Annotated in this window: 51 protein-coding genes (2 of these 51 running past the window's edge); 15 read left to right on the top strand and 36 right to left on the bottom strand. The window is 69.9% G+C overall.

Annotated elements, in window-relative coordinates:
• A protein-coding gene (locus tag ACFWGP_RS11570; RefSeq protein WP_231432003.1) for an MFS transporter crosses the window boundary here: on the bottom strand, positions 1-1,102 show its 5' portion. It extends 281 nt beyond the left edge of the window; 1,102 of the gene's 1,383 nt are visible here — the first part of the coding sequence; its start codon is at positions 1,100-1,102; its stop codon lies beyond the left edge, outside the window.
• Positions 1,103-1,299: 197 nt separating this feature from the next.
• Here ACFWGP_RS11570 and ACFWGP_RS11565 point away from each other — a divergent pair, with 197 nt between their 5' ends.
• Positions 1,300-1,980, top strand: a complete 681-nt coding sequence (locus ACFWGP_RS11565; protein WP_376930968.1) for an HAD family hydrolase — start codon at positions 1,300-1,302, stop codon at positions 1,978-1,980.
• Here the strand turns inward: ACFWGP_RS11565 and ACFWGP_RS11560 are convergent.
• Positions 1,866-2,507: a hypothetical protein gene (locus ACFWGP_RS11560; protein WP_376930967.1), complete on the bottom strand. Its 642-nt coding sequence runs from the start codon at positions 2,505-2,507 to the stop codon at positions 1,866-1,868. The genes ACFWGP_RS11565 and ACFWGP_RS11560 overlap by 115 nt on opposite strands.
• Positions 2,508-2,532: 25 nt before the next feature.
• Positions 2,533-3,006 carry a peroxiredoxin family protein gene (locus ACFWGP_RS11555; RefSeq protein WP_376930966.1) on the bottom strand — a complete coding sequence of 158 codons (474 nt, stop codon included), beginning with the start codon at positions 3,004-3,006 and terminating at the stop codon, positions 2,533-2,535.
• A 78-nt stretch (positions 3,007-3,084) separates the two neighbouring features.
• Between ACFWGP_RS11555 and ACFWGP_RS11550 the strand changes: the two genes are divergently transcribed.
• The gene (locus ACFWGP_RS11550) at positions 3,085-3,510 is read left to right on the top strand and encodes a MarR family winged helix-turn-helix transcriptional regulator (protein WP_376930965.1); all 426 of its coding nucleotides are present in this window, start codon (positions 3,085-3,087) and stop codon (positions 3,508-3,510) included.
• A gap of 4 nt (positions 3,511-3,514) precedes the next feature.
• Here ACFWGP_RS11550 and ACFWGP_RS11545 read toward each other — a convergent pair whose 3' ends face one another.
• From ACFWGP_RS11545 to ACFWGP_RS11535, 3 genes are all read right to left on the bottom strand, one after another.
• The gene (locus ACFWGP_RS11545; RefSeq protein ID WP_376930964.1) at positions 3,515-4,081 is read right to left on the bottom strand and encodes a DUF421 domain-containing protein; all 567 of its coding nucleotides are present in this window, start codon (positions 4,079-4,081) and stop codon (positions 3,515-3,517) included.
• Positions 4,082-4,196: 115 nt separating this feature from the next.
• A complete protein-coding gene (locus ACFWGP_RS11540; protein ID WP_376930963.1) occupies positions 4,197-5,105 on the bottom strand; it encodes a lytic transglycosylase domain-containing protein in 909 nt (302 codons plus the stop codon).
• A gap of 195 nt (positions 5,106-5,300) precedes the next feature.
• Entirely contained in the window at positions 5,301-5,942 is a 642-nt protein-coding gene (locus ACFWGP_RS11535) for an NAD(P)-dependent oxidoreductase (RefSeq protein WP_231432010.1), read from the bottom strand.
• Positions 5,943-6,048: 106 nt separating this feature from the next.
• Here ACFWGP_RS11535 and ACFWGP_RS11530 point away from each other — a divergent pair, with 106 nt between their 5' ends.
• Positions 6,049-7,197, top strand: a complete 1,149-nt coding sequence (locus tag ACFWGP_RS11530) for an acyl-CoA dehydrogenase family protein (RefSeq protein ID WP_231432011.1) — start codon at positions 6,049-6,051, stop codon at positions 7,195-7,197.
• Positions 7,198-7,231: 34 nt separating this feature from the next.
• On the opposite strand, the gene ACFWGP_RS11525 is transcribed toward ACFWGP_RS11530, so the two are convergent.
• The 4 genes from ACFWGP_RS11525 to ACFWGP_RS11510 form a co-directional block, all read right to left on the bottom strand.
• Entirely contained in the window at positions 7,232-7,816 is a 585-nt protein-coding gene (locus ACFWGP_RS11525; protein WP_275506308.1) for a TetR/AcrR family transcriptional regulator, read from the bottom strand.
• 1 nt (position 7,817) lies between these two features.
• A complete protein-coding gene (locus tag ACFWGP_RS11520) occupies positions 7,818-9,404 on the bottom strand; it encodes a cytochrome b/b6 domain-containing protein (protein WP_376930962.1) in 1,587 nt (528 codons plus the stop codon).
• A gap of 102 nt (positions 9,405-9,506) precedes the next feature.
• Positions 9,507-10,493, bottom strand: a complete 987-nt coding sequence (locus ACFWGP_RS11515; protein WP_231432014.1) for an electron transfer flavoprotein subunit alpha/FixB family protein — start codon at positions 10,491-10,493, stop codon at positions 9,507-9,509.
• 10 nt (positions 10,494-10,503) lie between these two features.
• Positions 10,504-11,280: an electron transfer flavoprotein subunit beta/FixA family protein gene (locus ACFWGP_RS11510; protein ID WP_275506306.1), complete on the bottom strand. Its 777-nt coding sequence runs from the start codon at positions 11,278-11,280 to the stop codon at positions 10,504-10,506.
• 170 nt (positions 11,281-11,450) lie between these two features.
• On the opposite strand from ACFWGP_RS11510, the gene ACFWGP_RS11505 reads away from it, so the two are divergent.
• Entirely contained in the window at positions 11,451-13,247 is a 1,797-nt protein-coding gene (locus ACFWGP_RS11505; RefSeq protein WP_376930961.1) for an acyl-CoA dehydrogenase, read from the top strand.
• Positions 13,248-13,314: 67 nt separating this feature from the next.
• Here the strand turns inward: ACFWGP_RS11505 and ACFWGP_RS11500 are convergent, their stop codons facing one another.
• The gene (locus tag ACFWGP_RS11500) at positions 13,315-14,256 is read right to left on the bottom strand and encodes a LysR family transcriptional regulator (RefSeq protein WP_376930960.1); all 942 of its coding nucleotides are present in this window, start codon (positions 14,254-14,256) and stop codon (positions 13,315-13,317) included.
• Positions 14,257-14,327: 71 nt separating this feature from the next.
• Here ACFWGP_RS11500 and ACFWGP_RS11495 point away from each other — a divergent pair, with 71 nt between their 5' ends.
• Positions 14,328-16,085 carry an L-aspartate oxidase gene (locus ACFWGP_RS11495; RefSeq protein ID WP_231432018.1) on the top strand — a complete coding sequence of 586 codons (1,758 nt, stop codon included), beginning with the start codon at positions 14,328-14,330 and terminating at the stop codon, positions 16,083-16,085.
• Between the two features lie 78 nt (positions 16,086-16,163).
• On the opposite strand, the gene ACFWGP_RS11490 is transcribed toward ACFWGP_RS11495, so the two are convergent.
• Positions 16,164-16,646: a peptidoglycan-binding protein gene (locus ACFWGP_RS11490; RefSeq protein ID WP_275506303.1), complete on the bottom strand. Its 483-nt coding sequence runs from the start codon at positions 16,644-16,646 to the stop codon at positions 16,164-16,166.
• Between the two features lie 168 nt (positions 16,647-16,814).
• On the opposite strand from ACFWGP_RS11490, the gene ACFWGP_RS11485 reads away from it, so the two are divergent.
• Positions 16,815-17,222, top strand: a complete 408-nt coding sequence (locus ACFWGP_RS11485) for a VOC family protein (RefSeq protein ID WP_275506302.1) — start codon at positions 16,815-16,817, stop codon at positions 17,220-17,222.
• A 152-nt stretch (positions 17,223-17,374) separates the two neighbouring features.
• Here ACFWGP_RS11485 and ACFWGP_RS11480 read toward each other — a convergent pair whose 3' ends face one another.
• Complete coding sequence (locus tag ACFWGP_RS11480) at positions 17,375-17,959, bottom strand: uracil-DNA glycosylase family protein (protein ID WP_231432021.1); 585 nt, start codon at positions 17,957-17,959, stop codon at positions 17,375-17,377.
• 72 nt (positions 17,960-18,031) lie between these two features.
• Between ACFWGP_RS11480 and ACFWGP_RS11475 the strand changes: the two genes are divergently transcribed.
• The gene (locus tag ACFWGP_RS11475; protein ID WP_275506301.1) at positions 18,032-18,442 is read left to right on the top strand and encodes a helix-turn-helix transcriptional regulator; all 411 of its coding nucleotides are present in this window, start codon (positions 18,032-18,034) and stop codon (positions 18,440-18,442) included.
• A 16-nt stretch (positions 18,443-18,458) separates the two neighbouring features.
• Positions 18,459-19,136: an SRPBCC domain-containing protein gene (locus ACFWGP_RS11470; RefSeq protein WP_275506300.1), complete on the top strand. Its 678-nt coding sequence runs from the start codon at positions 18,459-18,461 to the stop codon at positions 19,134-19,136.
• A gap of 81 nt (positions 19,137-19,217) precedes the next feature.
• Here the strand turns inward: ACFWGP_RS11470 and ACFWGP_RS11465 are convergent, their stop codons facing one another.
• The gene (locus ACFWGP_RS11465; protein WP_376930959.1) at positions 19,218-22,355 is read right to left on the bottom strand and encodes a family 20 glycosylhydrolase; all 3,138 of its coding nucleotides are present in this window, start codon (positions 22,353-22,355) and stop codon (positions 19,218-19,220) included.
• 288 nt (positions 22,356-22,643) lie between these two features.
• Between ACFWGP_RS11465 and ACFWGP_RS11460 the strand changes: the two genes are divergently transcribed.
• Entirely contained in the window at positions 22,644-23,033 is a 390-nt protein-coding gene (locus tag ACFWGP_RS11460) for an MmcQ/YjbR family DNA-binding protein (RefSeq protein ID WP_376930958.1), read from the top strand.
• Between the two features lie 72 nt (positions 23,034-23,105).
• Here ACFWGP_RS11460 and ACFWGP_RS11455 read toward each other — a convergent pair whose 3' ends face one another.
• From ACFWGP_RS11455 to nrdH, 9 genes are all read right to left on the bottom strand, one after another.
• A complete protein-coding gene (locus ACFWGP_RS11455; protein ID WP_231432026.1) occupies positions 23,106-23,432 on the bottom strand; it encodes a CHY zinc finger protein in 327 nt (108 codons plus the stop codon).
• Positions 23,429-23,773, bottom strand: a complete 345-nt coding sequence (locus tag ACFWGP_RS11450; RefSeq protein WP_231432027.1) for a hypothetical protein — start codon at positions 23,771-23,773, stop codon at positions 23,429-23,431. Before ACFWGP_RS11450 ends, ACFWGP_RS11455 begins: the two co-directional genes overlap by 4 nt.
• 191 nt (positions 23,774-23,964) lie before the next feature.
• A complete protein-coding gene (locus ACFWGP_RS11445) occupies positions 23,965-24,483 on the bottom strand; it encodes a hypothetical protein (RefSeq protein ID WP_376930957.1) in 519 nt (172 codons plus the stop codon).
• Entirely contained in the window at positions 24,480-24,827 is a 348-nt protein-coding gene (locus ACFWGP_RS11440; RefSeq protein WP_376930956.1) for a hypothetical protein, read from the bottom strand. The genes ACFWGP_RS11445 and ACFWGP_RS11440 overlap by 4 nt, the downstream gene beginning before the upstream one ends.
• Before the next feature lie 119 nt (positions 24,828-24,946).
• Positions 24,947-25,990: a nucleotidyltransferase gene (locus ACFWGP_RS11435; protein ID WP_376930955.1), complete on the bottom strand. Its 1,044-nt coding sequence runs from the start codon at positions 25,988-25,990 to the stop codon at positions 24,947-24,949.
• 591 nt (positions 25,991-26,581) lie between these two features.
• Complete coding sequence (nrdF, locus tag ACFWGP_RS11430) at positions 26,582-27,604, bottom strand: class 1b ribonucleoside-diphosphate reductase subunit beta (RefSeq protein WP_231432028.1); 1,023 nt, start codon at positions 27,602-27,604, stop codon at positions 26,582-26,584.
• A gap of 83 nt (positions 27,605-27,687) precedes the next feature.
• Complete coding sequence (gene nrdE / locus ACFWGP_RS11425) at positions 27,688-29,814, bottom strand: class 1b ribonucleoside-diphosphate reductase subunit alpha (RefSeq protein ID WP_231432029.1); 2,127 nt, start codon at positions 29,812-29,814, stop codon at positions 27,688-27,690.
• A 5-nt stretch (positions 29,815-29,819) separates the two neighbouring features.
• The gene (gene nrdI, locus ACFWGP_RS11420) at positions 29,820-30,236 is read right to left on the bottom strand and encodes a class Ib ribonucleoside-diphosphate reductase assembly flavoprotein NrdI (RefSeq protein WP_231432030.1); all 417 of its coding nucleotides are present in this window, start codon (positions 30,234-30,236) and stop codon (positions 29,820-29,822) included.
• A gap of 52 nt (positions 30,237-30,288) precedes the next feature.
• Positions 30,289-30,522: a glutaredoxin-like protein NrdH gene (nrdH, locus tag ACFWGP_RS11415; protein WP_231432031.1), complete on the bottom strand. Its 234-nt coding sequence runs from the start codon at positions 30,520-30,522 to the stop codon at positions 30,289-30,291.
• A gap of 572 nt (positions 30,523-31,094) precedes the next feature.
• On the opposite strand from nrdH, the gene ACFWGP_RS11410 reads away from it, so the two are divergent.
• Positions 31,095-31,895, top strand: coding sequence for an alpha/beta fold hydrolase (locus ACFWGP_RS11410; RefSeq protein WP_376930954.1), 801 nt, complete (start codon positions 31,095-31,097; stop codon positions 31,893-31,895).
• Between the two features lie 55 nt (positions 31,896-31,950).
• Here ACFWGP_RS11410 and ACFWGP_RS11405 read toward each other — a convergent pair whose 3' ends face one another.
• Positions 31,951-32,535, bottom strand: a complete 585-nt coding sequence (locus ACFWGP_RS11405) for an HhH-GPD-type base excision DNA repair protein (protein ID WP_376930953.1) — start codon at positions 32,533-32,535, stop codon at positions 31,951-31,953.
• A 155-nt stretch (positions 32,536-32,690) separates the two neighbouring features.
• On the opposite strand from ACFWGP_RS11405, the gene ACFWGP_RS11400 reads away from it, so the two are divergent.
• Positions 32,691-33,083, top strand: coding sequence for a glyoxalase superfamily protein (locus ACFWGP_RS11400; RefSeq protein ID WP_231432391.1), 393 nt, complete (start codon positions 32,691-32,693; stop codon positions 33,081-33,083).
• A gap of 107 nt (positions 33,084-33,190) precedes the next feature.
• On the opposite strand, the gene ACFWGP_RS11395 is transcribed toward ACFWGP_RS11400, so the two are convergent.
• From ACFWGP_RS11395 to ACFWGP_RS11370, 6 genes are all read right to left on the bottom strand, one after another.
• Positions 33,191-34,312 carry a sugar-binding protein gene (locus ACFWGP_RS11395; protein ID WP_231432034.1) on the bottom strand — a complete coding sequence of 374 codons (1,122 nt, stop codon included), beginning with the start codon at positions 34,310-34,312 and terminating at the stop codon, positions 33,191-33,193.
• Between the two features lie 112 nt (positions 34,313-34,424).
• Positions 34,425-35,777 (bottom strand): multiple monosaccharide ABC transporter permease, encoded by a 1,353-nt coding sequence (gene mmsB / locus ACFWGP_RS11390; RefSeq protein ID WP_231432035.1) that lies wholly within the window; start codon positions 35,775-35,777, stop codon positions 34,425-34,427.
• Positions 35,774-37,318, bottom strand: coding sequence for a multiple monosaccharide ABC transporter ATP-binding protein (mmsA, locus tag ACFWGP_RS11385; RefSeq protein WP_231432036.1), 1,545 nt, complete (start codon positions 37,316-37,318; stop codon positions 35,774-35,776). Before mmsA ends, mmsB begins: the two co-directional genes overlap by 4 nt.
• 152 nt (positions 37,319-37,470) lie before the next feature.
• On the bottom strand, positions 37,471-38,544 hold the full coding sequence (locus ACFWGP_RS11380) for a LacI family DNA-binding transcriptional regulator (RefSeq protein WP_376930952.1): 1,074 nt from the start codon (positions 38,542-38,544) through the stop codon (positions 37,471-37,473).
• Positions 38,545-38,750: 206 nt separating this feature from the next.
• Positions 38,751-40,175 carry an MFS transporter gene (locus tag ACFWGP_RS11375; protein ID WP_376930951.1) on the bottom strand — a complete coding sequence of 475 codons (1,425 nt, stop codon included), beginning with the start codon at positions 40,173-40,175 and terminating at the stop codon, positions 38,751-38,753.
• Positions 40,176-40,268: 93 nt separating this feature from the next.
• Positions 40,269-41,294 carry a LacI family DNA-binding transcriptional regulator gene (locus tag ACFWGP_RS11370; RefSeq protein WP_275506295.1) on the bottom strand — a complete coding sequence of 342 codons (1,026 nt, stop codon included), beginning with the start codon at positions 41,292-41,294 and terminating at the stop codon, positions 40,269-40,271.
• Between the two features lie 170 nt (positions 41,295-41,464).
• Between ACFWGP_RS11370 and ACFWGP_RS11365 the strand changes: the two genes are divergently transcribed.
• A complete protein-coding gene (locus tag ACFWGP_RS11365; RefSeq protein WP_376930950.1) occupies positions 41,465-47,653 on the top strand; it encodes a GH92 family glycosyl hydrolase in 6,189 nt (2,062 codons plus the stop codon).
• 141 nt (positions 47,654-47,794) lie between these two features.
• Here the strand turns inward: ACFWGP_RS11365 and ACFWGP_RS11360 are convergent, their stop codons facing one another.
• The 6 genes from ACFWGP_RS11360 to ACFWGP_RS11335 all read right to left on the bottom strand — a co-directional run bounded on the left by ACFWGP_RS11360 (position 47,795) and on the right by ACFWGP_RS11335 (position 54,514).
• Complete coding sequence (locus ACFWGP_RS11360) at positions 47,795-48,625, bottom strand: aldo/keto reductase (protein ID WP_376930949.1); 831 nt, start codon at positions 48,623-48,625, stop codon at positions 47,795-47,797.
• Between the two features lie 48 nt (positions 48,626-48,673).
• A complete protein-coding gene (locus ACFWGP_RS11355) occupies positions 48,674-49,615 on the bottom strand; it encodes a cyclase family protein (protein ID WP_376930948.1) in 942 nt (313 codons plus the stop codon).
• The gene (locus ACFWGP_RS11350; protein ID WP_376930947.1) at positions 49,612-50,976 is read right to left on the bottom strand and encodes an APC family permease; all 1,365 of its coding nucleotides are present in this window, start codon (positions 50,974-50,976) and stop codon (positions 49,612-49,614) included. Before ACFWGP_RS11350 ends, ACFWGP_RS11355 begins: the two co-directional genes overlap by 4 nt.
• Positions 50,977-51,056: 80 nt before the next feature.
• Positions 51,057-51,842, bottom strand: coding sequence for a slipin family protein (locus ACFWGP_RS11345; RefSeq protein ID WP_275506290.1), 786 nt, complete (start codon positions 51,840-51,842; stop codon positions 51,057-51,059).
• A 111-nt stretch (positions 51,843-51,953) separates the two neighbouring features.
• Positions 51,954-53,114 (bottom strand): cystathionine gamma-synthase, encoded by a 1,161-nt coding sequence (locus ACFWGP_RS11340; protein WP_376930946.1) that lies wholly within the window; start codon positions 53,112-53,114, stop codon positions 51,954-51,956.
• A gap of 26 nt (positions 53,115-53,140) precedes the next feature.
• Positions 53,141-54,514, bottom strand: coding sequence for a cystathionine beta-synthase (locus ACFWGP_RS11335; RefSeq protein ID WP_231432046.1), 1,374 nt, complete (start codon positions 54,512-54,514; stop codon positions 53,141-53,143).
• Between the two features lie 206 nt (positions 54,515-54,720).
• On the opposite strand from ACFWGP_RS11335, the gene ACFWGP_RS11330 reads away from it, so the two are divergent.
• From ACFWGP_RS11330 to ACFWGP_RS11320, 3 genes are all read left to right on the top strand, one after another.
• Positions 54,721-55,173: a universal stress protein gene (locus ACFWGP_RS11330; RefSeq protein ID WP_376930945.1), complete on the top strand. Its 453-nt coding sequence runs from the start codon at positions 54,721-54,723 to the stop codon at positions 55,171-55,173.
• A 39-nt stretch (positions 55,174-55,212) separates the two neighbouring features.
• Positions 55,213-56,196, top strand: a complete 984-nt coding sequence (locus ACFWGP_RS11325) for a zinc-binding alcohol dehydrogenase family protein (protein WP_376930944.1) — start codon at positions 55,213-55,215, stop codon at positions 56,194-56,196.
• Between the two features lie 64 nt (positions 56,197-56,260).
• A protein-coding gene (locus tag ACFWGP_RS11320) for an MBL fold metallo-hydrolase RNA specificity domain-containing protein (RefSeq protein WP_376930943.1) crosses the window boundary here: on the top strand, positions 56,261-56,825 show its 5' end (the start). Its footprint extends 797 nt past the window's final position; only the first 565 of its 1,362 coding nucleotides appear in the window; its start codon is at positions 56,261-56,263; its stop codon lies beyond the right edge, outside the window.

Raw genomic sequence — 56,825 nt, 5'->3', positions numbered from 1 at the left:
CCGCCTGGGGCCCGTACGTGAAACCGAGGCCGATCGTGAGGGTCACGAGCCCGAGCGTCAGCAGTGCGAGGTTCGCGGTGTTCACGAGCGGGAACAGCAGGAAGACGCCGACGAGCTGCAGGATCCAGCCGATGATGTACGTCGTGCGACGGCCGATGCGGTCGCTGAGCCAGCCCGCCACCCAGGTGAAGACGAGCCACGAGACGGCCGAGACCGTCACGGCGCCGAGCACGTCGGCGGTGGCGAGCCCGATCGGGCCCTTCTCGTCGGTCGCGTAGCGCTGGATGTACCCGCCCGTCGTCATGTAGCCGACGGCGTTGTTGCCGGCGAAGACGAGCGCGGCGATGAGCACGAGGAGCGCGTGCCTGCGGAAGAGCTGCACGATCGGCATGCGCGTCTGCTCCTTGCGCTCGGCGATCTCGGTGAAGACCGGGCTCTCCTCGACCTTTCGACGCACGTAGTAGCCGATGAGGATGAGCACGACGCTCAACAGGAACGGCACGCGCCAGCCCCACGCGAGGAAGGCGTCGCCGGGGGCGATGACCGCCATGAGCGCCATGGTTCCCGAGGCGAGCAGGAGCCCGAGCGGCACGCCGATCTGCGGCGAGGCCCCGAACATGCCGCGTTTCTGCTTCGGCGCGTGCTCGACGGCCATGAGCACCGCGCCGCCCCACTCGCCACCCGCCGAGATGCCCTGCAGGATGCGCAGGAGGATCAGCAGGATCGGGGCCGCGATGCCGATCGCCTCGTAGGTCGGCAGCACGCCGACGAGCGTCGTCGCCGCACCCATCAGGATGAGGGTCAGCATCAGCACGAGCCGGCGGCCGTACTTGTCGCCGAGGTGACCGGCCAGGAACGCGCCGAGGGGGCGGAACAGGAAGCTGATTCCGACGGTGATGAACGCCAGGATCTGCGCGAACTGCTCGCCGGCCGGAGCGAAGAACAGCTGTGCGAAGACCGTGCCGGCCGCTGTCGCGTAGATGAAGAAGTCGTACCACTCGACGGTCGTGCCGACGACCGTCGCGAAGACGACCCGTCTTCGGTCGCCCACCGCTGAGATCGTGCCGGTGGGGGTGAATCCGGGCTGGTCGGGTGCGCTCATCGTGCGACTCCTTCGTCTGGTGAGGGGCCCGGTGACGCGCGCGGCGCCTCACCGAGGAGGCCGCCGTGAAGGGTCGACGACGACCTGCGCTCGATCATATACGATTTCAGATCTGATTGGGAGATCCACGTGCAGGCCGATATCCGTCCACTCGCAGCAGGCACGGGCAGCGCCCGGCAGCCCCGTATCCTTGCCGAGTGACGACGACGGCTTCCCGGTTCTCAGCGGTGCTCTTCGACTGCGACGGCGTGCTCGTCGACTCGGAGCGGATCACGCTTCGGGTACTGCGCGAGATGCTGGGCGAACTCGGCTGGCGGGCGACCGAGGCCGACGTCGTGCGACACTTCCTCGGGCGCTCGCTGCGCGACGAGTGGCGCGTCATCCTCGAGCACACCGGCTTCCGCATCGACGATGCCTGGGTGCTCGGGTTCCGGGCCCGGCGCGACGCCGCCCTCGCGGCGGAGGTCGCACCGATCCCGCGGGTCGCCGACGCCCTGTCGGCGATCGCGGGCCTCGTCGGCGAGCGCATGGCGTGCGTCTCGGGGGCAGACCGCGGCAAGGTCGAGCTGCAGCTCGACACGACCGGGCTGCGTCCGTTCTTCGGCGAGCGCATCTTCAGCGGCATGGAGCAGGCGCGCACGAAGCCCGCGCCCGACGTCTACCTCGCCGCCGCCCGCTCGCTCGAGGTCGACCCGACCACGGCGCTCGTCATCGAGGACTCCGTCGCCGGCGTCGCCGCGGGCGTCGCCGCAGGCGCGACGGTCTACGGCTTCGCCCCGCTCGGGCCGACGCGCACCGACCCCGCGGCCCTGTCGGCCGCCGGCGCCGGGCTCGTGTTCACCGACATGGGAGAGCTCGCGGCGCTCGTCGCCGCCTGAATCAGCTCGAGCCGGCGAGTGAGCCGCAGCACGATCAGGAGCGGCACGATGCCGATCACGCCGAACGAGATGTCGATCAGCTGCCAGCCGAGCGGGATGCCTCGGATCGAGCCCGCGATCAGCGCGAGCGGCACGACGCCGAGGCAGGCGAGCATCCCCCACTGGGTGACCCAGACGTTGCGCACCGGATCGCGGTAGGGACCGATGAATGCCGCCGCGATGACGAGGTGCGCGAACGCGAGCCAGTCGGTGCCGTACGCGAGGAAGGGGTGAGCACGGTAGCTCTCGCGCAACGCCTCGTCGACGCGCTGCACCCACTCGACGACGCCCGGCGCCCAGTCCGCGGCACCGAGGCGTTGCAGCACCTCGGCACCGAACGCGAGCTCGACGTCGAGCGGGAAGGCGGCGACCCCGCTCACCACGAGCCCCGCGATCATGACGACCAGCCAGATCCGGATCCACCGCAGGAGGTGCCGCGATCCGGTCGGCGGAGCGAGGCGGCCATCGGTGAGGGCGGGCTGTTCCATGGGCGCGAGCCTAGTGCCGCCGGGGTCAGACCCGGGCGACCGGTGCGAGTTCGTCGATCGCGGTCAGGAGCGCCCGTCGGTCGTAACCGGCGGTCGGCAGCGTCGACCCGTGCGCATGTCGCACGAGCCCCGCGGCGTCGACGAGCACGGTGCCCGACTGCTGCATCGACCCGAAGACGCGCTTCGTGAGGCCGACCGCCTGGTGAGCCATGCCGTCGGCGCCCGTGACGACGGGGAACGGCACGCGGCGGCGATCCTTCCAGGCCGCCGCCTCGTCGCGATCCTCGGGCACGGCGATCAGCACCGAGATGCCGCGCGCCGAGAGCTCGCCGGCCCGGCCGACCAGGTCGCGCACGTGCGCGTTGCAGACCGGGCACGTCGTCGTTCGCATGAAGAACGCGACCATCCCGCGCTCGCCCAGGTGATCGAGCAGTCGAACGGGCTCGCCGGTGCTGCTCTGCAGTTCGAGGTTCGGCATCCGAGTACCTGCCGTGATCATGTCGTCTCCTCCGCTATTTATTCAGGTTGCCTGATCAACAGGCTACTTGAAGATTTACGTCTCGGCTACCGTTGAGCCATGGCCCACTCGCCGGCGTTGCCCCTCGGGATGCTCGCCGCCCGCCTGGCGAAGGAGTTCGAGGGCGAGGTCTTCGAGCAGCTCACGCGGGCCGGCTACCCCGATCTGCGCGTGCGCCACTCGGTGCTGCTCGGCGCGCTCGACAGCACCGGCCTGCGCCTGACCCAGCTCGCCGCCCAGGCGGGCATGACCCCGCAGGCGATGGGCGAACTGGTCGACGACCTCGAGCAGGGCGGTTACCTCTCGCGGCGCGCCGACCCTGCCGACCGGCGGGCGCGACTCATCGTCGCGACCCCGAAAGGCGAACGCGCGCTGGCCGACTGCCTGCGCATCGTCGCGTCGATCGAAGCGTCCTACGCGCGCAGGCTGGGCGCGGAACGCTTCGAGGCCGTGCAGGGGGCGCTCGCCGAGCTCCTCGAGCCCTGATCGGTCAGTCGCCGGCCTTCCCGTCGCCGAGCCGGGCGGTGAGCCGGTCGACCTTCGCGTTGAGCTCCTGCACGGCGGCGAACAGCTCGGCCCGCGTCGGGCCGTCGTGCTCGACGACGTGGACGAGCAACTGCCCGTTGGGCTCGAGCCGCGCTCGCTTCACGTCCTTCAGGCGTGGCACGCCGGCATCCTGCAGCGCGATCTTCAGGTCGGAATGCGTGAAGCGCTGCCGGCGGAGGGCCGCTTCGTCGGGCTTGCCGTCGCGCACCACGACCACGGCATCGCCGGCGACGAGCTTCTGCGCGCGCGGACTGCGGAACATGACGTAGGCGAGCGCGGCGTTCAGTGCGAAGAGCGCGACGGCCCCGATGATGGCGCCGCTCACGGTGTTGTCGTCGCCGATCAGCCCGTTCTGCACGGTGTTCGAGACGAGCAGCAGCAGGATGAAGTCGAAGGTCGTCAGCTGCGCCATGAGCCGCTTGCCGCTGAGCCTGAGGGCGACGATCAGGAACGCGTACAGCAGGGCCGTGCGGATGAGCTTCTCCCAGACCGACACGTCCAGTTCGAACATCGAGCTCCACATGCGACCATCATCGCCCCGACCGGGCGCTGCGGCTCGCAGCCCCCGCCCGGCAGCGTGGACCGGCGGCCTCGCGGGCCACGAGGCGTCCGTCGCCCCGTTCGGCCTACTCGACGGCCGCCGCCGCGTACTCGTTGGCGACGGTCGCGACCTTGTCGACGTAGTCGTTGTCGTGGTTGTACGAGTACACCGCGGCGCGCCAGCCCTCGGGGTCGGTCATCGCCCCCGAGGCGCAGAGGTACCGCGCGGTCGTCAACGCGGCGTCGTCGATCTGGTGCGGGTCGGCGACGTCGTCGCCGTTGCCGTCGCTCGCCCATTTCGACCAGGTCGTGGGGATGAACTGCATCGGGCCGACCGCGCGGTCCCAGGTGGTGTCGCCGTCGAGCCGGCCGCCGTCGGTGTCGGCGATGGCGGCCACGCCCTTGCCGTCGAGCGCAGGACCGATGATCGGCGGGTCGGCGTACCCGCTCGCGTCGAGCGAGCTCGCACCGTGTCTGCCGTGATCCGATTCGATGTCGCCGATCGCGGCGAGCGTCGCCCAGTCGACTCCGCAGTCGGGCGCCTCCTCGGCGACCACGATGTGCGCGGCCGCGTAGGCCGCGAGCGCCCGCTCGGGGATGCCGGCGTTGGCAGCGATGCGGGAGATCCACTCGGTGTCGACCGTCGGAAGCGGCACGACCTCGGATTCCGAGAGCACGGTGGGCCCCTCGGGGGTCTCGCCGTCGGTCGCCTCGGGCGTCCCGGGCTCGGAGTCGGGCTCGGAGGCGACCGGGGGCAGCGCCACCCTCGCGCCGTACGCGGCCGGTGCGGCGAACCCGCCCGGATTGGCCGCCGTGCCCATCACGTTGACCGCGAACACGACGCCGACCACCAGCGCGACGGCACCGACGACGCCCCCGACGGCGAACCCGGCGATGACGGCGACGCGACGGACGAGCCGCCATCCGGTCGCCCGCTCGCGCGGCGGCCGGTACTCGCTGCGGTCGTCGACGTCGGACTCGTCGCTCCAGGACATCAGGTGGTTCGCTCCGTTCGGGCGCTGGTTCAGAGGTGCCCGCCGGATCGGTCGTCGTTGCCTCGAGGCTCGGCGATCACGACCCGTCCTCCCACGGTACGCGCCTCAGCCGGCTCCCGCACGAATTCATCCACAGGAGGCACCGCCGCGAGCGGTGCCGGCGGTGCCGAGCCGCGTCGACGCGCGGGTGACCGATCAGTAGCCGACCGTGAACCGCTCGCGCCGGTGGTCGCCGTTCTCGACCTCGTCGACGACGGCGATCGCGAAGTCGGCGCCCGAGATGAACGACGAGCCGTCCTCGGCGACGACGACGACCTCGCCGCCGGTGCGGTAGGCACCCGTGCGCTCGCCGGGCTGCCACGAGCCGAAGACCTTCGGAGGGTGCACGAGGAACCAGTCGAGCCCGGGCTCGCTCGCCTCGAGCAGGTCGAGCGACTCGATGCCGACGGTGGCCTCGTGCAGGTACTGCTCGGGCACGCCGAGGTCGTAGAGGCGCGGTCCGCCCGGGGCGGAGAGGCTGCCCATCGCTCCCCCGACGACGCCGAGGCGGGTGGGCGTGCCGGTGAGCCGGTCGGCGAGGGCGCGCAGCGCACCGGGCACCTCGTCGGTCATGTCGCCGCGCGGGGCGACCGCCGAGATCACGGCATCGGCACCGTCGAACTGCGCCGCGAGTCCGTCGAGGTCGAGGATCGACCCGCGCACGTACTCGACGCCGGCGACCTTCTCGCTCGGCTCGTTGCGCGACACCGACACGACCTCGTGTCCTCGTGACGCGGCTTCGGTCGCGATGTGTCCGCCGGCGTAGCCGGTGCCTCCGATGACGACGATGCGTGCCATGCTGCTCTCCTCCTGCCGCCCCGATGGCGGCACACGATGAAATGCAACGCTCTGGTGCACCGGGCATTCCGGACTAGGCTCGGCCTCGGCACGTGGAAGGGCTGAGATGGCCGGGTCGAACGCATTCTCCGAAGATCAGCTGGCGATCGTCGACGCCGTGCGCGAGTTCACGGCGACCGAGCTCGCGCCCTTCGCGAACGAGCGCGACCGCACGAAGCACTTCCCGCTCGACACGCTCGAGCGGGCGGGCCTGCTGGGCCTGGGCGGCATCTACGTCGGCGAGGATGTCGGGGGCTCGGCGCTCGATCGATTGACCGCGACGCTCGTCTTCGAAGAGCTCGCCAAGGGCGACACGACGATCGCCGCGTACCTGTCGATCCACAACATGGTGGCGTGGATGATCGATCGGTACGGCGACGACGCGCAGCGGGAGCGCTGGCTGCCCGGGCTGACGTCGCTCGTCGACCGCGCCAGCTACTGCCTCACCGAGCCGTCGGCGGGCTCCGACGCCGCGGCGATCACCACGACGGCACGGCGCGAGGGTGACGAGTACGTGCTGAACGGGGTGAAGCAGTTCATCTCGGGCGCCGGCGTCTCGGCCGTCTACCTCGTCTTCGCCCGCACCGGCGAGCCGGGTGCACGCGGAATCAGCGCGATCGTCGTTCCGGCCGAGGCTTCCGGCCTGTCCTTCGGTCCCGACGAGCAGAAGATGGGCTGGCGCGCCCAGCCCACCCGGCAGGTCGTGCTCGACGGCGTCCGGGTGCCGGTCGGCCACCGCCTGGGCGATGAGGGCGACGGGTTCCCGATCGCCCTGTCGGGACTCGACGGCGGACGGGTGAACATCGCGGCGTGCTCGCTCGGCGGCGCGCAGTGGGCGCTCGATCGTGCCCTGCGGCACGTGCGGGAGCGCGAGACGTTCGGGCGCCCCCTCGCCGAGCACCAGACGGTGCGCTTCACGCTCGCCGACATGGCGACCGAACTCCACGCCGCGCGACTGCTCGTGCACGACGCCGCCGCCGCGATCGACGACGGCGTGCCCGACGCGACGGCGAGGTGCGCGATGGCGAAGCGCTTCGCGACCGATGCCGCATTCACCGTGGCGAACGCCGCGCTGCAACTCCACGGCGGGTACGGCTACCTCTCGGAGTTCGGCATCGAGCGCGTCGTGCGGGACCTGCGCGTGCACCAGATCCTCGAGGGCACGAACGAGGTCATGCGCATGATCGTCGCCCGACGCCTGCTCGGCGGCCGATGACTCGGAGCGGTCGCCGGCGCGGCCGCCGTGACGGTCAGTCGGCGAGCAGTCCCGCGTGCAGCAGCTCGAGGTAGTTCTCGCTGACGCTCGCCGCGGTGTGGCTGCCACCCGGCCGGTACCAGAACACCGTCGACCAGACCGCGTCGCGGATGAACCGGAACGCGAGCCGCGGATCGACCGAGTCGCGGAAGGCGCCGTCGGCCTGGCCGGCCGTGATCTGCTCGAGCCAGAGCTCCTCGATGCGCGCGGCCCCGTCGGCGAGGAACTCGAAGCCGGGCTGGGTCATCATGAACCCGGTCTCGTTCTGGTAGATGCGCACCTCGTCGGGGCGCTGTTCGATCGTGAGGAATGCGTGCTCGATGAGCTGGTCGAGGTGCTCGCGGTAGCTGCCCTCGCTCGCGACGATGCGCTCGAAGTGCGCGAGCGTGTCGTCCATGAACGCGCGCAGGATCTCCTGCAGCACCGCCTCCTTCGAGGAGAAGTGGTGGTACAGGCTGCCCGAGAGGATGCCCGCCTCGTCGGCGATGTCGCGCACCGTCGTCGACGAGTATCCGCGCGAGGCGATCAGCCTCGTCGCGATCGCGATGATCTCGTCGCGCCGCCCCGAACCGTCGCCCACGTCAGCGCCCGCTGACCTTGCCGAACAGGCGGGCGATGGGAGCGAGCACGAGCGGCCGCGCTGCGATCCAGGCGACCGCGATCACGACGAGCGAGGCGACGAAGATCCAGAAGCCGACCCAGTTCACGGCGTCCTGGCTGGCGTACATGTGGTTGAGGTTGCGCAAGATCCCGGTCGCGAACACGAGCCCGACGTGCACGATGATGAAGGCGACGAAGTACAGCATCACCGGGAAGTGCACGGCACGAGCCCACTCGACCGGGTAGATGCGGTTCAGCGTCTTCGCGTTCTTCGGCCAGATCCCCGACATGCGCACGCCCGTGATCACCGCGAGCGGGGCCGCGACGAAGACGGTCATGAAGTAGGCGATCTGCTGCAGGCTGTTGTAGTTCACCCAGCCGTTCTCGGTCGGCCAGTCGAGCGAGAGGTACTGCAGCAGCGCCGAGATCGCGTTCGGGAAGACCTCCCAGCTCGTCGGCACGATGCGCATCCACTGGCCGGTCGCGAAGAGCAGCACGACGAACACGACGCCGTTGACGAGCCACAGGATGTCGAGCGACTGGTGGAACCACAGCGCGAGGCTGATCTTGCGCTTCGCGTTCCAGCGCGGCGACCAGAACGCGGTCGGGCGCTTCTGCGTCCGCACCTGCAGGCCCGACCGGATGATGAGCACGATCAGGAACACGTTGAAGAAGTGCTGCCAGCCGAGCCACGCCGGAATGCCGACGGGCGCCGACTCGGGCAGGTGGTACTCGCCCGGGTAGCTCGCGATGAAGTCCTGCATCGGCGCGGTGGCGAGCAGCCAGTTGACGACGACGACGACCCCGGTGCCCGCGAGCAGCAGCCCGAACCCGCCGATGACGAGCACGGCGGCCCACTCGGCGCGCGAGTACGGTCCGTACAGCTTCGGCCATGGTTCGGCGACGGGCGGGGTGGATGCCGCGACGGAAGTCGCTCGTCGAGGCTGCGGCATCGGGGCGCGCCGGGGCGCGGCACCGGGCGCGGCGACGGGAGTGGGCGCGGGCGCGGGCGCGGGCGCGGGCGCGGGAGCGGGCGCGGGCGCGGGAGCGGGCGCGGGCGCGACGGTGGGCGTGGGCGCGACGACGGCAGCGGCCTCGACCGTCGGGGCGACCTCGGCGACCGGCGTCTCGACGACGCGCTCGGGCCGGGCGGGCGCCGTGCCGGCCGGGGGCCAGGGGTCGCCGTCGGGGGTGCGCGGCAGCCCGCGTCGCAGGGCGACCGCCCCGGCGACGGTGCTCGCGCCGGCGGGGGCCGCTGCCGGAGCCACCTTCGCGGCGGGCGGGGCCGTGGCGGCGGGGGCCGCCGTGGCTGGGGGCGCGGGCGCGACATCCGTCGGCGGCGTCGAGTCGACCGCCGCGGCCGGAGCCGACGACGCGGGGGGCCATGGCTCGCCGCCGGGAACGCGCGGGAGGCCGCGCCGCACGGGCCGCGGCGACGGCGCAGCGGGGACGACGACCGCCGTCGCGGGGGCTGCCGCGGTCGCCGCGACCGCGGTCGCCGGGGCGGCAGCCGCCGCGACCGCCGGAGACTCAGCGGTACCGGTCGCCGCCACGACACCTGCGGGCATCGTCGCCGCCTCCGCGACCTCGGACACCGGAGGCCAGGGGTCGCCGCCCGCGAAGCGAGGCAGGCCCTGCCGTGTCGTTCGCCCGTACGTCGCCATCGGGCGCTACGCCTTCCGCGCCTCGAGCGCGGCGATCAGCTGCGGCACGACCGTGAACAGGTCGCCGACGATGCCGAAGTCGGCGATCTCGAAGATGGGGGCGTCGCCGTCCTTGTTGATCGCGACGATCGTCTTCGCCGTCTGCATGCCGGCCCGGTGCTGGATCGCGCCCGAGATGCCGAGTGCGATGTAGAGCTGCGGCGACACCGAGACACCGGTCTGGCCGACCTGGTACGACTGCGGCACGTAACCGGCGTCGACCGCCGCGCGCGAGGCGCCGACCGCGGCGCCGAGCACGTCGGCGAGCTGCTCGACGAGCGCGAACTGCGCCTCCGAGCCGAGACCGCGGCCGCCCGACACGACCTTCGCCGCGCCGCGCAGTTCGGGACGCGACGACGTGACGACCGCCTCGTCGACGCGCCCGATGGCGGCGGCCCGACGACCGGATGCCTCGACCGCGAGCTGCTCGGTCGAGACCGGCTGCGCCTCGGCGCGGGCATCGACCGCGCCCTCGCGTACGGTGATCACCGGGGCGCCCCACGTGACCGCGGAGTCGACATTGTAGGCGCCGCCGTAGACCGAGTGATGGGCGACGACCCCCTCGGCGTCGCGCGAGACCGCGACGGCGTCGACCGCGAGACCCGAGCGCGAGCGGGCCGCGTAGCGGCCGGCGACCTCGCGCCCCTCGATCGAGTTCGGGACGAGGATCGCGTCGGGTCGCACGAGCTCGGCGGCCGCGGCGAGCGCGTCGGCCCCGGGCACCGTCACCTGCGCACCGGCCTCGGCGCCCTCGGCGACGAGCACATGGGTCGCCCCGAGTGCCGCGGCATCGGCCGCGGCCTGCTCACCGGCGCCGGCCGCGCCGACGATGAGAGCGACCGGAGTGCCGACCCCGGCGGCGGCGCCGAGCAGTCCTGCGGCGCTCTTGGTGAGCTCGCCAGAGGGGGTGAGGTCGAGGAGGACGAGGATCGAGTCGGCCTGGAAGTCAGTCATGTCGATCCCCTTACGCGAGCCGGTTCTGGACGAGGTACTCGGCGAGCCGCTCGCCGGCGTCGCCCTCGTCGACGATCTTGGTGCCCGCCGTGCGGGGCGGCTTCTCGGCGAGCGAGATCATGATCGAGCGCGACGCCTCGGTCGTCTCGGCATCGACGCCGAGGTCGGCGAGCGAGAGCGTCTCGAACGGCTTCTTCTTCGCGGCCATGATGCCCTTGAAGTTCGGGAACCGGGCGTCCGGCAGCCGTTCGGTGATCGAGATGACCGCGGGCAGCGCCGCCGTGACCTGCATCGTGCCGTGGTCGCTCGCGCGCTCGCCGCGCACCTCGCCGTCGGCGATCTCGACCGAGTTCAGGCTCGTCGCGTTCGGCACGTCGAGGAGCTCGGCGATCATCGCCGGCACCACGCCGCCGGAGCCGTCGGTCGACTCGTTGCCGGCGATCACGAGGTCGTACCCGATGCGCTGCACCGCGGCGGCGAGCACCTCGGCGGTGAGCCCGAGGTCGGCCCCGGCGAGCGCGTCGTCGACGACCTGCACGGCCGACGACGCCCCCATCGCGAGGCCCTTGCGCACGGTCGCCGCAGCGGACCCGGGCGACATCGAGAGCACGACCACCTCGGTGCCGGCGTTCGCGTCGGCGTACGAGAGCGCGACCTCCAGGGCGCGCTCGCCGATCTCGTCGAGCACCGTGTCACTCGCGGCGCGATCGGCGAGGCCGGTCTGCAGGTTCAGCTTGCGGTCCCCGTAGGTGTCGGGGACCTCCTTGACCAGGACGACGATCTTCATTCCGCTCCCTCTGTGCACGAGTCGCTCCATCCTAACCAAGCACTTGCTTGCCTCGACAGGGCACTCTTTTGTGGGATGCCGCCAACCCGGTGCGGCGCTCGACCGAGCACCTTCGTCGAACGTGCACAGTTCCCGGCTGCCGCGCGGGATGCCGGGGTTACGCTGCGGGCATGAGCGGATTCCGACCCCCTGTTGCAGATATCGCCTTCGCCCTCGAGCACGTCGTCGACTACGACGCCGTCGCGCAGCTGCCCGGTTTCGAGCACGCCGACCTCGAGACCGTCTCCGAGATCCTCGACGAGGTCGGCAGCTTCATGGCCGAGGTCGTGGCGCCCACCAACCGCGCCGGCGACCTCGAGGGTTCGACGCTGAACCCCGACGGCAGCGTGACGACGGCGACCGGCTTCAAGGAGGCGTACGCCGCCTACGTCGACGCGGGCTGGGGCTCGGTTCCGCTGCCCGAGGAGTACGGCGGCGGCAACTTCCCGCGCACGGTCGGCCTCGCCGTGCAGGAGCTCATGATGACGGCGAACATGGCATTCTCGCTGGCTCCGCTGCTCACTCAGGGCGCGATCGAGGCGCTGCTGCACTACGGCAGCGACGAGCAGAAGCAGCAGTGGCTGCCCAAGATGGTCTCCGGCGAGTGGGCCGGCACCATGAACCTCACCGAGCCGCACGCCGGCTCCGACGTCGGCGCGCTGACCACGAAGGCGGTCAAGCGCGAGGACGGCACCTACGGCATCACCGGCCAGAAGATCTTCATCACCTTCGGCGACCACGACCTCAGCGAGCAGATCGTGCACCTCGTGCTCGCACGCACGCCCGACGCCCCGGCCGGCACGAAGGGCATCTCGATCTTCATCGTGCCGAAGTTCCTCGTGAACGAGGACGGCTCGCTCGGCGAGCGCAACGGCGTGCACACCGTCGGCGTCGAGCACAAGATGGGCATCCACGGTTCGCCCACCTGCGTGCTGTCGTACGAGGACGCGACCGGCTACCTCGCCGGCGACGAGAACATCGGCATGCGCATCATGTTCGTCATGATGAACAGCGCCCGTCTCTCGGTCGGCACGCAGGGCCTCGCCGTCGCCGAGCGCGCCTACCAGCAGTCGCTCGACTACGCGCGCGAGCGCATCCAGGGCCGCGCGATCGGCGCGACGCAGGACAGCCCGATCATCGACTTCCCCGACGTGCGCCGCATGCTCATGACGCAGAAGGCATATATCGCCGCGATGCGTCGCATGATGCTCCTGAACGCGACCTACGTCGACGTGTCGACCCACCACCCCGACCCCGCGACCCGGGCTCGCGCGAACGAGATCGTCGGCCTGCTCACCCCGATCTGCAAGTCGTTCGGCACCGACCTCGGCAACGAGCTCACCTCGCTCGCACTGCAGATCCACGGCGGCATGGGCTTCATCGAGGAGACCGGGGCCGCCCAGCACTACCGCGACGTGCGCATCGCGGCGATCTACGAGGGCACGAACGGCATCCAGGCCGCCGACCTCGTCGGTCGCAAGCTCCCGGTCCGCGACGGCGCGTCCGCGCTCGAGTTCATCGCCACCATGCGCGAGCTCGACACCGAGCTGGCCGCGGCGGGCGAGGAGTTCGCCTCGATCCGCTCGCACCTGAGCGCACAGCTCGACACCCTCGAGCAGACGACGGCGTGGATGCTGCGCACCGGTGCCACCGACCCGAACGCGGTGCTCTCGGGGTCGTCCCCGTACCAGCGCATCTGGGGCCTCGTCGTCGGCGGGTGGCTCATGGCGAAGTCGGCGCTCGGTGCACGCGGCGTCGACGCCGACGGCATCGCCGAGACGCAGCTGCCGCTCGCCCGCTTCTACGCCGAGCAGCTGCTGCCGCAGGCCGCCGGCCTGGCCAGCTCCGCGACGGCCGGCTCGCGCGACCTGTTCGCACTCGACGCCGCCGCCCTCGGCGACCCCGCAGCTCGCGGGGCCCGCGTCTGAGCCGACCCGAGGCCTGACGATGCGCTCGCCCTCCGGGGCGGGCGCATCGTCGTCTCGCCCGAGTCCGTCAGGCGTTCCCCGGAGCGAGGCGCATGGTCTCGCCGGCCCGGTCTGCGAACGCCGTCGCCGTGGTCGCGATCGTGCGCTGCATCACCTCGACGGCGGCGGCGGGCGCGACATCGGCGGGCCGGGCCAGGCTGATCGTTCGGGTGAGCGTCGGTGCCTCGAGCCGCACCGATCGCAGGCCCGGGCGGTCGATGAGCACCATCGCCGGCACGATCGCGACGCCGAGGCCGCGCTCGACGAAGCGCAACACGGCATCCATCTCGGCACCTTCGAGCACGATCTCGGGCGTGAGGCCGGCCGCCGCGAACGCCGCGTCGGTCGTGCCGCGCAGGTCGTAGGTCGCGCTGAACACGATCTGCGGCAGCGCCGCGACCTCGGCGAGCGAGACGGCCTCGCCCGTCGCGACCGGAGGCATCCCCGCCGATGAGATCACGACGAGCTCCTCGACGAGCAGCGGGGCCAGCGTGAACCGCTCGGCCGAACGGCCGTCGGAGGTCGTGATGAGCGCCAGGTCGAGCTCGCCGCTCGCGAGTTCGTCGAGCAGGCGCCGCGACCCCTGCTCCGAGAGGTGCAGTTCGATGCCGGGATGCTCCGCGTGGAACGCGCTGAGCACCTCGGCGACGAGGCTGATGCAGAGGGTCGGGGTCGCGCCGAGCCGCACCCGGCCGCGTTCGAGGCCGGCGAGCTCGGCGAGGTCGCGGCGCACCGACTCGGCGTCGGCGAGCATGCGGCGCGCGAGCGGCAGCAGCGACTCGCCGGCGGGGGTGAGCGTCGAGCCGCCTCGGGCCCGGCGGAACAGCTCGGCGCCGAGGTCGTGCTCGAGCGCGGTGATCTGGCGGCTGAGCGTGGGTTGCGCGAGGTAGAGCTCTTCGGCGGCGCGGGTGAAGTTGCCGAAGCGGGCGACCGTGACGAAGCTCTGCAGCTGTTCGAGGTTCACATGCATACTCTATGCGCATCGTGGCGACACGATATATGCATTGGAGTAATCATCCAGACGCGCCTACCGTGGCTGCCATGACCACCCCCACGTTCAACGCTCCGACCACCGCCGAACGACAGATCTCCACGACCGTGCTCGTGATCGGCACCGGCGGCTCGGGGCTGCGCGCCGCCATCGAGCTCGCCGAGGCGGGTGTCGACGTGCTCGCGCTCGGCAAGCGCCCGAAGTCCGATGCCCACACCTCGCTCGCGGCCGGCGGCATCAACGCCGCCCTGGCGACCATGGACGCCGACGACAGCTGGCAGCAGCACGCCGCCGACACGCTCAAGGAGAGCTACCTGCTCGCCGACCCGCGCACCGTCGAGACCGTGACGAAGGGCGCGGCACGAGGCATCCAGGATCTCGAACGCTACGGAATGCCGTTCGCCCGCGAGGCCGACGGCCGCATCTCGCAGCGCTTCTTCGGCGCGCACACGTACCGCCGCACGGCGTTCGCGGGCGACTACACGGGGCTCGAGATCCAGCGCACGCTCGTGAACCGCGCGGCGCAGCTCGAGGTGCCGATCCTCGACACCGTGTACGTCACCCGCATCCTCGTGAACGACGACGGCGCGGTGTTCGGCGCGTACGGCTTCGACCTCGAGAACGGGACCCGCTACCTCATCCACGCCGACGCCGTCATCCTCGCGGCGGGCGGGCACAACCGCATCTGGCGGCGCACCTCGTCGCGGCGCGACGAGAACACGGGCGACTCGTGGCGGCTCGCCGTCGAGGCGGGCGGACGCGTGCGCGACCCGGAGCTCGTGCAGTTCCACCCGTCCGGCATCATCGAGCCCGAGAGCGCGGCAGGCACCCTCATCAGCGAGGCGGCCCGCGGCGAGGGCGGCATCCTCACCAACGGCCTCGGTGAGCGCTTCATGGACAAGTACGACCCCGAACGCCTCGAGCTGTCGACCCGCGACCGCGTCGCGCTGGCCTGCTACACCGAGATCAAGGAGGGCCGCGGCACCCCCAACGGCGGCGTCTGGCTGGATGTCTCGCACCTGCCCCGCGAGACGATCATGCAGCGGCTGCCGCGGGTGTACCAGACGATGCTCGAGCTGCAGATGCTCGACATCACGAAGCAGCCCATCGAGATCGCGCCGACCGCGCACTACTCGATGGGCGGGGTCTGGGTTCGGCCCGACGACCACGGCACCGACGTGCCCGGGCTCTACGCCATCGGCGAGGCATCCAGCGGCCTGCACGGAGCCAACCGGCTGGGCGGCAACTCGCTCATCGAGCTGCTCGTCTTCGGACGCATCGTGGGTCAGGCCGCCGCCGCGTACTCGCGGTCGCTTCCGGCGCAGCAGCGCTCGGCCGCCGCGGTCGAGACCGCCCGCGACGAGATCTCCGCACTGCTGGGGTCGGACGGCGCCGAGAACGTGCGCGCCCTGCAGCGCGCCATCCGCGACACGATGACCGAGCATGCCGGCGTCGTGCGCGACGAGGAGGGCCTGCGCGCCGGCCTCGCCGAGCTCGACGGGATCGAGGCGCGCATGGCCGACATCGGCGTGCACCCCGACATCGCGGGCTACCAGGACCTCGCGCACGCGTTCGACCTCAAGTCCGCCGCGCTCGCGGCCCGCGCGACGCTCGAAGCCGCGCTCGAGCGTCGCGAGACCCGCGGCTGCCACAACCGCAGCGACTACCCCGCCACGGATGCCTCGCTGCAGGTGAACCTCGTGTGGTCGCCCCAGACCGGGGTGACGCGCGAGGCGATCCCGCCGATCCCGGAGGAGATCGCGGGGCTCATGCGCGAGGTGTCGACGGTCGGCAAGCTCGTCGAGTAGGCGCGTCTCGACCGGCACGACGAAGGGCCGGATGCCCGAGGCATCCGGCCCTTCGCTCGATCAGTACGACGAGACGGCTCAGTACTTCGAGATGGTGATGTAGCCGGGCGAACCCGAGGCCGGCTTCTCGACGTAGCAGCCGGCGTCGTACGCCGCCTGCCACGCCGTGCGCTTCGCCGCGCTCGAGCTCGCGTACGCGAAGTTGACCTGGCCAGCGTACGAGCAGAGCGTGTTCCACGTGTTGCGTCCGACGATGCCGTCGGAGGTGATGTAGACCCAGCTCTGGAACTTGCGCACCTGCGACTCGGTCGCGGGACCGAACGAGTTGTCGACGGCGAGCGCGCTGCCGAGGCCGTAGGCCGACTGGACCCCGTTCAGCATGCGCTGGATCTGCCCGACGCACGTCGAGTACCCGCCGCGCGAGTAGACGTAGGCGGTGCAGCCCTTGCCCGAGGTTCCGCTGTACGCGTTCGCCGCGGTTGCCGGTGCGATCGCGCAGAGCCCTGCGACCGCGAGCGCGACCGCTCCCCCGGCGATCCCTCTCCTGAGCTTCTTGATCATCTGCGTGCGTCCCCATTCGTTGTTCGGCGGGTGGCTCGACGCCCCCCGGTCTGGTCGGCGCATCCGCGCACGGACCGATCAGACCACGGCCGGGGATGCCTGCAGAATGGGCAGCACTCCCCATCGCCGGGTTCGGCCGGTCGAGACGTCGGCCCATACGATGATCGGATGGGCCTCTTCGATCACATCGGCATCTCCGTCGACGACCTGACCCGTTCGACCGCGCAGTTCGACCCGGTGATGCAGGCGCTCGGCTGCACGCGGCAGGACGCCGACAACGGGGTGTCGTGGTACCTGGGCGAGGAGGAGCTGATCCTCTTCCCCGCCCTCGAGCCGGGCACCGGACCGCACCGCCACGGCCGGGTCGGCTGGCAGCACCTCGCCTTCCCCGTCGAATCGCGCACCGAGGTCGATCGGCTGCACGAGATCGCCGTCGGCGCGGGGTGGACGGCGGTGCGCGACCCGAAGCCGTACCCGCGCTTCAACGAGCGCTACTACGCCTCGTTCGTCGAGGACGACAACGGCATCCGCCTCGAGTTCATGCACAACCCGCCGCGCGAGCCGGTCACGGACTAGCTGCCGCCGCGCCATCGCTCCGGGCGTGGCGAGAGCGGCTGGCAGCGCTTCGCGCCGATGAACGCGGCGAGATCATCAACTGACGGCGTCGGGCGCGCATCGCGGCCGAACGCGCATGCCGCACCCGCGAACGGTGACGACCTCGGCGCTGCTCAAGCGCTCAGCGCCGCCGCGACCGCAGCACGCAGCGCGGGAACCGTCTCGGCCTCGAACCACGGGTTGCGCTGCTGCCAGGCGATGTTGCGCGGCGACGGGTGCACCACGGGGAGGACCTCGGGTCCGTAGTCGCGCCAGTGGCGAACGGTCTCGGTGAGCGTCATCCGCCGGTCGGGCAGGTAGGCCCGCTGGGCGTACGCGCCGACGAGGACGGTCAGCCGCACGCTCGCGAGCTGCTCGAGAAGCGGCGGATGCCACGTCGCCGCGAATCCTCGGCGGGGCGGAAGGTCGCCCGAGGCGGCCTTGCCCGGGAAGTAGAAGTCCATCGGCACGATCGCGAACGCCGCCGGGTCGTGGAACGTCTCTCGGTCGACGCCGAGCCAGCGAACGAGGGTGTCGCCGCTGGCGTCGTTCCACGGGATCCCCGACTCCTGCGCCCGGCGGCCGGGAGCCTGGCCGATGAGCAGGATGCGCGAATCGGGCGCAGCGGCGAAGACGGGCTGCCAGCCGCGGGCGGTGAACGGCGCGTTCTGCTCGTCGGCGATGATCGCGTCGCGGATCCGCTGGATCTCGTCGGTCATGGTCGCACCAGACTATGACGTGACCTGAAAATAATCATTGACTTATATAAGTGATGATGCAATCATTGCCCCATGCACGCGCTCGATGTCCTCGGAGATCCGGTCAGGCGCCGCATCCTCGAGCTGATCGCCGACGGTGAGGCGTCGGCCGGCGACGTCGGCCGTGTCATCCAGGCCGAGTTCGGCATCTCGCAGCCGGCGGTCTCCCAGCACCTGCGCGTGCTTCGCGAGTCGGGGTTCGTGACCGTGCGCCCCGAGGGGGCGCGGCGGTTGTACGCGGTCGACCCCGCGCCGCTCGCTCAGGCCGACGCCTGGTTCGACGCGTTCCGCCGGTTCTGGGAGCCCAAGCTCGACGCCCTCGGCACCGAGCTCGCGCGCGGTCGGCTCGCGCAGCGGAAGGCGGCAGAGAAGCAGCGCCCTGCTGGGGCATCCCCGCCCGCCCGGCCTGACGACGACACCCGCACCGATCCGCACGACGACTGAACGAAGGAGTACCGACATGGTTGACGTGAACGCCCAGCTCGACGCCGTCACGCGCAGCATCGAGACGAAGGAGGTCGACGGCGAGCGCACGTACGTGCAATTGCTCACCCAGACCTACCCCTCCCCCATCGACGACGTGTGGGACGCGGTGACGAGCGCCGAGCGCATTCCGCGTTGGTTCCTGCCGATCTCGGGCGACCTGCGACTCGGCGGCACGTACCAGTTCGAGGGCAACGCGGGCGGCGAGATCAGGAGCTGCGAGCCGCCGCGCGACGGCACGGCCGGCTACTCGGTCACGTGGGGCATGGGCGTCGGCGAGCCGGCCATCGTGAGCGTTCGCCTCATCGAGGTGGATGCCTCGCACACCCGTTTCGAGCTCGAGAACGTCGCCACGGCGACGAGCCTGCCCGACGGCATGTGGGAGCAGTTCGGGCCGTCGGCGACCGGCATCGGCTGGGACCAGGGGCTCCTCGGCCTCGCGCTGCACTTCTCGGGCGGCGACGACGGCATCTCGCCCGAAGAGGCCCCGGCCTGGGTCGCGTCGGATGAGGGGAAGGCGTTCATGCGCCGCTCAGCCGACGCATGGGCCGCGGCTCACGAGCGCGACGGGGTCAGCGCAGAGGTCGCGAAGGGTGCGTCCGATCGCACGTATGCGGCGTACACCGGTGATGCCGCGGGGGCCGAGATGGGGTGACGGCGGCGGGGCCACCGGCTCGAACGCGATGAGGGGTGGATGCCTCACGGCTTCCACCCCTCACGGAGCCCCTCAGACGTGCTACTTCTCGACGACCGTCAGCGGGATACGCCCCTCGCTCCCGAGTCCGGAGGTGAGGACGACGTCGTAGGCCCCGGGCTCGACCGACTTTGGCACGCGCCACTTCACCATCGCGGTGCCGTTCCCATCGGCCACGAGCCTGTCGATCTCGACCTCCGACCCGTTGCCGCGAAGGGTCAGGGCGATCTGCGCGCCGACAGGCAGCTCTGTCGCCGTGATGGTCACCTTCTTGCCGGCCCGCACCTCGTCGTCCGACAGCTGCAGGGCTCCGACGGCGACGGGGGGCTCGTAGACGTCGACTCGGAACGGCACCGTCTGCGAGAGGCCTTCAGGACCGGTCACGGTCACGGTCGCCGAGGCGCCGGTATCAGCACCGAGAACGTGGGTGCCGGTCACGTCGAAGACCGTCGCAGCGTCTGCACCTGCCGCATCGGCCCCGCTGATCACACCGTCGGTGACGGCACCGTCGGGCCAGGTGATCGTCGCCTGGAGCTGCGCCAGCGGTACGCTCGGGCTCGCGATCCGTGCGACCACGCCGGCGACCTCGCCGCTCTCCACCTGCGGGACTTCGCGCCCGACGACCGCGGTCTGCCACGGGATCTCAGGATCAGCCCAGAAGTTGCCCCCGAGCAGCTGGAGCCGAGCGCCATGCGAGCCGGCTCGCTGCGCGAACGTCTCGAACGAGGAGCTGTCGAACTGCGTCGCCCACCCCTTGTCGGCGATGCCGAGCGTGCGGGGCCACGCCATGTACTCGAGGTCCTCGCCGCCTCGACGGAATGTCTCGCCCCATGCGGCAGCCTCCACACCCTGCACGTCGGCCTCGGTCAGCCCGAACGAGGCGTTCAGATTCTTGCGCGTGGTGGCATCGATCACCGCGGTCGGGTCCCACGCGTACTGGTACTTGGTCGAGTAGATCGGTTCACGGAATCCGAGCGGCGCGCCGGGGAACTTGTAGTCCATGTACGCGTGGTTGACCGGAGAGAGGATGACCGGGCGCCCCTCGAACCAACCCTTTGCGAGATGGTTCTTCCGGTCCGCCCAGTACTGGTGCACGGCGTCCTTCGACGTGCCGGCCTGGGGCATCGGCGTCCAGCCGATGATCTTCTTGCCGTTGTCGGCGGCGACCTGCTCGACCATTCGGATGAATTCGCCGTACTGCGTCGTCGTGATGCCCTCGACTTCGTCGGCGCCGACGTGAATGTACTCACCGGGTGTGAGCTCGGCGACCTCGCGGATGACGTCGGAGATGAATCGGGTCACCTCGGGCTTGCCGACGCACAGCGAATTGGTCGAGATGCCGCCGGTCGTGCGGATCGGGATGATTCGCTCCTGGCAGTCGAGCACGGGGTACGACGAAAGTGCGGCATCGGAGTGGCCGGGAACGTCGATCTCGGGAACGACGTCGATCTGACGGGCGGACGCGTACGCGACGATGTCCCGGAAGTCGTCCTTCGTGTAGAACCCGGACTGTCCGCCCGCCATCGACGACGACGCGCCGTGCGCGGTGAGGTTCGGCCAGGAGTCGATCTGGATGCGCCAGCCCTGGTCGTCGGTCAGATGGATGTGCAGGCGGTTCATCTTCACCAGCGACATCTGGTCGACGAGGGCTTTCACGGCGTCGACGGTGAGGAAGTTGCGGGCCGGATCGATCATCAGGCCACGCTGAGCGAAGCGGGGATAGTCCACGATCTCAGTGGCGGCGACGCTCCACGCCTGGACGACGTCGCTGTCGTCGCCGAGCGCCCAGACCGGCAGCAGTTGCAGCAGCGTGCGGGTTCCGTTCCACGCGCCGCGCAACTCGCTCGCGGTGATCTGCACGCCCGTCGGCGCCGACACGAGGCGGTACGCCTCGGCCTTCTGATACTGCTGCTCCGCGCCGGACGCGGGGTCGCCCTGGACCAGCACGATGTCGCCGTCCGCGGCGCCCGCCTCCACGATCGGCAACTCGAAGCCGGTGCTCGCGCGCAGCGTGTCGGCGAGGAGCCCCGCCGCCTCGGAGAAGGCCGCCGGGCTCACGATGCGGCTGTCCTCGGTGATCTCGTACGGCGCGCCCTCGGCGTCGGCCCGTGACACGGGCTGCGGGGTGATGTCACCGGTGGGCGGCAGCTCCGGGGCGGGCTTCTCGGCTCCCCAGACCTCGAAGGCGAACAGCGAGTAGCCGTAGATGCCCGCCGTCTCGACGCCCTGCATACGCACGAACTTCCACGCCTCTGCGGTGTCGACGACGATGCTCTGCGCGCCCGCCCCTGTTGCGGCGCCATCGTGCACCGTGGTCCACGAGGTGCCGTCGTTCGACACCTGCAGGAGGTACTTCTTGCCGTAGGCCGCCTCCCAGTTGAGGACGACCGTGTGGATGCGCGATGCCTCGGCGAGCTCGACCTGAATCCAGTCGGCCGTGTTGTCGTAGATCGGCGCCGTGCGCGTGTACTTCGATCCCCAGCGAGTGGTCGAGTCTCCGTCGATCGCGTTCGCGGCGACGAAGCGGTCGTCGTAGAACGACTTCGCCGTCGCCGTGCCGTCGCGGGCCAGGTCGCGCGCCGCTCCGGGGGGCGTGTCCGAAGGCTGGTTCCAGACCTGGAACGAGTACAGCGAGAGACCGTACTTCGTCGCCGTGGCCTGCGACACGACGCGCACGAACGACCATGCATCGGAGGTGTCGACCACCTCCTCCTGCACGAGGTGGCCGCCGGCTGCCTGACCGGTCGGCGTGGTCACCCGGCGGAGACTCGTCCACGTCGCCCCGTCGTTCGACACCTGGATCTCGTAGTCGGTCGAGTAGGCCGCCTCCCAGTCGAGCACGACCTTCAGGATGTAGGTCGGCTCGGCGAGCTCGATCTGAGCCCACTCCCCCGTCACGTCGTACGTGTCACTGGGGCTGGTACGGGTGTACCGCGAGCCCCAGCGCGTCGTGGAGTCGCCGTCATTCATTCGAGCAGGCTCGAAGCTGCCGCTCAGCGTGTACGTCGAACGGGCCGTCGCCGTGCCCTCGCGGGCGACATCCCGGCTCGCCGCCGCGGAGGCGGGACCAGCGGCGAAGACCAACCCGCTCACGGTGACGACCAACGCGATCAGCGCGGCGATGCCACGACGGAGGGCGGGCGGGCGGCGGCGGTCTCGGAGGCGGGCGTCGTTGCTCATCTTCATCTCCGTCGAGAAAGTTTGTTGACTATCTAAAGAAAGTAATTGAGAGGACACTAGCGCCCCGCGCGTCGTTCGACAAGGCCCACGCCGCCGCCGCTCGCCGAACCGAGACTCTACCTCGGCGACGATGGTGGCGCACGCACACGCCTCGAGCTCGGCATGATCGCCGGAGGAGGGTGCGGAGCCATCGCCGGAGGCACGATCATCGGCCTGGCAATGGAGGAGATCGCCGGTCGCATTCTGCGAGTCGACGTGTGTGTCGGTTGCTGTGCGTAGGCTCGCATCGTGCCCGACCTCGACGATGTGCGCCGCGCCGCCGCCCGGCTGCCGGGCAGCGAAGAGCGGGCGACGACCGGCGGCGCGGCCTGGTTCGTGCGCGGCAAGCTCTACGCGTGGGAGTGCCACCCGTGGCCGAGCATTCCCGACGACCTGCGCGAGATCATCGCGGCCGAGCTCGTGGTCGGGGTGAAGGTCGCCGATCCGGTCGATGCGCTGGCCCTCCGCGAGATGGCGCCAGACGTCTTCCTCGGCCCGACCACCCGGTGGGGCGAGCCGAAGATCGCGTTCCGCATGGCGCGCATCGACGCCGACCACCTCGCCGAGCTCGTGACCGAGGCGTGGCGCGTGCAGGCTCCGAAGTACCTGCGGCGCGAGTTCTTCGGCGACGACGCGTAGTCGAGCCCCGCGGGGAGCTGACTCCTCCGAGAGCTCCAGTCGTTGTCTTGGGTGAACTCCGTGCGGGATCGATCAGCCGAGCGGGACGCGGAAGTAGAGATCCCAGTGCAGTTTGCATCCGGGGTTGAACGGCGCCGCGCAGGACGGACATGCGTGCGCGTCGGCATACTCGGCGATGGTCAGCAGTGTTCCGCACACCCCGCAGAGCACCGCCCGTTCCTGAAATTCCTCGGTCCGCCACTGGGCAGCCGGATGATCAACGGCCTCGCTGTGACAGAGATGACAGGGATAGAAGTCGCCGCAGCACGCGAACTCGATGGCGATGACGTCGAGATCGGTTCGGTAGTGAACGCAGCGGGTTTCAGCATCGACGACCGCCCCGCGCACCAGCGGCCTCACGGCGACCCCGAACCGTGTTCGAGCTCGTCGGCGTCTGGCCGCACGTCCTCGATGTAGCGTCCGCCGATCGTGGCGATTCCGAAGGTGGCGGGCTTGCCTCGCAATCGGAGGATCACTTCGACGATCATCATGGTGCACATCGTCAGGGTGCCGAGGATCCATACGACGACCGTCACCCACATCGGCGGGTACACCCAGTCGGGTGCGCCGAAGATGACGCCGAAGACGATGATCTCGAGCAGGATGAGCGCAAGTCCGATGAGGAACACCGCGCCCGACACCAGATAGATCGACCGCGCGGGGTCGCCCTTGTAGATGAGTTGGAAGCGGGGGCGCCTCACGGGCGCGCGGTTGACCGCGGCTGCGGCTCGCTTCGTCCGCTTCTTGCGACGACGAGCATTCGATCTCCCCACAACTCCCTCTCCTCGATCGGCCCTCGCGGCATCCGACCCTCGTCGTCGGTGCTGGTCGTGTGTATTGAGTGCTCCGACGATAACCCGTCGCGTGGAAGCCGGAGCACGCTGGCATCAGGTCACGCCAGATCCGACCGCATCGCATCCAAGGTGCGCTTCATCGCCGCGTCCGAGAGTGGATGCCGCAGTCGCTCACCGCGCGGGGTTCGACGGTCCCGTCGCAATGCGCGGGCCCGCCATGCCTTCGTCATGTGCCCGCCCGCTTCAGCGCGCGCACATTTGACGAGTTCACGATAGGCCTCTGCGACATGCGCGGGAGCCTGGATTCCAAGCAGCGACTCGTAAAAACGAAGCCGGGATTGGATCTCGCTGATCGTCGAAGACACCGCCATGCGCGCGGTGGCTGATCCGTCCCTGCGTATGACGAGGTATGGAGCTTCGAGGTAGTCGTGCACGGCGCGGATCGCTTCGGCGTAGTTTCGAGCTCGTCGATCAGAGCGGGCCTTCCGCTGCTGGACGACGTAGCCGACAACTACGACGACAGCCGCGATCACCGCCGCCAGTACGGTCGCGCCTGCTCCGATCCAAGCGTCGGCGGTGATCGTGTCATCTGGCGTGACGGGCCAGTAGATGATCATCGCTGGAATCCATGTGGTGCGTCAGGGACAGGCCATTTGCCGCTGTCTCGCCAGATGTCTTCATAGAAGAGGTGGTCAGCGACCATCACAAGCAGCGACTGCAAGCCCTTCTCAGAGGTCCACCGCTTCTCTGCCGGATCGCGGACGTCGTAGAGACAGAGGGCGTCGTCTGTCGGCATGCGATGTTTCGATCGCGCTCCGGGGTCGGCGAATACCCGCGGATAGTCACTCGGGTCCAGACCGAACGTGTCATACAGGGGATCCCGGTAGAACTCGATCCGGACGGGCACCCGTGCAGCTCGCGCTGGGACGTGAATGCCCGTGTGGTGGTACGTCAGCTTCACGGTGTTTTCCTCGATCACGAGTCGTCGACCGTGCAGCAGCCGTGCCTTCGCCTCGAGAGCCGATCGCCATCGTCCGTCGACTCCGTACCAGTGCGCGGTCGACGTCCCGAAGCTACCGCTCACGGCGCCCACGCGCGCGCCGGAATCGGCCTCTTGGCAGTCGTTGCGCTGATCATCTCGGTCGGTTTCCGCCCGTCGTTCATCGCCGCCCCCTCTCGCTTTACGTCGGCGGACGGGGGGAATGGAAGCATCTCCGGGTCATAGAACAACTGAGCGAGCTTGTCGATCGCGGTCGCGGGGTAGCCACGCCGCTCGAAGCTGATCGCCGCATCGAGAAGAGCGAGCGCATCGCGCAACTCGGCGAGAACCTCGGTTCGGGTGAAGCCCTCGCCAAGCTTGATCGGCTGCTCCGCGACACCAGCCGGGTCCGGTGTGAGGCCATGTTCGAGGCTGCGGATCGAGCCCGCGAACCAATCCCGCAACCCGGGAAGAATCGCACCGGGCTGTACGACCGAATCGAATGCGAGCGCCTTGATGTTCCAGGAGCACAACGGCTTGTCATGTCGGCGACTCCAGTGCTTTGCGAGCCGGACGACGCGCGCGAATCGGCTCGCAGTGTTCGCGTTCGCCTCGCGTACGAGTCGAGTATGCTCCTCCGGGTCAGAGCGATCCCAAGCGTCCCAGCGTGGGATGAACAGCCCCTTCGCGCCTGGGTTGTCGATGGCGACGATGACGTCGGCGGTGAAGTCGCGCTGGCCCTCAGTCACGGGCTGACGGAACCGTACGAGGATCGAGCGCTTGTGCCCGTCCACCTCGACACGGAGGTCGTCATAGTCGGGACCGAGTTCCCGGCGGATGGATTCTGCTGCACGTTCTTTCAGATCGGCAGGCCCCCGTCGTCCCGGGCCGTACTTGTTGTCGGGGTCCGGGATCACGACACCCAAGTCGACATCGTTGAGCGGGTTGAGGGCGTCCCCATGCGCGACGCTGCCGTTGTTGTAGGTGCGAGAGCCTGGGAACTCTTTCTTGAGCGCGGTCGCGATTCGGTTGCGTCGATGGCGGGCCTCGTCGAGCTCTTCGTCGTTGACCTCAATGCGGTGACGGGCTGCCTCGAGGGCGGCTTCCAGAACCGATGTCTGGAGCTGGGGGTCGGTGAGGGTCAAGGTGACTATCCGTTCTGCCGGCTTCACCGGCGGTCGGCCCGATTCGGACGCCGAGGGAGTTGAATCCATTCGGCGTCCGGGCTAGAGTCGACTGCGTTCTGACCAAGAATGCGCGAGCTCTGCGGGCTCCTCCCCTACGGGCGGGTGCCAGCAGGGCTTTCGTGTTTAAGCGTACGTGCGGCCTCTGACAAGGGTGCTAGGGACGAACCGGACTTCCGAGCCGAAAGACGCGCGGCGAGCCCTTCCTCCAATCGAGCGATGGTTCTAAGGTCCGGCCACACCCGGCCTGCGAGCAGCCCGCGGAGCGTTTCCTGTTGAAGTCGCACTCAGCGGCGGCTTCCCGAATACTCCGGCCGCCTACCGCGGCGGCGACGTTCTGAGCGAATGCCCCGCCACCGCCGCGGCATGATCCGTTGTCTCACGGTCGGGCCACACGGAGAGACGAGATCTACAGGACGCTCACGTGGTCTGCCGACCACGAATCCGGCCTTTCACCACTTCAGCTGATGTCCGTGCAGAATTGAAGCCCTAGATGACTGCAAGAAATGTAAGCGGGTCATTTGAAGACTTACGTGACATCCGACAACGCGACTAGAAGTCCCAGTCCTCGTCTTCGGTGACCACGGCCTTGCCGATCACGTACGACGACCCCGACCCGCTGAAGAAGTCGTGGTTCTCGTCGGCGTTCGGCGAGAGCGCCGAGAGGATCGCCGGGTTCACGTCGGTGACGGTCTTCGGGAACATCGGCTCGTAGCCGAGGTTCATGAGGGCCTTGTTGGCGTTGTAGTGCAGGAACTTCTTGACGTCTTCGGTCAGGCCGACGCCGTCGTAGAGGTCTTGCGTGTACTGCACCTCGTTGTCGTAGAGCTCGTAGAGCAGCGAGAACGTGTAGTCCTTGAGGTCGTCGCGCGTGGCCTGGTCGACCAGCTCGAGGCCCTTCTGGAACTTGTAGCCGATGTAGTACCCGTGCACGGCCTCGTCGCGGATGATGAGGCGGATGAGGTCGGCCGTGTTGGTGAGCTTCGCACGGCTCGACCAGTACATCGGCAGGTAGAAGCCCGAGTAGAACAGGAAGCTCTCGAGCAGCGTCGAGGCGACCTTGCGCTTCAGGGGTTCGTCGCCACGGTAGTACTCCATGACGATCGCGGCCTTCTTCTGCAGGTTCTCGTTGTCGACCGACCAGCGGAAGGCGTCGTCGATCTCCTTCGTCGAGCACAGCGTCGAGAAGATCGACGAGTAGCTCTTCGCGTGCACCGACTCCATGAACGCGATGTTCGTGTAGACCGCCTCTTCGTGAGGGGTGATCGCGTCGGGGATGAGCGAGACCGCACCGACCGTGCCCTGGATCGTGTCGAGCAGCGTGAGGCCGGTGAACACCCGCATCGTCAGCGTCTGCTCGTCGGGCGTCAGCGTGTTCCACGACTGGATGTCGTTCGACAGCGGCACCTTCTCGGGCAGCCAGAAGTTGTTCACGAGGCGGTTCCAGACCTCGAGGTCCTTGTCGTCCTGGATGCGGTTCCAGTTGATGGCGTTGACGTGGTCGACGAGCTTGAGCTTGCCGCCGGTGTGCGCCGGGTCGTTGCCGGCCGCGTTGACCGGATCGGTGAGGGTCATGTCGGTTCCTTCGAGAAGAGGGGTTGGATGTCGCGGGGCCGGTGGTCTCGATACGCTTCGCCACTCGACCGACCGAGCAATGCTCAGAGCATGCAGCTGACGCACTCGTCCAGGTTCGTGCCCTCGAGCGCGAGCTGACGCAGGCGGATGTAGTAGATCGTCTTGATCCCCTTCTTCCATGCGTAGATCTGCGCCTTGTTGATGTCGCGGGTCGTCGCAGTGTCCTTGAAGAAGAGCGTGAGCGAGAGGCCCTGGTCGACGTGCTGCGTCGCCGCGGCGTAGGTGTCGATGACCTTCTCGTAGCCGATCTCGTACGCGTCCTGGTAGTACTCGAGGTTGTCGTTCGTCATGAACGCCGCCGGGTAGTAGACGCGCCCGAGCTTGCCCTCTTTCCGGATCTCGATCTTCGAGGCGATCGGGTGGATCGACGCCGTCGAGTTGTTGATGTACGAGATCGAGCCGGTCGGCGGCACCGCCTGCAGGTTCTGGTTGTAGATGCCGTGCTCCTGGATCGAGGCCTTGAGCTCGAGCCAGTCCTGCTGCGTCGGGATGTGCACGCCGGCGTCGGCGAAGAGCTGCGTGACCTTCGCCGTCTCGGGCACCCACGCGGCATCCGTGTACTTGTCGAAGAACTCGCCCGATGCGTACTTCGAGTCGGCGAAGCCGTCGAAGACCTCACCGCGCTCGATCGCGATCCGGTTCGACGCGCGCAGCGCGTGGAACAGCACCGTGTAGAAGTAGATGTTCGTGAAGTCGATGCCCTCTTCGGAGCCGTAGAAGATGCGCTCACGGGCGAGGTAGCCGTGCAGGTTCATCTGGCCGAGGCCGATGGCGTGGGACTTGTCGTTGCCGTCCTCGACCGAGCGCACCGAGGTGATGTGGCTCTGGTTCGACACCGACGTCAGGCCGCGGATCGCGGTCTCGACGGTCTTGCCGAAGTCGGGCGAGTCCATCGTGAGCGCGATGTTCAGCGAACCCAGGTTGCAGGAGATGTCCTTGCCGATCTCCTTGTACGAGAGGTCCTCGTTGTAGGTCGTCGGCGTGTTCACCTGCAGGATCTCGCTGCAGAGGTTCGACATGTTGATGCGGCCCTTGATCGGGTTCGCCTTGTTCACCGTGTCTTCGAACACGATGTACGGGTAGCCCGACTCGAACTGGATCTCGGCGATCGTCTGGAAGAAGTCGCGCGCGTTGATCTTCGTCTTCTTGATGCGCGGGTTGTCGACCATCTCGCGGTAGTGCTCGGTGATCGGCACATCGCCGAACGGCTTGCCGTAGACCTTCTCGACGTCGTAGGGCGAGAAGAGGTACATGTCCTCGTTGTTCTTCGCGAGCTCGAACGTGATGTCGGGCACGACGACGCCGAGCGACAGCGTCTTGATGCGGATCTTCTCGTCGGCGTTCTCGCGCTTCGTGTCGAGGAACCGCATGATGTCGGGGTGGTGCGCGCTGAGGTACACCGCACCGGCACCCTGGCGGGCACCGAGCTGGTTCGCGTAGCTGAACGAGTCCTCGAGCAGCTTCATGACGGGGATGATGCCCGACGACTGGTTCTCGATCTGCTTGATCGGGGCGCCCGACTCGCGGATGTTCGAGAGCAGCAGTGCCACGCCGCCGCCGCGCTTCGACAGCTGCAGGGCCGAGTTGATGCCGCGGGCGATCGACTCCATGTTGTCTTCGATGCGCAGCAGGAAGCACGAGACGAGCTCGCCGCGCTGCGCCTTGCCCGTGTTGAGGAAGGTCGGCGTGGCCGGCTGGAAGCGGCCGCCGATGATCTCTTCCACCAGGTCGATCGCGAGCTGCTCGTCGCCCTGCGCGAGCCCGAGCGCGGTCATGACGACGCGGTCCTCGAAGCGCTCGAGGTAGCGCTTGCCGTCGAACGTCTTGAGCGTGTAGCTCGTGTAGTACTTGAACGCCCCGAGGAACGTCTCGAAGCGGAACTTCTTCGAGTAGGCGAGGTCGTTGAGCTTCTGGATGAACTCGAACGAGTACTGCTCGAGCACCTGGGGCTCGTAGTACTCCTTCTCGACGAGGTAGTCGAGCCGCTCCTTCAGCGAGTGGAAGAAGACCGTGTTCTGGTTGACGTGCTGCAGGAAGTACTCGCGCGCCGCCTCGCGGTCTTTGTCGAACTGGATCTCGCCGTTCGGACCGTACAGGTTCAGCATCGCGTTGAGCGAGTGATAGTCCATCGCCGTGCGCGGGGCCTCCATGAGCGCTACGCCGTCTGCTGCAGTTGACTTGACCAAAATGCGTCCAATCCATCGTCGACGGCGCGAACGTCGTCAGGGGTTCCGAATACTTCGAAGCGGTAGAGGTGCGGCACCTTGCACTTCGCGGCGATGATGTCGCCGGCGAGGCAGTAGGCCGACCCGAAATTGGTGTTGCCGGCGCTGATCACGCCGCGGATGAGCGCGCGATTGCGCTCGTCGTTGAGGAACTTGATGACCTGCTTCGGCACGGCGCCCTTGCCGTCGCCTCCGCCGTAGGTCGGGACGACGAGCACGAACGGCTCGTCGGCGTGCAGTGCCTCGTCGCGGGCGTGCAGCGGAATGCGCTCGGCCGGGCGGCCGAGCTTCTCGATGAAGCGCTTCGTGTTGCCCGAGACGCTCGAGAAGTAGACCAGGTTCGTCATGATCGTCTCCCTTCGCGGTTCCGGTTCACTCCCCCGAGCTCACCGGACGCGACTAGGCGAGACGGGCGGCGAGCTCGTCGATCTTGTCGGGGCGGAAGCCCGACCAGTGGTCTTCGTCGGTGATGACGACCGGGGCCTGCAGGTAGCCGAGCTCCTTGACCTGCGCGAGCGCGCTCTCGTCGACAGAAAGGTCGAGCACTTCGTACTCGATGCCCTTGCTGTCGAGGGCGCGATACGTCGCGTTGCACTGGACGCAAGAAGGCTTGGTGTAGACCGTGACCGTCATTGTTTTCCCCTCGTTCTCGGGCCCTGGAGGAGCCCGTCCCCCGTGTTGCTATTTGGTACTTCAATACTACATCTAGTGTCTGCCGAACTGAACCGCCACAACATGCTGTAGTTACATTCGTGTAGTTATCCACGGGGTTTTCCACCGGTTGTGAACAACGGAAGTCGCGATGATCGGCCTGTTTCCGGGCTTCGGCGCGAGGTTCTCCACAGCTGTGCCGAATCGAGATTTCTCGACTGTGGATGAATCCCCGGCGTGTCGCGCTGCACGACACTTTGGGGCCTTTCGGCACCGATACCCCTACATATGGTGTTGTGCCTCCACCATGCCACCGACCACCGACATCGGGCCGGCGACGCGCGCGCGTCTCGAGCCCGACTCATGAATTCCGTCAACCGGCGTCATGATCCGGCCGCGGGCGCATCTCTTCAGTAGGGACGGTACCCGGCGTCCCCCCAAGCGACGAGCCGGGTACCGTCCCGCCTTCATCGCCCGCGTCGGCGCATCGTCGCCGCGACCGGTGGAGTCGACCGGCCCCGCGGCGTAGCCTGTGCGCGAGCATGGGAGGCCGCATGACCGAGTTCGTGACCTCAGCCGACGGCACGCGCATCGCCTACGACCGAGCAGGCTACGGGCCGCCCGTGATCCTCGTCGGCGGAGCGATGCAGTATCGCGCATTCGACCAGACGACGGTCGAAATGGCCGCGGCCCTCGCCGCCCACGGCTTCGACGTCGTGAACTTCGACCGGCGCGGGCGCGGTGAGAGTCCCGCCGCTCCCCCGATCACCCTCGCCCAGACCGTCGACGACCTGCGGGCGATCACCGACGAACTGCGACGCGATGCCATCGCCGACGACGTCGCACTGTTCGGCAACTCCTCCGGCGGCGCGATCGCGTTGGCCGCGGCCGCGGCGGGCCTGCCCGTCTCGAAGCTCGTGCTGTTCGAGGTGCCGCTCGACGAGGAGCTCGGCGGTCAGGGCGACGAGTTCCTCGCGGGCCTCCGCGAGCGGATCGCGGCCGGCGACCCCGCCGCCGTCATCGAGCACTACATGGCCGACATGCCGCCCGAATGGCTCGCCGCCGCGAAGCAGAGCCCCGCATGGCCGCTCATGCTCGAGCTCGGTCCGAGCCTCGAACCCGACGCCGAGTCTCTCGCCTGGAGCCAGTCGGCACCGCGCGCCGAACTGTGGCGGGGCGTCACCGCGCCCACGCTCGCCCTCGTCGGCGAGGAGACCCTGCCGATCATGACCGCCGCTGCCGCCTCGATAGTCGCGTCGATGCCGAACGCCGAGTCGCGCAGCATGCCCGCCGTGAACCACGCGTGGGAGCCGTCGACGATGGCGCTCGCGATCGCCGGGTTCCTCGTCGGCTGACCCGCATCGCGGATGCCTCGGGGCCGGCCCCGAGGCATCCGCCGTGTTCGATGGTTCAGGCCCTGGCGGCCTTCGCCGCCGCCTTCATCGCCTGCTTGTGGGCGCGCACCTTCGCCAGCGACTCGGGGCTCACGATGTCGGCGACCGACGAGAACGAGCCCTCGTCGCCGTAGGCGCCCGCCGCCTCGCGCCAGCCCGGCGCCTCGAGGCCGCACTGCTTGCCGAGGAGGGCCAGGAAGATCTTCGCCTTCTGCTCGCCGAAGCCCGGCAGCGCCTTCAGGCGCTTCAGCACCTCGGCGCCCGACGGGTCGCCCTGCGTCCAGACGGCGGCGGCGTCGCCGCCCCACTCGTCGCGCACCGCGGCGGCGAGCGCCTGCACCCGCCCGGCCATCGAGCCGGGGTACCGGTGCACCGCGGGAGTCTGCCGGAACACCTCGACCAGCGCATCGGGGTCGGTCGCGGCGATCGCCGCGGGCTCGATCGTGCCGAGCCGCTCGCGGATCTTGGCCGGGCCCGAGAACGCCGTCTCCATCGCGACCTGCTGGTCGAGCAGCATGCCCGTGAGCAGCGCGAACGCGTGGGTCGAGAGCAGTTCGTCGGCGGCCGGGTCGTCGGTGATGTGCAGAGCCATGCGATCCATCCTCGCACCGGGGGCCACGAGCGGCCACCGGGATGCGGATGTCGGCGCCCGGTGCTGGAATGGGGGTCGAGCCCGCAGCCCGCGTCGCGAGACCCGAGATCCTTCAACGATTCAGCATCACCGACGATCAACGGAGAAGAGCCATGGCCATCGAGATGGACGTCAAGATCGAACTCATCCACGTGCCCGTCACCGACGTCGACCGCGCGAAGGCGTTCTACGCCGACCGGTGCGGCTTCAACGTCGACTACGACCAGCGCGTGAGCGAGACCCTGCGCTTCGTGCAGATCACCCCACCCGGTTCGGCGTGCTCGATCGCCATCGGCGAGGGCATGGGCGCGACGATCGAGCCCGGCAGGCTCGACGTGATCCAGGCGGTGATCCCCGACGCCGACGCCGCCCTCGCCCAGCTGCGCGCCGCCGGCGTCGACGCGCAGGGCGTCGACGAGCAGCCGTGGGGCCGGTTCGTCACGTTCGCCGACCCCGACGGCAACAAGTGGACGCTGCAGCAGCTGCCCGAGTGGTCGCAGCAGGCGCGGGCCGAGTGACCCCGGCGCGGCCGGGTCGCCGCCGACGGCCCGCCGCCCGCGCATGACGACGGCCCCCGCTCCCGAAGGAGCGAGGGCCGCCGTCAGTGCGTCGTCGTCCGGAGCGGTCAGCCCGCCTGGTTGACGATGTCGAGGAGGTTCGGGTTGTTGGCGTACGCCTCGGCCGCGTTCTCCTTGGTCACGATGACCGGGTCGAGCAGGTACGCGGGAACGACCTTCACGCCGTTGTCGTACTGCTCGGTGTCGTTGACGTCGACCTCTTCGCCGGCCTGGAGCTGCTTGATCATGTTGATCGTCTGCTCCACGAGGAGGGTCGTGTCCTTGTTGATGGTCGAGTACTGCTCACCGGCCATGATCGACTTCACCGACTCGACCTCGGAGTCCTGACCGGTGACGGTCACCTTCGAGACGTCCTTGCCGGCCTGCTTGATCGAGGTGAGGATCGCGCGGGCGAGGTTGTCGTTCGGCGAGAGCACGCCGTCGATGTTCGCCGACGCGTAGTTCGCCGCGAGCAGCGAGTCCATGCGGCTCTGCGCGTTCTCGGCCTCCCAGCCCTGCGTCGCGGTCTGCGCGATGTCGGTCTGGCCCGAGGTCACCACGAGGGTGCCGTCGTCGATCTTCGGCTGCAGCACCTCCATCGCGCCGTTGAAGAACACGGCCGAGTTCGCGTCGTCGGGCGAGCCGCTGAAGAGCTCGATGTTGTACGGCGCCTCGTGGCCCGAACGTGCGGCGAGACCGTCGAGCAGGGCCTGGCCCTGCAGCTGGCCGACCTTGAAGTTGTCGAACGCGACGTAGTAGTCGACGTTCGGCGTGTTCTCGATGAGCCGGTCGTAGGCGATGATCTTGACGCCCGCGTCGGCGGCCTGCTGCAGCTGCGTGCCGAGCTGCTTGCCGTCCTTCGCGCCGATGACGATGACCTTCGCGCCGTTGGTGACCATGGCCGAGATCTGGTTCTGCTGCTCGGCGACGGTGTTCGAGGCCGGGGCGTACTGCACGTCGCCCTTGAAGCCGGCCTCCTTCAGGCCGTCCTCGAAGAGGCCGCCCGCGAGCACCCAGTTCTCACTGGTCTTGTCGGGCAGGGCCACGCCGATGGTCGAGTCGGCGGCGAAACCGGCCGAGGTGGTCTCGTCGCCGCCGCCCGACGAACCGCCGCGGTCGCCGGAGCAACCCGTCAGCGCGAGGGCTGCGATCGCGGCCACGGCGGTGGCTGCGAGAGTGAGCTTCTTCATTGATCAATCACTTTCTGGTTGGGATATTCGGACTTCTCTTGGAGGGGAAGGTCTCTGGGGCGGGCGAGGGTGCCCGTGGATGCCTCGGCGCGGCGCCGAGGCATCCGTTTCGTCACCGCGGCAGGTCGGCCGGCTGGGACGACTCGTTCGACACGTTGGTGGGGGCGACCGCAGGGGGTTCGGTGGGACCCTGCGACTCGAGCCTCGCCTTGCGGCGGTTCGACCAGATGCCGAAGATCGAGGCACCGCCCTGGCGCTTCGACCAGACGTCGACCGCGACCGCCAGCAGCAGCACGAGGCCCTTGATGATCTGCACGACGTCGGCGCCGGCGCCGATGAGCTGCAGGCCGTTGTTGAGGAAGGCCATGACGAGGCCACCGACGATCGACCCGATCACGGTGCCGATGCCGCCCGAGACCGCCGCGCCGCCGATGAACACGGCCGCGATCGCGTCGAGCTCCCAGCCGTTGCCGTCCTGCGGACCTGAGGCGGTCGAGCGGGCGACGAAGATCATGCCCGCGAGGGCGGCGAGCACCGACATGTTCATCATGACGAAGAAGTCGACCCTGCGGTCCTTCACGCCCGAGAGGGTCGCCGCGAGGCGGTTGCCGCCGACTGCGTAGATGTGGCGGCCGAAGATCGTGTTGTTCGTGATGAACGAGTACACGATCACGAGGACGACGAGGATGATGCCCGAGATCGGGAAGCTCGTGCCGGGGCGACCGGTCGCGAACAGCCACGCGGCCCAGAGGATGACACCCGCGAGCACGACGACCTTGACGACGCTCACCCAGACGGGCGCCATCTCGGAGCCCAGCTTCTTCTGCGTGCGGCGCAGGTGGATCTCGTTCCAGACGATCCAGGCGGCGCCCGCGAGGCCGAGCAGCATCGTGAGCACGTTGAAGTCGAGCGGCACCGAGAGCTCGGGCAGGTAGCCGGCGCCGATGAAGCTGAACTCCTGCGGCACCGGCGTCGTCGTCGACTGGCCGATGAACTGGTTGCCGCCTCGGAACACGAGCATGCCCGCCAATGTCACGATGAACGCCGGTACCCCGACGAACGCGACCCAGAAGCCCTGCCACGCACCGATCGCGATGCCGACGGCGAGGCCGAGCAGGATGGCGAGCGGCCACGGCATGTTCCATTCGGCCATCGCCTTCGCCACGACGATGCCGGTGAACGCCGCGACCGAGCCGACCGACAGGTCGATGTGGCCCATGATGATGACCATCACCATGCCGATCGACAGGATCAGGATGTAGGAGTACTGGTTGACGACGTTGATCAGGTTCGTCGGCGAGAGCGTCAGCCCGTCGGTCCAGATCTGGAAGATCAGGATGATGACGATCAGGCTGCCGAGGATGCCGAACTGGCGCAGGCTCGACTGGCCGCCTCCGAAGACCTTCCGGATGTCGGAGAGGCCGCCCTTCTTCTGGGGGCTCGCAGGGGTGCTCGCGGTGCTCATGCGTTCGCCTTCTTCTTGGCCGAGGTCATGCTGCGCATGAGCGCCTCGGGGTTCGCCTCTGATGCGGGGATGTTGTCGGTGATCTGGCCTTCGAAGACCGTGTAGATGCGGTCGGCTATGCCGAGCAGTTCGGGCAGCTCGCTCGAGATGAGGATGACGCCCTTGCCCTGCGCCGCGAGCGCCTGGATGATCGTGTAGATCTCGTACTTGGCGCCGACGTCGATGCCGCGGGTCGGCTCGTCGAGGATGAGCAGGTCGGGGTCGGTGAACATCCACTTCGCCAGCACGACCTTCTGCTGGTTGCCGCCCGAGAGCTTCGAGACGCCGACGTCGACGCTCGGGGTCTTGATGCGCAGCTGCTTGCGGTACTCCTCCGCGATGCCGAACTCCTGCGAGTCGTCGACGACGCCGCGCTTCGAGATCTTGGAGAGCTTCGCCGCGACGATCGACCGCTTGATCGTGTCGAGCAGGTTGAGGCCGAGCTGCTTGCGGTCCTCGCTCACGTAGGCCAGGCCGTGCTCGATCGCCGACTCGACGTCCTTCAGGACGATCTCCTTGCCGTCCTTCACGATCGTGCCGGCGAGGTAGTTGCCGTACGAGCGGCCGAAGATGCTCATCGCGAGCTCGGTCCGGCCGGCGCCCATGAGGCCCGCGAGGCCGACGATCTCGCCGCGGCGCACGTTGAAGCTCGAGCCCTTCGCGACGAGGCGCTCGGGCACCTGCGGGTGCTGGATCGTCCAGTCCTTCACCTCGAAGAACACGTCGCCGATGTGCGGGGTGCGGTCGGGGAACCGGCTCTCGAGGGAGCGGCCGACCATGCCGCGGATGATGCGGTCCTCATCGACGCCGCCGGCCTTCACGTCGAGAGTCTCGATCGTGTGGCCGTCTCGGATGATCGTGATCTCGTCGGCGATCTCCTCGATCTCGTTGAGCTTGTGGGAGATCATGATCGAGGTGATCCCCTTGCCCTTGAGGCCGCGGATCAGGTCGAGCAGGTGCTCGGAGTCGTCCTCGTTGAGCGCCGCCGTCGGCTCGTCGAGGATGAGGAGCTTCACGTCCTTCGCGAGCGCCTTCGCGATCTCGACGAGCTGCTGCTTGCCGACGCCGAGGTGCTTGATCTGGGTGTCGGGGTCCTCCTCGAGGCCGACGCGGGCGAGCAGGTCGAGGGCGCGGATCTTGGCCTCGGCCCAGTCGATGCGGCCGCGCTTGGCGATCTCGTTGCCGAGGAAGATGTTCTCGGTGATCGACAGCTCGGGGATGAGCGCGAGCTCCTGGTGGATGATCGCGATGCCGGCCGCCTCGCTGGCGCGGATGTCCTTGAACTGCACCTCCTCGCCGCGGAAGTAGATCTCGCCCGTGTAGGTGCCGTGCGGGTAGACGCCCGAGAGCACCTTCATGAGCGTCGACTTGCCGGCGCCGTTCTCGCCGCAGATCGCGTGGATCTCGGCCGGCATCACGGTGAGGGTGACCTCGGAGAGCGCCTTGACGCCGGGGAATTCCTTCGTGATGGAGCGCATCTCGAGGATCGGCTGCGCGCTCATCGGCGGCCTGCCGGTGCTGCGGTCATCGTCGACGGGTTCATCACGACCTCTGTGTCAGGATCCAGGACTCGATGTGACGCGTGTGACCGTTCACATCGGAACCAATGGTGCATCCGAGATCGGCCGGTGTCAAGCGGGGCCCCGGACGGGGGTCAGACCCGCGACCGTCGGCCCGGTGCGCCCCCCGTGGCGTCCCCCGCCGCGCGGACGACGGGCGCCTCGGCCGTCGAGCCCCGGACGACGAGCCGGGGCACGACCTGCTCGACCTCGAGCACCCGCTCGCCGTGCACCTGGTTCAGGAGCAGCGCCACCGCGCGCCGGCCGGTCTCGCGGTAGTCCTGGTAGACCGTGGTCAGCGGCGGCCACACGTGCTGCGCGACCGGGGTGTCGTCGAACCCGACGACGCTGATGTCGCCCGGCACGTCGAGGCCCATGTCGCGCACGGCATGCATGAAGCCGATCGCCATCTGGTCGTTGGCCGCGAACACCGCGGTGAAGTCGCGATGCCGCAGCAGCTCGCGCCCCGCGAAGTAGCCGAAGTCCGCGCTCCAGTCGCCGAGGATCGGCGGGCGCAGGTCGAGGTCGGCGTCGCCGATGGCGTCGAGGAACCCGCGCATCCGCGCCTCGGCCTCGATCCAGTCTTGCGGGCCCGCGAGGTGCACGATCTGGCGGTGGCCGAGGTTGATCAGGTGCTGCGTCGCGCGACGGGCGCCGGTGACCTGGTCGACCGACAGCGCGAGGTGGTCGCTGCGCCCCGTGGACTGCAGGCTCACGAACGGCACGCCCACCGGCGAGGCGGCCAGCACCTCGAAGACGCGCACCTGCGGCGCGATCACGACGAGCCCCTCGATCGCCTGCAGCATCAGGTGCTCGAGCGCGTCGGCGATGCCCTCGGCGGACTGGTCGGCGATGTTCGCGGTGTTGACGTAGTAGCCGTGCTCGCGCGCCGCGTCCTCGATCGCGGCGATGCTCGTCGCCGGGCCGTACTCGGTGCTCGTCGAGGCGAGCACGCCGATCGTGTGCGAGCGGCTCGTGACGAGCGCGCGGGCCGCCCGATTCGGCCGGTACTGCAGCGTCTCCATCGCGGCGAGCACGCGCTCGCGGGTCTCGGGCCGGATGCTCGGGTGATCGTTCAGCACCCGCGAGACCGTCTGGTGCGAGACCTCGGCCAGGCGCGCGACATCGCGGATGCTGGGCGCCCGCCCCTTGGGTGTCTCAGGATTCACTGCCAGACCGTTCTGGAACCGATGTGCACGGTCACATCGAAGCTGGTTCCATTATGCACACCCGGCCGCGTCGCGGACAGGCGAATCATGTGACAGTCACATGGCGGGGTCGAATCGTATCGACTTCCGGTGGTCGTCGCGCCGCGGCATCCTCGTCGCCGGGGTCGCGCTCTCACGGCCCCGTGGCACCCGGGGCAGGAGGACGCTTACGAGACCCCGGATGCCTCGGGTCGGACCCTCGGCGCGAGCAGCAGCGCGACGACGGCGATGACGAGCGTGACGGCGAAGTCGGCCGAGAAGCCGCCGACGACGACCGCGCTCGAGACGAGCGCGGTGACCGCGAGCGCGACCGACGCGCCGAGCGATTCGGCGATCGAGAGGGCCGCGCTGTTGAAGCCCTGCTCCGACACCTTCGACATGCCGAGCACCGAGACCGAGTGACGCGGGTACATGAAGCCCATCGCGCCGCCCGCGAGCGTCCACGCGACGAAGGCGACCGCGGGCGGCAGGTGGAACGCGGCCACGGCGAGCACGACGGCGAGCGCCACCACGAGCAGGCCCGAGCCGATCAGGACGGCCCGGGCGTTCGAGACGCGGTCGCCGAGGCGGCCCTGCAGCCACGAGGCGGCGGCCCAGCTGATGCCGGCACCGGTGAGCACGGCTCCGGCCGCGCTCGCACTGAACTCGTAGTCCTCCATCAGCAGGTAGGGCAGGTAGATCTCGCTGCCGAAGAACGCACCGGCGACGACGAAGCGCGACAGCACGGTCGCGGGAAGCCCGCGAGCGGCGCGGACCGCGCCGGCCGGCAGCAGCGGCCGCACCGCCACGACGACGAGCACGATCGCGACGGCGGCGACGATCCAGCGCCACGGGTCGCCGAACTCCTTCGCGAGCGAGATCCCGAGGGCGCCGACCGCGGTGAGCACGGCCCAGCCCACGCGGCCGAGGCTCCACGGCACCGACGGGTCGCCGGCGATCTCGCCGCGCACCCGGAGGATCGGCGGGAGGATCATGGCCGCCGCCGGGACGAGCAGGCCGATCACTCCGAGGAAGACCCAGTGCCAGCTCCAGGTCTCGGCGATCACGCCCGCGACCGCCGGCCCGACCATCGACGGGATGACCCACGCCGCCGCGAATCCGGCGAAGACGCGGGCGCGCAGCGCCTCGGGATACACCCGCGCGACGATGACGTAGAGCGGCACGATCACGGCGGCGCCCGACAGGCCGTGCACGAACCGGCCCACGATGAGCACGTTCATGTCGGTCGCGGTGCCCGCGATGACGAGTCCGACGACGAAGAGCCCCGCGGCCGTCACGAGCGACGGCAGCGGGCCCGACCGGTCGGTCCAGTTGCCGGCGATGACCATGCCGATGATGCCCGCGGCGAGCGGCACCGCGAATGCGAGCGCGTAGAGCGCCTCGCCGTGCAGGTCGCTCGCGACGAGCGGCATGATCGTCGTGACCGCCATGGCCTCGAACGCCGCGAGGAAGATGAGCGCGAACATGCCGATCGACAGCCACCGGTACGGCGGGGACAGCGGGCTGCGGGCCTCGATCGGCGTGGCCGCCGGTGCGTCGATCTCCCCGTTCTCGCGGGTCGGCATCGGGGTCTCGGCGGTCGGATCACTCACCCGGTCGAGCCTACGACCTCAAGGGCACTTGAACTCAAGCCGCGGCGTGCCGACGCGCCGGGGACGGCACGCCCATGCCCGTGCGGCGGGCGGTCACCAGGTCGACGGCGCCCGGACCACGAGGCGCATCGGCAGCGACACGCGCTCGGGGGCGCGGGACCGATCGATCAGCCGCGTCATCGCGAGCCCGGCGGCTCGCCGGCCGAGGGCGTCGACATCCCCCGCGACCACCGTGATGCCGAGCACGCGAGCCCACTCGACGTCGTCGAATCCGACCAGCGTCGGGCGGGCGGCACGGTCGCGGGTGGCGAGTTCCTCGACCGCGCCGAGCAGGATGCGGTTGTTGCCGGCGACGATCGCCGTGGGCGGCTCGCGGAGTGCGAGCAGCTCGGCGGTCTGGGCGCGTGCCGATGCCACGTCGTGCGCGTCGGTGCGCAGCAGTGCGCGCCAGTGCGACACCGCGCCCTCGTCGAGGACGTCGCCCATGCCGGCCAGGCGCTCGACGTGGGTGGGCAGCCAGCTGTAGTCGCCGATGAACGCGATCCGCCGATGGCCCGCCCCACGGAGGTGCTGTGCGGCGATCCGGCCGCCCGCCCGGTTGTCGAACACGACCGAGTCGGCGTCGAGGTGCTCTGCCGGGCGGTCGACGAACACGACCGGGATGCCGCGGGCCTGCAGGCGCGCGTACTCGGAGTGGTCGGGCATGGCGGACACGACGATCAGCGCCTTCGTCTTGCGATCGGCGAGATCCTGCACCGTCCGTCGTTCCTGCTCGGCCGACTCGCGCGAGTTCGCGACCGCGAGGTGGATCCCGTGCGGCCGCAGCTCGTCCTCGACGGCCTGCGCGAGTGCCGAGTAGAACGGGTTGCTGAAGTCGCCGGTGACCAGCCCGATCGAGTCGGCCAGGCGTCCGCTCGCGAGCAGGCTCGCCGCGGTGTTGCGCTGGTAGTCGAGCTCGCGCGCGGCCGCGAGCACCCGGGCGAGCGTCGCCTCGCTGACGTAGGACTCTCCCCCGAGGGCCCGCGACGCCGTCTTCAGGCTGACGCCGGCGCGCTCCGCGACCTGCGCGAGCGTCGCGCGAGCCGCGGGCGACGCGGGCGGCCCCGCTGGTGATTCCATGGCGCTCCTCGTGACCGATCGGTAGGCCCATTCTCCCGGTCCGGAGCGATCCGTCCACTCGTGGCACTCGGGTGCACCACGGTCTTCCGGACGGGACGGCAACCGTGGTAGCTTCCATCAGTGTATGACAGCGGTGTCATAACTTCGCAGTGCAGCGAGAGGGAGCGACGGTGAAGCAATTCATCCGGTCGGGCAACGCCCGCCGAACGCGGGCGACCGCAACAGCAGTGATCACGTTGGCGATGGCCGCGGCGGCGTTGACGCCGATCTCGGCCGCAGCGGCGCCCGGGGAGGTGACGTTCCAGTCCTCCTTCGAGGCGGGCGACGCCGTTCCGGCCCTCGCCGGAACCGGCGAGTCGGTGAACGTCAGCGGCGATCGCAACGTGCCCGGCAGCCTGCTGCCGCAGGTGGCGGCGGTCACCGCCTCGGGCGAGAACCCGCCCAACGAGACCGCCGGCAACCTCGCCGACGGCAATCCCGGATCGAAGTGGCTGGTCTTCAGCGCCACCGGCTGGGCGCAGTACGAACTGGCCGAGGCGCAGCCGATGGAGGCCTACACGCTCACCTCCGGCAACGACGCGCCCGAGCGCGATCCCCGCGACTTCCGCGTCCTCGGCTCGAACGACGGGTCCGACTGGACCGTCGTCGACACGCGCAGCGGCGAGTCGTTCTCCGCGCGCGGGCAGACCCGGAGTTTCGCGCTCGCCGCCCCGAGCGCCCCGTATCGCTACTACCGCCTCGACATCACCGCGAACCACTCGGGCGGCCTCATCCAGCTCGCCGGCTGGGAGCCGATCTCCGACGCCGACGCCGAGCCCGTCGCCTCCGACCTCGCACTCGAGGTCGACTCGGGCCCGACGAGCTCGTACACCGCGAAGACCAACGTCGGCTTCTCGGGCACGCACGCCCTCCGCTACGCCGGCAGCCACCTCGGCGCCGGGCCCGCGGCGTCGACGTCGGTGCTCTACGACGACCTCGACATCGCCATCCAGGCCGACAGCCGACTCTCGTACACCGTCTTCCCCGTGCTCGACTCGGGGCAGACGTACGCATCGACGTTCGTCGCCGTCGACCTCGTGCTCGACGACGGCACGACCCTCGCCGCCGCCGACCTGACCGACACGTACGGCTACGGCGCCGACGCGCGCTCGCAGGGTCTCGCGAACGTGCTCTGGCCCGACCAGTGGAACAAGGTGACCGTCGACCTCGGCTCGCTCGCCGGACGCACCGTCACCGGCGTCCTGCTCGACTACGACCACCCGGGCGACGGCGTCACCGGCGTCGAGACGCCTGCCGCCGGCACGACCGTCCTCGGATGGCTCGACGACATCAGCATCGAGGAGGCCGAGCCGCTCGACACCGCAGCCGGTCTCGTCTCCTACGTCGACACGCGCCGCGGCACGAACTCCACCGGCGGGTTCTCACGCGGCAACAACATCCCGGCGGTCGGCTGGCCGAACGGCTTCAACTTCATCACCCCGATGACGAACGCCGACAACACCGGCACGATCTACCAGTACCAGGGCGCCAACACCGCGCAGAACCTCCCGGCACTGGAGGGCATCGGCTTCTCGCACCAGCCGAGCATCTGGATGGGCGACCGCAACCAGCTCGCCGTCCTGCCCGCGGTGGGTGCGAACCCCACCTCGACGCTCGACGACCGGCGCCTCACGTTCCACCACGAGAACGAGCTCGCGCGGCCCGACGTCTACGGGGTCGAGTTCGACAACGGGATCACGACCGAGGTCACCGCGACCGATCACGGCGCCATCTACCGGTTCGGCTTCACCGGGGACCGGAACTCGGTGATCGTCGACCAGCTGGTGAACTCCTCCAAGCTCACGATCACCGGCGACACGGTCACCGGCTGGGTCGACGGCGGCTCCGGCTGGCCGGGCCGCACCCGCATGTTCGTGTACGGCACCTTCGACGCCCGGCCGACGACGGCCGGGCCGACGACGCAGGGCAATCGCAACGGCAGCGCACGCTTCGCCGCCTTCGACACCTCGGGCGACCGCACCGTCGAGCTGCGCATCGCATCGTCGTTCATCTCGCAGGAGCAGGCGCAGCGCAACCACGGGCTCGAGCTCGACGGTGTCTCGTTCGAAGACGCCCACTCCGCCGTGCAGCAGGCCTGGAACGACCGCCTCGGCGTCATCCACGACGTCGAGGGGGCGACCGAGACGCAGCTCGTGACCCTGTACTCGAGCCTCTACCGCCTGAACCTCTACCCGAACTCGCAGTTCGAGAACGTCGGCACGGCGGGCGACCCCGAGTACCGGTACGCGAGCCCCGTGTCGGCCACGACCGGCTCGGCGACCGACACCACGACCAACGCGAAGATCGTCGACGGAAAGATCTTCGTCAACAACGGGTTCTGGGACACGTACCGGACGGCGTGGCCGCTCTACTCGCTGCTCTACCCCGACGTCACCGAGGACCTCGTCGACGGCTTCGTTCAGCAGTACCGCGACGGCGGATGGATCGCCCGTTGGTCGTCGCCCGGCTACGCCGACCTCATGACCGGCACGAGCTCGGACGTCGCCTTCGCCGAGGCCTACCTCGCGGGCGCCCTCGACACCGAGACCGCGCTCGAGGCCTACGACGCCGCGGTGAAGAACGCCACGGTGCTCCCCGTGTCGAACGCCGTCGGCCGCAAGGGCCTCGCGCAGTCGATCTTCCTCGGCTACACCGAGGAGAGCACCCACGAGAGTGCGTCGTGGGGCCTCGAGGGCTTCATCAACGACTTCGGCATCGGCGAGATGGCGGCGGCGCTCGCCGACGACCCGAACACGCCGGCCGACCGCGTCGAGCGGCTCCTCGAGGAGGCCGACTACTTCGCGGCACGTGCCGGCCACTACGCCGAGATGTTCAACCCGGAGGCCGGAACCTTCACCGCCCGCAACGCCGACGGCACCTGGCCGGTCGGCGCCGACTTCGACCAGAAGGCCTGGGGCGGCGCGTTCACCGAGGCGAGCGCGAAGACCTTCGGCTTCCACGCGCCGCACGACGTCGCGGGGCTCGCCGCGCTGTACGGCGGGCGGCAGGGGCTGATCGACGAGCTCGACGAGTTCCTCACGGTCCGCGAGAAGGCCGACTACTCCGGCATCCACGAGGCGCGGGAGGCGCGCGACGTGCGGCTCGGCATGCTCGGCATGTCGAACCAGGTCGCCCACCACATCCCGTACGTGCTCGCCGAGGCGGGCGACCCCGCCGAGGCGCAGGCGCTGATCCGCGACATCCAGCAGCGGCTCTTCGTCGGCTCCGACATCGGCCAGGGCTACCCCGGCGACGAGGACAACGGCGAATTCTCGGCCTGGTACGTCTTCTCGGCCCTCGGCCTCTACCCGCTCGAGGTGGGATCGGGCGACTACACGATCGGCACGCCGCTGTTCGATCGCGCCACGCTCCGCATCGGCGACCGCGACCTCGTGATCTCGGCCCCCGGCGCCTCCGCGGGCAAGACGTACGTCTCCGGGGTCTCGCTCAACGGCGCGCCGATCGACGAGACCACCCTCGACGGCGACCTGCTGCGCGACGGGGGCGAGCTCGAGTTCGCGATGAGCGACGAGCCGAGCGACTGGGCGGCGAAGGACCTCGGCGAGGAGCTCGACGTTCCGCGCACCCTGGTCGACGCCACCAAGGTCGGCCGCGGCACGCTCTCGGCGGGCGACGCGACCTCGACCGCCGCGCTCGTCGACGACAGCATGAACACGACGACGACCTTCGACTCGGGCAGCGCCGAACTGACCTGGACGTCGCAGTCCGGGCCGGTCACGGTCGGCCAGTACACGCTGACGGGCGCCGCGCTCGACACCGCACCCGCGGCGTGGACCCTCTCGGGCTCGACTGACGGGGAGAACTGGACCGAGCTCGACCACCGCGACGGCGAGGCCTTCGACTGGCCGACCCAGACGCGCCCGTTCTCCACCGACGCCGATGGCGTGTTCACGAGCCTCCGTCTCGACGTGGAGTCCGGCGGCGGCCCGCTGACCCTCTCGGAGGTCGAGCTGTTCGCCTCGGCCGGCACGGCCGAGGGCCTGACGGTCAGTCCGGCGGCGGCGCAGTCGGTCGCGGTGGGCACCGAGTTCACGGGCGCCGTCGCGACGATCGTCGGCACCGAGACCTCCGCCTCCGGGTACCAGGTCACCGTCGACTACGGCGACGGCACCGGCCCGGTCGAGTCGACGCTCACCCGCGACGACCTCGGCAGCTGGCGCGTCTCGGCACCGCACACCTTCGCGGCCCCCGGCGTGTACACGGCCGCGGTGATCGTGCAGGACTCGACCGGGGCCGTCGCCTCGGCGGCCTCGAACGTCGCGGTCGCCCGTGACGAGTCCCTGGTCGGCTCGTTCGGCTCCGTCTGCATCGGCGACCTCGGCACGACGGCCGCGAACTGCGACGGCCAGGGCTTCGGGTACTTCCGCGACAAGCTCGCCGCCGACGGCTTCGTGCAGGGCTCGACCCTCGCGATCCCCGGCACCGAGCTGACCTACGACCTCCCCGCGGTGGCGGCCGGCGAGGCCGACAACATCACGGGCGAGGGGCAGACCGTGCGCATCGACCTCGGCACCGGCGCGACGCAGCTCGCGTTCGTCGGCACGGCGACCGAGAGCGCGCGCCAGCCCGAGGCGGTGCTGCACTTCACCGACGGCACGTCGCAGACCGTGCGGATCTCGTTCGGCGACTGGGTCGGTGCCTCCGGCAACCCGGCCTTCGGCAACACCGTGCTCGCGATCTCGGAGGGCCGGCTCTCCGGTACCGCGGCGGAGTCGCAGGTCAAGAACACCGCGATCTACGCGACGGCGCCGATCACGATCGACACCGATGCCGATGGTGCCCCGAAGGTGGTCGAGTCGCTGACGATGCCCACCGAGGAGGGCACGCTCAGGGACGGCCGGGTGCACGTGTTCGCCGTCGCCTCCGACGGCGACCGCTCCGCAGCGACGCCGCTCGAGGTGCAGCCGCAGGCGGTCGACGCGCAGGTCGCGGGCGAGCCGTTCGAGGCGACGCTCGCGACCACGACGGGCGGTGCGCCCGACCAGACGGCCATCGTCAACTGGGGCGACGGCACCTCGGTGTCGTCGGTGCCGGTGGTCGGGGGCGACGTCGTCGGCGAGCACACCTACGCCGTCGCCGGCGAGTACACGGTCTCCGTGACGGTGGACGACGGCATCCGATCAGCGACGACCACGCTCGAGATCGTCGTGGAAGAGCCCGCGCCCGTGTACACGCCAGAGATCGCGGTCGAACCGACCCAGTCGGCTCCGGGCGGCACGATCCGCATCACCGGCGACGGGTTCGCCCCCGGCGAGTCCGTCGAACTCCGGTTCGCCGACGGTGCGCCGGTGCAGACGACCGCGAGCGGCGAGGGCGCGATCGATGCCGAGCTCATCGTCCCGGGCGACGTCGTCGACGGCGAGTACCCGGTGACGGCCGTCGGAGCCGTTTCGGCGGTCGAGGCGTCGGCCACGCTCACCGTGCTCACGCCCGCGGTGGCCACCACCGTGACGCTCGGCTCCGATGCCGCCGAGCCGGTGGCGGGCGACCTCGTGCCGTTCACCGCCACCGTCGCGCCGGCCGAGGCCGGGGGCCTGGTGGAGCTGCTCGAGGGCGACGTCGTCGTCGGCACCGCGACCGTCACAGCGGGCACGGCGACCGTGGACGTGCGTGTGGAGACCTCGGGCACCCACACCTACACGGCGCGCTTCACCCCGGACAACCCGGGAGCCTACCTCGGGTCGGTCTCGGAGCCGTTCTCGATCGAGGTCGGCGACGCCCCGGTGGCCGAGGCCGAGCTCGTGCTGGGCGACGACCACGTCGTCCAGGGCGGAACGCTCCAGATCACCGGCCGCGGCTTCGGCCCGGGAGAACTCGTGACGGTCAGGCTGCACTCGGAGCCGATCCGGATCGCTGAGATCACCGCCGACGAGGAGGGCGCATTCGAGGCCGTGGTCACCATCCCGGCGACCGCGGAGCTCGGCGACCACACCCTCATCGCCGAGGGCGCCACCTCGGGCCTGAGCGCCCAGGCGACGCTGACGGTCACGCGCGCGACCGTCGAGGTCCCGACCATCGCCGTCGGTGCACCGAACAAGCTGCTCGCGAAGTCGGGGTCGACGATCCGGTTCGTGGCGAAGGTCGTCGCGCTCGACGGCAGCTCGCCGCTGGGCACGTTCACGGTGTACGACGGCGACGACGTGATCGCCGAGGTCCCGGTGACCGCGGCGGCCGACGGCAGCGTGAGCGTGAAGCTGCCGAAGCTGGGTGCCGGGCTCCATCTCGTGCACGGCGAGTTCACGGGCGACGGCGGATTCGGCGATTCGGGGACCGTGACGGTGCCGCTGATCCTCTGGTGACGCTTCGGCCCGGTGGCCCCGTCGGGGGCACCGGGCCGGACACCGTCGAGCACCTGCGGGATGCCGCGGCCGGGCGCCGGTCGCGGCATCCCGCTTCGCTGCCCGAGTCCGCGGAGGCCGCGGCAACCGGCGGACCCCGCCCTAGAACTCCTCGTGCGTCGCCGGGTCGGCGCCCCAGATGCGCCCCCGCTCGAGCGCCGAGATGGCGTCGACCTGGTCGGCGCTGAGCGAGAAGCCGAAGATGTCGAGGTTCGCGCGGCGCCGTTCGGGATCGGACGACTTCGGGATCGGCACGCTCTCGAGCTCGACGTGCCAGCGCAGCACGACCTGCGCCGGCTCGACGCCGTGCGCGGCGGCGATGTCGACGATCACCGGCTCGCGCAGCAGGTCGGTGCGGCGGGCGAGCGGGCTCCAGCTCTCGGTGCGGATCTCGTGCTCGTCATGGAACGCGCGGAGCTCGGCCTGCGGGAAGTACGGGTGCAGCTCGACCTGGTTGACGACGGGGGTGACCCCCGTCTCGTCGATGAGCCGGCTGAGCATCTCGGGCGTGAAGTTCGAGACGCCGATCGAGCGCACGAGCCCCTTCTCGCGCAACGAGATCATCGCCCGCCAGCTCTCGACGTACTTGTCGATGCGCGGCAGCGGCCAGTGGATCAGGTAGAGGTCGACCCACTCGAGCCCGAGCCGCTTCCGCGACTCCTCGAAGCTCGCGATCGTCTCGTCGTAGCCGTGGTGGCGGCCGGGCAGCTTCGTCGTGATCACGAGGTCGCTGCGGTCGACCGCGGTGCGTTGGATCGCCTCGCCCACCGCGTCTTCGTTGCCGTAGTTGTAGGCGGTGTCGATGAGGCGGTAGCCGTCGGCGATCGCCGAGACGATCGCGTCGATGCCGAGCTGGTCGTTGAGGCCGTACGTGCCCAAACCGATCGCGGGAATCGTGTTGCCGTCGCGAAGGGAGTAGGCCGGTGCGCTCATCCCCCAATACTCACGCACACCGGGCGCGTGCGCCACAACCCGCGCGGCTCAATCGGCGGAAGCGATGGGCAGTTCCGCGAACGCGCGCACCGGGAAGGTGCCGAACCCCTCGACGCGGGGCGGCACGGCGGTGAACCGCGCCCCGCGCGGCGGCACCTGCTCGAGGCCGGTGAGATGCTCGACGACGTGCACCCCCGCGTCGAGCAGGATCGAGTGCGCCGGCCGCTCGCCGCCCGACTCGGTGTCGTCGATGTTCAGCGCGTCGATGCCGACGATCGCGACCCCGGCGTCGGCGAGGTGCCGCGCGCCCGCCTCGGTGAGGAACGGCGAGCCGTTCGCGTACTCGGGTCGGCCGAAGTGGCGGCTCCATCCGGTGTGCAGCAGCACCGCGGAGCCCGCGAGGTCGCGGTCGAAGAACACCTCGGCCGGGATGCCTCGCTCCGAGGCATCCGCCAGCCTGAAGACCTCGGCGGGGACGCCGGCCAGGGTGTCGAGCGACAGGCTCGCGAGATCGCCGCCCTCGGCGTACCGGTGGAACGGGCTGTCGAGATAGGTGCCGGTGTTGCCGATCATCGAGATCACGTCCATCGCGAACTCGGTGCCGGGCGCGTAGCGCTCGCGCGAGGCCTCGCGCGTGAGGAACGGCGTGATGGCGGGCGCCGGCAGCCCCGGGTAGGTCACCAGCCCCGCCGAGATCGTGTGGCTGAGGTCGACGAGGCGGCCGCGAGCGGCCCCGGCCGACCGACCGCCGTCGCCCTCGCCGGCGACGTCGACGCCGCGCGACCCGCGGTGCGGCTCTTCGACGACGGCGAGGTTCGACAGCTTCACGCTCGCGACGAGCGCGAGGCCCAGGTGCCGCACGAGCAGTTCGGCGATCTCGGCCTCGGTCACCTCGTTCGACGGCAGGTCGAGGCGGAAGCCCGTCGTGCGGAGATCGCCCCCGTTGGCGAAGGCGATCTCGGCGTCGAAGTGGGCGCGGTACTCGGTCATGCGGGTTGCTCCTCGGGGATCGTCAGGTGGTCGGTGGCGGTCTCGGTGCTCGACTCGGACGCCCGGCCTGCACGCCGGTCGCGGGCACGGCGCACGACGGTGACGGCGACCGCGGCGAGCGCGAGCAGCGCGGGAACGAGCAGGTTCGACCACGCGAGCACGAGCAGGGCGACGGTCATGATCGTGGCGACGACCGCGAGCCACCACCCGAACGACCAGGTGCGCAGCAGCAACGTCGCCGCGAGCATGCCGGCGGCGTAGATCGCGACCATGTTGCTCGTGTGGATGAGGATGAACCCCGTGAGGTCGAGGTCGTTGAGCAGCATGAGCCCGTAGTAGGCCAGGATGAGCACGCCCGTGAGCGCGAGGGCGCGACGCGGCACCTCGCCGTCGGCGGCGCCCTTGGCGAGGAAGCGCGGCAGGTCGCCGTCGCGGCCGAGCGCGGCGCCGAGCTTGCCGAAGGCGGGCAGGTAGGCGTTCATGACGCCGACGGTGACGATCGCCGCGATGATCGCGACGAGCACTGGCCCGATGCCGGGAGCGGTCGTCTCGACGAGGTCGAGCAGCGGCACCTGGCCGTCGCCCGCACGGTCGCCGAGCACGGCGACCGTGACGAACTGCAGCGCCAGGTACCCGATGCCGACGACGACGACCGCGATCGCCGTGGCGATCGGGATGGTGCGCCGGGGGTTCTTGAACTCGCCGGCGATGTGGGTGCCGACCTCCCACCCGGCGAAGGCCCACACGAAGAGGCTGATCGCCACGCCCACGCCCGCCCAGCCGTGCGGCAGGAACGGCTGGAAGTTCGCCGCGTCGGCCGCCGGGAAGGTGACCGCGACGACGCCGACCACGACCGCGATGAGGAGCCCGGTGAGCACGAACTGCACCCAGCCCGCGACGCGCACGCCGAACCAGTTGGCGACGAACGGCGGCACGAACACCGCGAGGCCGATGATCGGAACGGCCGACCGGTCGACGCCGAGCACGGCGACGACGTACTCGCCGCCGAGCACGGCGAGCACCGGCGCCCCGATGCACACGCCGAAGTAGAACCAGTAGCCGGCCATGCGCGCAGCCGTGTTGCCGAGCGCGCGCCGCACGTAGCTCGCCACGCCACCCGCGTCGGGGTAGCGGGCTGCGAGCGCGGCGAACGTGCCGGCGAGCGGGATCGAGAGCACGAGCACCGCGGCGACCGCGACGATCGAGGCCGGGCCGGCCGCCTCGGCGGCGAGGCCCGGCAGCACGAGGATGCCGGTGCCGAGCACGCTCGCGATGTAGAGCGCCGTGCCCTGGCCGAGGCCGAGCGTGCCGTGCGGCTGTTCGGTCTCGGGTACGAGCGCGGGAGTCGGGGTCGAAGTCACCCGCCCATTCTGCTGGATGCCTCGGACACCCGCCGCTGGCAGTCAGGACACCGTTCGTCGATATCCTGCCGCATCGCGCGTCACCGCATTCGGGCGAGCGCCGCCTCGCGCTCGATGAAGGTCGTGAGGTCGCCGATCGACCCCATGAGCGGCGCCGGGAACAGCACGAGCGTGTTCTTGTCGACGCCCACCTCCACGAGGGTCTGCAGCGTGCGCAGTTGCAGGGCGAGCGGGTGCGCCATCATCGTGTCGCTCGCCACGCCGAGCTGCGTCGCGGCGAGCGACTCGCCCTCGGCGGCGATGATCTTGGCCCGCTTCTCCCGCTCGGCCTCGGCCTGCTTCGCCATCGCGCGCTTCATCGAGTCGGGCAGGAGGATGTCCTTCAGCTCGACGAGCGTGACCTCGACGCCCCAGTCGAGCGTCGTGACATCGAGGATCTCGCGGATGTTCGCGTTGAGCGCGGCCGTGTCGGCGAGCGTCTCGTCGAGATGGTGCTGTCCGACGACCCGGCGCAGCGTGGTCTGCGCGATCTGCTCGATCGCCGCCTTCACGTTCTCGATCGCGATCACCGACTTCACCGCGTCGGCCACCCGGTAGTAGGCCACGGCGGACACCCCGACGGTGACGTTGTCCTTCGTGATGATGCCCTGCGACTGGATCGGCAGGGTCACGATGCGCAGCGAGACCTTCGTCATCACGTCGACGATCGGGATGATGAAGCGGAGCCCGGGGTCGCGCACGCTGTGCAGCCGGCCGAATCGCAGCACCACGCCGCGCTCGTACTGCTTCACGATCTTCACCGACATGAAGAAGAGGACGATCGCGAGGATGGCGACGACGATCAGGGTGATCCAGAGCCAGACCATGGGAATCATCTCCTGCGGCGCCGGTGACGTGCCGTGCGTCACCTCCATTGTCCCACCGCGAGGACGTCGACGGCCGTGCTCGCGATCCGCGTCACCCGACGGGCGTCGGGGTCACAACCGGTCGAGCGTCTGATCGATGTCGGCGAGCAGGTCGTCGACGTCCTCGATGCCGACCGAGAGCCGCACGACCGACTCGGGCACCTCGGCCTCGGTGCCGCGCACCGAGGCGTGCGTCATCTCCGAGGGGTAGTTGACGAGCGACTCGACCCCGCCGAGCGACTCGGCGAGCTGGAACAGGGTGGTCGACTCCGCGAAGCGGCGTGCCGCCTCGCCGCCGCCGGTGAGCGCGATCGACAGCATGCCGCCGAACCCCGACATCTGGCGCGCGGCGAGCTCGTGGCCCGGGTGCGACTCGAGCCCCGGGTAGAAGACCTGCTCGATCGCCGCATGCTCCTCGAGACGCCGGGCGATGGCGAGGGCGTTCTGGCTGTGCCGCTGCATCCTGACCCCCAGCGTCTTGATGCCGCGCGAGGTGAGGAACGCGTCGAACGGCCCCGACACGGCACCCGCCGCGAACTGGGTGAACTTCACGCGGTCGTGCAACTCGTCGCGACCGGCCGCGAACACGAGCGCACCGCCCACGACGTCGGAGTGCCCGCCGAGGTACTTCGTCGTCGAGTGCACGACGACGTCGGCGCCGAGCGCGAGCGGCTGCTGCAGCGCGGGCGAGGCGAACGTGTTGTCGACGACGACCACGAGTCCTGCCTCGTGGCCGAGCTCGGCGAGCGCCGCGACATCCGAGATCTTCATCAGCGGGTTCGAGGGGGTCTCGATCCAGAGCACCCTGGTGGCCGGCTCGATCGCTGCGCGCACGGCGTCGAGGTCGCTCGTGTCGACGGTGGTGTCGCGCACGTCCCATGCGCCGAAGACGCGGCGGATGAGGCGGTGCGTGCCGCCGTAGACGTCGTTGCCGATGATGACGTGGTCGCCAGGCGCGAGCACCGTGCGCAGCAGCGCGTCCTCCGCGGCGAGGCCCGAGGCGAACGAGAGGCCGTGGGCGCCGCCCTCGAGCGCCGCGAGCTGCGCCTCGAGCGCATCGCGGGTCGGGTTGCCGCCGCGCGAGTACTCGTAGCCGCCGCGGAGCCCGCCGATGCCGTCCTGCACGTAGGTCGAGGTCTGGTAGATCGGCGGGATCACGGCGCCCGTCGTCGGGTCGAAGGCCTGGCCGGCGTGGATCGCGCGGGTGTCGAAGCGGGCGTGGTCGGTGTTCATGGGGTGGTGCCTTACGTGAGGGGAGGTCAGTGGGAGAGGTAGGTGAGCAGGTCGGTGCGCGTGATCACGCCGAGCGCCTTGCCCCCGTCGGTCACGAGCATCGCGGGCGCGTCGGTGAAGGCGGTGCGCGCGGCGGCGACCGGCTCCTGCACGCCGATGAGCGGCAGCGGCTCGCCGACCACGCTGCCGACCTCGTCGGTCAGCTTCGCGACGCCCGTGAAGACCTGCTCGAGCAGCACCTCTTCGTGGAGCGCCCCGAGCACCTCGCCCAGCACGACGGGCGGCTCGTGCCCGACGACCACGAGCTGCGAGACGCCCGTCTCGGTCATGCGGTCGATCGCCTCGCGCACGGTGTCGTTCGGGTGCACGTACACGAGCGGCGCCGTGCGGTCGGCCTTCGCCGCGAGCAGGTCGGCGATCGTGTGACCGGAGGGCGCGTTGCCGAAGCCGTACGCGCGCATCCATTTGTCGTTGAAGATCTTTCCGAGGTAGCCGCGGCCGCCGTCGGGCAGCAGCACGACGAACACGTCGTCGGCCGTGACCCCCGGCGCGGAGGCCGCGCGCAGGGCTGCGACGACGGCCATGCCGCTCGACCCGCCGACGAGGATCCCCTCCTCGCGCGCGAGGCGACGGGTCATCGCGAACGAGTCGGCATCGCTCACGGCGATGATCTCGTGCGGCACCGCCGGGTCGTAGGCGTCGGGCCAGAAGTCCTCGCCCACACCCTCGACGAAGTACGGGCGCCCGGTGCCGCCCGAGTACACCGATCCCTCGGGGTCGGCGCCGATGATGCGCACCCGGTCGCCCGAGACCTCGCGCAGGTACCGTCCGGTGCCGGTGATCGTGCCGCCCGTGCCGACGCCCGCGACGAAGTGCGTGACCCGTCCGTCGGTGTCGCGCCAGATCTCGGGCCCCGTCGTCTCGTAGTGCGACCGCGGCCCGTTCGGGTTGGCGTACTGGTTCGGCTTGAACGCACCCGGGATCTCGCGGGCGAGCCGGTCGGAGACGCCGTAGTACGACTCGGGGCTGTCGGGCGCGACCGCGGTGGGCGTGACGACGACCTCGGCACCGTAGGCGGTGAGCACGTTGCGCTTGTCTTCGCCCACCTTGTCGGGGCAGACGAAGACGCAGCGGTAGCCGCGCTGCTGCGCGACGAGGGCGAGGCCGACCCCGGTGTTGCCGCTCGTCGGCTCGACGATCGTGCCGCCCGGCTTCAGCAGGCCGTCGCGCTCGGCGGCGTCGATGATGCGTCCGGCGATGCGGTCCTTCGACGAGCCGCCCGGGTTGAAGTACTCGAGCTTCACGAGCACGGTCGCCTCGGTCACCCCGGCGGTGACGCGGTTGAGCTTGACGAGCGGGGTGTCGCCGACGAGGTCGACGATCGATTCTGCGTACTTCATGCGGTGTCCTTGCGAGTCGGCCACGGCTCTGCCGGGGTGCGGCGAACGATCGGGCGTGCGTGCGGGGTCGGTGGAGGACGTCAGCGACAACACAGCGAGAGGAGCACGGCTCAACTCTAGCCCGCCGGCGCGCGGCATGTCACGGCGGCAGGGTGCATGTGACCTTGGTCCCGGTGGTCGCCGACGGATCGCCCGAGAGTCGGAGCATGCAGGAACGACGAAGCAGTGATCGCATCCTCGTCGGCGTCGACGGCTCGGCCTCGTCGGTCGAGGCGCTCCGGTATGCGGCGCGCATCGCGGACGCGTTCGGCGCGCCGCTCGAGGCCCTGACCACTTGGACCTTCCCGCCGATCGCCGGCGCGTACGTCATCGACGGCTGGTCCCCCGAGGGGGATGCCCGGAGCGCCCAGGACGCCGCGATCGAGGAGGCGTTCGACGGCGAGCCTCCCGCCGGACTGCGGCGCGCCGTGCTCGCGGGACCGGCCGCGCGCACGCTCATCGAGGAGAGCCGTCGCGCGGGCATGCTTGTGCTCGGCAGCAGGGGGCACGGCGGCTTCGCGGGTCTCCTCCTCGGCTCGGTGAGCGCGACCTGCGCCGAGCACGCGCGCTGCCCCGTGCTCGTGGTGCGCTCCGGCGGCGACCGACCGGAGGGCGCCTGAACCGGCGGACACCACCCCATCTCCCAGATCGGAGCACGCATGCTGGCATGGAGGACGGGCGCTCCAGGTGAGCTGGCCCGCGTGGACGCACCCGCGCCCGAGCCGCTCGACGACGAGGTGGTCGTGCGGGTCGAGGCATGCGGCGTCTGCCGGACGGACCTGCACGTCATCGACCGCGAACTGCCGGTGCACCGCCCCGGCGTGATCCCCGGACACCAGGTCGTGGGTGTCGTGACCGGCACGGGTGCCTCGGTCCGCCGGCTCAGGCCAGGCGACCGGGTCGGCATCGCATGGCTGCGACGCACGTGCGGCGCCTGCCGATGGTGCCGCGAAGGGCGGGAGAACCTCTGCCCGGCTTCCGAGTACACCGGCTGGGACGCCGACGGCGGGTTCGCCGAGTCCGCCACGGTTCCCGAGTCGTTCGCGTACCCCCTCCCCGCGGGTGCCGACCCCGTCACCACGGCGCCGCTGCTCTGCGCGGGCATCATCGGCTACCGTGCGCTGACCCGCGCGAACCTGCCGGCGGGAGGCAGGCTCGGGATCTACGGGTTCGGATCGAGCGCGCACCTCACGGCGAAGCTGGCACTCGCCGGCGGCGCCGAACTGCACGTCATGAGCCGAGGGCGCGAGAATCGCGCCCTCGCCACCCGACTGGGCGCCGTCTTCGTCGGCGACGCCACCGCGACCCCGCCGCAACCGCTCGACTCGGCCATCGTCTTCGCACCCGCGGGCGAGCTCGTCCCGCTCGCGCTGCGGGCGACCGCGCCCGGCGGCACCGTCGTGCTCGCGGGCATCCACATGACCGACGTTCCGGCCATGAGCTACGGCGAGCACCTGTTCGGCGAGCGGGACCTGCGCACCGTCACCGCCAACACCCGCGCAGACGGCGCCGCGTTCCTCCGGCTGAGCGGAGCGCTCGACCTCGTGCCGAGCGTCACCCGCTACGACCTCGCGCGAGCCGACGCCGCCGTCGACGCGTTGCGTGCCGGCGAGGCATCCGGATCGATCGTGCTGGTGCCGTGACGCGACGGCGCACGATGTGACCTATGGCCCAAGCGGCGAAGCCCGGCACGACGAGGCTGTCGGCATGAACGCGACGCTGCGATTCCTCGGTGCTGCCGACACCGTCACCGGCTCCCGCTACCTCATCGACACCGGGGCGGCCCGCGTCCTCGTGGACTGCGGGCTCTTCCAGGGCTACAAGGTGCTGCGCGAACGCAACCGCGCCCCGTTCCCGGTGCCGCCCGAGTCGATCGACGCCGTCGTCCTCAGCCATGCGCACCTCGACCACACCGGGTACTTGCCGGCGCTCGTTCGCGACGGGTTCGCCGGCCGGGTCTATGCGACCTCGGGCACTGCCGACCTCAGCGAGATCATGCTGCGCGACAGCGCCCACCTGCTGGAGGAGGAGGCGCGACACGCCGCGCACGGGCACTGGTCGAGGCACACCGACCCGAGGCCCCTGTACACCGTCGCCGATGTCGAGCGAGCCCTCGACCGGCTCCGGCCGGTGGGCTTCGACGAGGAGATCGACCTCGGCGATCGGTTGTCGGCGACGCTCGTACCCGCCGGGCACATTCTCGGTGCCTCATCCGTGCGGATCGCCGTGGGAGGTCGCATCACCCATTTCACCGGCGACCTCGGTCGCGACG

Source organism: Agromyces sp. NPDC127015, from assembly GCF_042725165.1.
Classification (GTDB): Bacteria; Actinomycetota; Actinomycetes; order Actinomycetales; family Microbacteriaceae; genus Agromyces; species Agromyces chromiiresistens.
Note: the sequence above shows the minus strand (reverse complement) of the source record. Positions and strands in the feature narration are given on the sequence as shown.

Excerpts from the sequence above, each read along its gene's own strand:
- ACFWGP_RS11345 (WP_275506290.1), bottom strand. The coding sequence starts at position 51,842 with ATGGTCTGGCTCTGGATCACCCTGATCGTCGTCGCCATCCTCGCGATC.
- ACFWGP_RS11540 (WP_376930963.1), bottom strand. The coding sequence starts at position 5,105 with ATGTCCTGGAGCGACGAGTCCGACGTCGACGACCGCAGCGAGTACCGG.
- ACFWGP_RS11410 (WP_376930954.1), top strand. The coding sequence starts at position 31,095 with ATGACCGAGTTCGTGACCTCAGCCGACGGCACGCGCATCGCCTACGAC.
- ACFWGP_RS11495 (WP_231432018.1), top strand. The coding sequence starts at position 14,328 with ATGACCACCCCCACGTTCAACGCTCCGACCACCGCCGAACGACAGATC.
- ACFWGP_RS11405 (WP_376930953.1), bottom strand. The coding sequence starts at position 32,535 with ATGGATCGCATGGCTCTGCACATCACCGACGACCCGGCCGCCGACGAA.
- ACFWGP_RS11330 (WP_376930945.1), top strand. The coding sequence starts at position 54,721 with ATGCAGGAACGACGAAGCAGTGATCGCATCCTCGTCGGCGTCGACGGC.
- mmsA (WP_231432036.1), bottom strand. The coding sequence starts at position 37,318 with ATGAGCGCGCAGCCGATCCTCGAGATGCGCTCCATCACGAAGGAATTC.
- ACFWGP_RS11335 (WP_231432046.1), bottom strand. The coding sequence starts at position 54,514 with ATGAAGTACGCAGAATCGATCGTCGACCTCGTCGGCGACACCCCGCTC.
- nrdF (WP_231432028.1), bottom strand. The coding sequence starts at position 27,604 with ATGACCCTCACCGATCCGGTCAACGCGGCCGGCAACGACCCGGCGCAC.
- ACFWGP_RS11355 (WP_376930948.1), bottom strand. The coding sequence starts at position 49,615 with ATGACCGAGTACCGCGCCCACTTCGACGCCGAGATCGCCTTCGCCAAC.
- ACFWGP_RS11515 (WP_231432014.1), bottom strand. The coding sequence starts at position 10,493 with ATGACTGACTTCCAGGCCGACTCGATCCTCGTCCTCCTCGACCTCACC.
- mmsB (WP_231432035.1), bottom strand. The coding sequence starts at position 35,777 with ATGAGCACCGCGAGCACCCCTGCGAGCCCCCAGAAGAAGGGCGGCCTC.
- ACFWGP_RS11545 (WP_376930964.1), bottom strand. The coding sequence starts at position 4,081 with ATGTTCGAACTGGACGTGTCGGTCTGGGAGAAGCTCATCCGCACGGCC.
- ACFWGP_RS11535 (WP_231432010.1), bottom strand. The coding sequence starts at position 5,942 with ATGGCACGCATCGTCGTCATCGGAGGCACCGGCTACGCCGGCGGACAC.
- ACFWGP_RS11400 (WP_231432391.1), top strand. The coding sequence starts at position 32,691 with ATGGACGTCAAGATCGAACTCATCCACGTGCCCGTCACCGACGTCGAC.
- ACFWGP_RS11370 (WP_275506295.1), bottom strand. The coding sequence starts at position 41,294 with ATGGAATCACCAGCGGGGCCGCCCGCGTCGCCCGCGGCTCGCGCGACG.
- ACFWGP_RS11395 (WP_231432034.1), bottom strand. The coding sequence starts at position 34,312 with ATGAAGAAGCTCACTCTCGCAGCCACCGCCGTGGCCGCGATCGCAGCC.
- ACFWGP_RS11485 (WP_275506302.1), top strand. The coding sequence starts at position 16,815 with ATGGGCCTCTTCGATCACATCGGCATCTCCGTCGACGACCTGACCCGT.
- ACFWGP_RS11325 (WP_376930944.1), top strand. The coding sequence starts at position 55,213 with ATGCTGGCATGGAGGACGGGCGCTCCAGGTGAGCTGGCCCGCGTGGAC.
- ACFWGP_RS11555 (WP_376930966.1), bottom strand. The coding sequence starts at position 3,006 with ATGATCACGGCAGGTACTCGGATGCCGAACCTCGAACTGCAGAGCAGC.
- ACFWGP_RS11505 (WP_376930961.1), top strand. The coding sequence starts at position 11,451 with ATGAGCGGATTCCGACCCCCTGTTGCAGATATCGCCTTCGCCCTCGAG.
- ACFWGP_RS11530 (WP_231432011.1), top strand. The coding sequence starts at position 6,049 with ATGGCCGGGTCGAACGCATTCTCCGAAGATCAGCTGGCGATCGTCGAC.
- ACFWGP_RS11510 (WP_275506306.1), bottom strand. The coding sequence starts at position 11,280 with ATGAAGATCGTCGTCCTGGTCAAGGAGGTCCCCGACACCTACGGGGAC.
- ACFWGP_RS11475 (WP_275506301.1), top strand. The coding sequence starts at position 18,032 with ATGCACGCGCTCGATGTCCTCGGAGATCCGGTCAGGCGCCGCATCCTC.
- ACFWGP_RS11550 (WP_376930965.1), top strand. The coding sequence starts at position 3,085 with ATGGCCCACTCGCCGGCGTTGCCCCTCGGGATGCTCGCCGCCCGCCTG.
- ACFWGP_RS11445 (WP_376930957.1), bottom strand. The coding sequence starts at position 24,483 with ATGATCATCTACTGGCCCGTCACGCCAGATGACACGATCACCGCCGAC.
- ACFWGP_RS11500 (WP_376930960.1), bottom strand. The coding sequence starts at position 14,256 with ATGCATGTGAACCTCGAACAGCTGCAGAGCTTCGTCACGGTCGCCCGC.
- nrdH (WP_231432031.1), bottom strand. The coding sequence starts at position 30,522 with ATGACGGTCACGGTCTACACCAAGCCTTCTTGCGTCCAGTGCAACGCG.
- ACFWGP_RS11360 (WP_376930949.1), bottom strand. The coding sequence starts at position 48,625 with ATGAGCGCACCGGCCTACTCCCTTCGCGACGGCAACACGATTCCCGCG.
- ACFWGP_RS11465 (WP_376930959.1), bottom strand. The coding sequence starts at position 22,355 with ATGAGCAACGACGCCCGCCTCCGAGACCGCCGCCGCCCGCCCGCCCTC.
- ACFWGP_RS11560 (WP_376930967.1), bottom strand. The coding sequence starts at position 2,507 with ATGGAACAGCCCGCCCTCACCGATGGCCGCCTCGCTCCGCCGACCGGA.
- ACFWGP_RS11480 (WP_231432021.1), bottom strand. The coding sequence starts at position 17,959 with ATGACCGACGAGATCCAGCGGATCCGCGACGCGATCATCGCCGACGAG.
- nrdE (WP_231432029.1), bottom strand. The coding sequence starts at position 29,814 with ATGGAGGCCCCGCGCACGGCGATGGACTATCACTCGCTCAACGCGATG.
- ACFWGP_RS11470 (WP_275506300.1), top strand. The coding sequence starts at position 18,459 with ATGGTTGACGTGAACGCCCAGCTCGACGCCGTCACGCGCAGCATCGAG.
- ACFWGP_RS11340 (WP_376930946.1), bottom strand. The coding sequence starts at position 53,114 with ATGAACACCGACCACGCCCGCTTCGACACCCGCGCGATCCACGCCGGC.
- ACFWGP_RS11520 (WP_376930962.1), bottom strand. The coding sequence starts at position 9,404 with ATGCCCGCAGGTGTCGTGGCGGCGACCGGTACCGCTGAGTCTCCGGCG.
- ACFWGP_RS11490 (WP_275506303.1), bottom strand. The coding sequence starts at position 16,646 with ATGATCAAGAAGCTCAGGAGAGGGATCGCCGGGGGAGCGGTCGCGCTC.
- nrdI (WP_231432030.1), bottom strand. The coding sequence starts at position 30,236 with ATGACGAACCTGGTCTACTTCTCGAGCGTCTCGGGCAACACGAAGCGC.